The sequence below is a fragment of the Bradyrhizobium cytisi genome (genome assembly GCF_008123515.1).
Taxonomy (GTDB): domain Bacteria; phylum Pseudomonadota; class Alphaproteobacteria; order Rhizobiales; family Xanthobacteraceae; genus Bradyrhizobium; species Bradyrhizobium cytisi.
Map to the genome: position 1 here is coordinate 170,529 of NZ_VSSR01000029.1, position 56,566 is coordinate 227,094.

Here is a 56,566-nt window from a genome sequence, read left to right on the forward strand (position 1 = left end):
GCGGTGCGACAGCATCAGGGCCGGACATTGCGCAAGCGGGCCAGCGATCGGCCAACGCGGCCGCCAAGCCCGCTCACGACGATGAGCAAGAATTCCCATTGATCATCGCGAACATGCCCGCAACCCCTCGCCAAAAGGCCTGGGCGGTGGGTGTAGCCGTCTCGCTCATTGTCGTTGCAGCGGTCATTGCGCCGTTCGCCAGAATCCAGCTGGGCCAGATCAATGGCTTCGTCCCGGTTTTACAGACTGCCTTGAGCCTGGCCGAACTCATCACGGCAGCCCTACTGTTTGCCCAATTTGCGATCCAACCTCGGCGCGCGCTTCTCGCACTCGCAAGTGGATACGTCTTCAGCGGATCGTTTGCATTCTTGCAGACGCTCGCTTTTCCGAACGGGTACGCTCCCGCAGGTGCCATAGGGGATGGACTGAACAGCCCCGCTTGGCTTTACGTGCTTTGGCACTCGGTCTTTCCCGCGACGATCCTGGTCTACGGGTTCACGAAGGATCATTCCCCCGCCGACAGACCAGGCAGAGCTGCAGTAGCGGCGATCGCAATTGCCATCGGCTGCATCGCCGCCGCGATAGCAGGCCTGACGTGGATGGTGACCGCGAAAGCCGAATATCTCCCTAGTTTCTACGTGAGCGACGTCAGGCATCAGACGCCTCTCGGCAATCAGGTCAACCTGATACTTTTGCTATGGAACGTGACTGCTCTCGCCGTCTTGTTTGTGCGCATGCGCACCATTCTTGACCTCTGGCTGATGGTGACTTTGCTCGCCTACTTGCCCAATTTCCTGGTGGCGATCATCGGCAGCTCGGTTCGATTCACCATCGGTTGGTATGCAGCACGCGGCTTCGTTCTAGTCGGCAGCTGCATGTTGCTAACCGTATTGCTCATCGAAACGATGTTTCTGTATTCGAGCCTCGCCAGCGTCATTGCCCTGCAGCGACGAGAACGAGCGAACCGGATTCTCAGCATCGACGCGGTCACTGGCGCGATCGCCCATGAGCTGAGATCTCCTTTGGGGGCGATCTCGCTCAATGCTGCGACAGGCCTGAGTCACCTGCGAGCTGCCTCCCCCGAGCTGGAGGACCTCGAGAACATCCTCTGTGACATCGAAGCCGACGGCAACCGGGCCGCTGACGTCATATCGAGCATTCGCGAGATGACAATCAAAACGGGGCACGGAGGCGCTTCGACAAACGTCGAGGATATCGTAGAGCTTGCGCTGAGACTGTTGAAGCACGATCTCTTAGCCAATGGGGTATCAGTAGCTACGGAGTTTCAGGGCAACATTCCTCCAATCGCCCTGGACGGCACTGAGCTTCAGCAAATTGTCTTGAACCTCTGCAAAAATGCGATTGACGCAATGAGTTCTGTCCCAGCCGATCAACGGGAGCTCCGTATGAAAACCGGTCTTGATGGTGGCACAACGGTCCATTTGTCCGTTGAAGACTCGGGCACCGGCATCTCACCAAGTGATCAAGAGCGCATCTTCGACCCGTTCTTCACGACGAAACAAGGCGGTATGGGATTGGGGCTGGCCATCTCCTCCAACTTGGCCGCAAGGTGTGGAGGAAAGCTGAGGCTGGTCAAATCGGACGTCAAGGGCTCCGTTTTCGAGCTGGAAATGCCCATTTCCGCTCCTGCTTCCGTCCAGTAGCGGTTTGAGAGCATCACGATCGTTCCGCCTTCGCTCCAATTCACAACACCTCTACCGCAACCCCAGCAACGATCGGGCATAGCCACTTGCTTTGGCCTCTTTCCGGCAGACGTAGCTGCCCTCAAGGCCAGAACCGTAGCGCTTTTGCTTTCGAGAATAGTACCGGCCCACGCGGAAATCGAGCCAAACCACTTCGTCTTCGGGGCAGTGGCGTTGTGCCTGCCCCTCGTAGCGAAACGGCGTCAGCGGTGCTGCATGTGAGCTTCCGATTCCCCACATCACGACCAACAGAAGCAGGAGACCGGCTCGTCGAACAGATCTCCATAACGTTTGGCGAGCGGAGGGATACACGTTCACCTCAAGGAGATCGTGATCTGGCTGAGGTTAGCGGCGAACTCCAGCCCAGCCTTTGGTCCCTGCAGCACCATCGTGACACCTTTGTCGTTGCGCAGCTGAACGCCATTGATGCCGCCGACTAGGGCAGCCCCGCCGCCAACCGAACTGTACGTGCCGGCGAAGTCGCTGATCTCACGAATGCCCGAAGCCCAACCCTTGAGCCGACCGAAGCTGGCGCCGGCGGTAACGCCCAAGCTCAATCCGCTGACGCTGAACGGGTAGTTGCGGCCGCGATAAGTGAGCACGCCGTTCCCGGCGCCGCCGCCCACCAGCAGCCCGGCCTTGATGATCTTGACGCGGACCTGACCCGAGGCCTGCGCAAAGGTGGGCGTCGCGGGGACAAGGAGTGCGAGCAGCACAATGGCCGCAAGACGCCCAAGTAACTGAAGCAACAACTCCGTCCGTCGCTCAGGGCTTTGGAACATCGACCTTCTTCCAGGTTTGGTCCGGGTCGAACGCGGTGATGCGGGTAGCGAGGGCCTTGGTTCGAGGCCCGAGATCCTTCTGGTAGACGATGCCTGCATGGTTGACCAGGAAGGTCATCACGCCGGAATTGCCGTACTCGCCAGGCCAGGCGATCAGCGCGAAACCGCCGATCATCTTGCCCTTGATGACATAGTCAAGTGCGCCCCCTGGCGCGTTTGACCCCTGTCCCTTCAGGATGCGGAAATAGTAGCCATGATAGGGCGCCGGCCCTTCCTCGGCCTTGTAGCCTTCAGCCGAAGCCTGTGCCGCCAGTGCGCCGAGCGGGCTCGGATCGCTGTCGTCGCGCCAGAACAACCCATCCTTTTTGCCGGCACTGCTTGCGATACGCTGTGCGTACACGCCGGCTCCGTCCCCGCGATCCTTGTCGGCGTATTCGTTCTCGGCATCGACAAAGGCGAGACTGGTCTGGATCGCGTCGAGCTCATTGCGGCCGATGCGGCGATACAGCACTTCGATGCGGCCTTCGGCGGTATCGAATTCCCAGCCGGTCTTGGTGTTGACGAGCGGGATCGGGAACGGGAAGTCGTCCGGGCCCAGCATCAGCGTCGCCTTCTTGTTACCCTCCGTCTTGATCGAATGCTTGGCGTCATACATCGAGGTGAAGCGTTGCCGGATGTCGACGTCGGCGACCTCGTCGCCGGACGAGACGATGTCCTCGGCGGCGCTGCCGAGGACTTTCAGGATGGCCCGGTCCGGTCCGCTTTTGACGGCGGCGGCGAGCCCCACTGCTGCATCCTCCGGTGTCGGATAGGACTGCTGCGCCAGGGATGGCGAGCTGAGGAGCGCCAGCGCCATGATGGTCGGCAAGGCTGCACGATGAAGCGACTTCAAACCCATCATGGCGTCACCTCGGCAGGAATCCTCGCGCCGCTTTCGAGCCAATTGCGATAGGTACGGAATTTCAGACCGAGCTTTTCGTAATAGACCCGGAGATAGCCGTCGGCTCTGCGGGTAACGGCTTTCGGCGTTACGTCTTCGACTTCCTGCGCAATGACGCCGACATAGGCCTTGTCGCTGCCGATGTAACTGAAGCGGTAATAGCCGAGGCCGCTGGCGAGATGGCCGAGCAAAACGACGTTGTGCTTCAGCGCGATGTCGGAACGCCGTCCGGCGCCACCACCTCCGCGGCCGCCACCACCGTGGAAGCCTCCACCGCCGCCTCGGCCGGCGAAGCTGGCGCCACCGCCGCCGCGCGGTCCCATGCTCGCCATGCTTGCATGACCCCGAGCCGATGCCGCGGCCGCCGAGCGGACCGACGACACGTTCAGTGCGCCGCCGCCACCGCCGCGGTTCGCGGCCTTGGCGCCGCCGCCCCTGGCACCACCCGCTTTGGCGCTGGCATTCTTCGCGCCAGAATTCTTGGCACCACTCCCCTTGACCGCGCGATCGCCGCCGCCTTTGGCGCGATCGCCTCCCGCCTTGGCACGATCCCCCGCGCCTTGTCGGTCACCACCTCGATCACCGCGGTCCCCGGCACGGTCTCCTGCGCGATCTCCCGCACGGTCGACGGAACGATCTCCCGTACCTGGCCGATCCTGTCCCGGCTTCAACACCTGCTGTCCGCCGCGTCCGCGGAAGTCCATCCGGTCGGCGGCCCCGGCCTTGAGGTTGCTGTTGCCGAAGCGCTGCTGAACATTCGCATTGCTGTACCGCACCCCTTGGCGATGCGACGGGTTGTGCTGCCAGCCATTTCCGATATTGGGGGTCCGATGATTGATATAGACGTTGCGGTTGCCCCAATTGCAGCCGCCGCCCCAATAATTGCCCCAGCGGCCGATGGCCCAGGCGGTGCCAAAGGCAAGACCCGCTGCGACGACGCCCGCACCGATATAGGAGGGATAGCCGAAGTAGTATGGCGGATATTCGGTGTAGGGCCACGCGCCGTAAACCGTCGCAGGCTCGTAATACGGAACGTACATCGTATCGGGCACGGCCGGTTCGATCACGATCACCTGCCTGCTTTCCTCGGTTTTGACGCTCACCTTCTGCTGCTTGGTGGTGACCAGCTTCTTGTTGTCGTAGGCCTTGGTCCGCAGCCGCTGGACCGCATCCATCACGTCCGGCTGCTGCGCCAGCACGGCGTCGCCCAGCGCCTTGGTCCAGTCGAGCTTGTCGCTCATCATGGTCAACACCTCGGCGGTCGAGGCCAGCGCCTTGATGCTGTCGTCCCAAGCCTGCTTCTCGACCTCGGTCTTCAGGGCATCGCCCTTCAGAGTCTTGCGCTCTTTCAGCCAGCGATCGGCCTGCACGACTTCCAGAGGATAGGTGGATGCCGCCAGCACATTGGCGAGCAGTTCGTCGGGATAGAGCGCGATCGGCGCCACGAGTGCTTCGAGTTGCTCGGGCTTAAGCAGGGTTTGCTCGGAGGGAGGCGGCTTGCTGTCCGTTGTTTGCGCAGCTGCAACACTGGGAGCCGCAATCATGATGACGAATGCCAAGAGAAACTTCCTGCACTGCAACATGCCGTTCTCCGTTACCAAACAACCAGAGTCAACGGCGGAAGTCGCCCCTCGACTTTGATCAAGATCAAGGGTCCTCCATTGGCATGCAGCTTCTTAGCGCCGATCCGATGGCCGGCCGCCTACACCCGGATTTTGCTCTCCGGTTGCGCTGAAAGCAGGATGCGGCGATCGTGGATCAAGCTCTGCAGGCGGTGCGCGACAACATTCAGCGTCGTGACATCCAGCGCGTTTTCATCTCCCGCCGCCGTTCTGGCACGCTGCGCCTGAAGAACCCGGTCGATCTCAGTCTCGATGTCGGACAATTCAGGCTCCGCCTCCGTCATGCGTATTCGAGCCCCAAGTGCGTAGAGTGCATCCAGTCCCCGCTCGTCCTTCGAGGATTCACCTGCCCTGAGGAATTTCCAGGCCGCAGCCGCCACGGAGATCAAGCCGCCGATGATCATCGGAGTGAGGAAGATGGCATTCCCCCATTTGTCCAGGAAGCTCTGCTGCGTGCCGTTGAAGAACGCGGCTGCGCCGGGATGGACGGGCAGAAAGGCATCCGAATCCGTGCTTGGTGCGGTCATTTGCGACAAGATCGGCAACTCGCCGAGCAGATCCCGACGCGCCTTCATCAGCGCTTCCGCCAAGGCGCCAGCGACGTCGTCACCAAGCTGCTTTCGCGCGACCACATAGAAGGAAACACGGAGGGTGGTCAGGTCGTCGTCCGGGACAGCAGGCGAGCCCCGCAACGTGCCCTTGGGCAGGTCGAAGCTCTCATAGGCACGCTGCTTCTCCGCGATGGCGCCGGCCGCCTCGATGGGAATGAGGATTGGCGCGGTCTTGGCGTTCTGCGGAAAAAGACCTCGCAGCAGGGTCAGATATTTTTCGGCCAGCGGGACGACGACCAGGATTGCCCTCACCTCCTTGGCGTCGAGCGCACGCCGGGTATCCGCAGGCGCGAGATTGCGAAAGCTTACATTGGCGCGGCCGAGATCGTATTCCTTGGTGAGAACACCGACGAGATTGCGATTGATCTCGCCACCGACCACACCAACGCTTGCGCGCTTCAAGCCCGCGATGTCGGTGATGGCGGAGCCCGGAGGCGCAACCAGCAGGACGACGGCATGGGCAAGGACTACGACGGCCTGAGCCTGCGAGAGATCGCCGACGTCGCCGCGGACGACTGCCAGATCGACCTTGTTCGACGCGAACAGGTCGGCCGCATCTACCGCATTGGTGGTTTCCACCGATTTGAGCCGTATCGACGCATTCATTGCCGCAAGCCGGCTCGCGAGTCCCGATACGAGCCGCGTTGCCTCGCCATCCAGCGATCCGACCGCGATGGTCAGCGTCGTCGGACGAAAATACCAGCGATAGCCAAACAGTCCGGCCCCGACGACCGGCACGAGCGCGCCGGCGACAATGACGAAGCGAAGCCAGATCGGCATTCTCTCTGAGACCATGCGGCGCCCACGGTAGATAAAGCACTCAATGCCGGGACAGGCTCAGCTGACAGTCCATCCGGACCTTGTTGACATCAATCAAGCAACATCGAACCCGGTCAGTGCCCGCTGAGCACCAGCGTCTTGATCGGCAGCAGCAGCGCCTGAATTCGCAAGAGCATGGCGTGCACAAGGCCGACGCCATCGACGACATGCAGAGCGATTGCCCGACCAGTGCCGGTCTCTTTCGCCGAGATCTCCTCGTGATTGCTGGTATAGGCATTGACGATGCAGCTGCTGCCCGGCGTCACGCCTTCCAGACCGCCCTTGTAGAGCGGCTCCAGGAAAGCCAGGATCGTGCCGGGTTGCCCGACATTCTGCGCCTCGATCAGTTGCTCGCCGCTTCGGAACTGCCCGGCCGCGATGTAGTCCTGGACGTTGGTGACGACCATGGGAATGATTATCCACGGCTTCGAGATGCAGGATGCTTCCGCCACCATGCCGACCTTCATCACCTGAGCCTCGATCTGACCAAAGCCGGCCTGCAAGGCGCGGCGGCCGGCTCCCTCCGGCACCAGCACTCCCGCGGGCCGCATCAGCTGATTGACGACGTCACCAGTGCGGACCAGGAATTGCTCCACACGTCCGTCGACACCGGCGCGAACAAACGTCTTGTCCAGATCGACCTGCGCTTCGGCCAATGCCGCCTGGGCACTCGCCTTTTCGGCCGGCAACAGCGTTGAAAGCCGCAACGTCGCCGACGTCTTGGACGCGGTGGCCGCGTCCACACCAGCTTGCCGCTGGTTGACCACGACCTGTAGTTTCTCAATGTCGCGTTGCGGGACGATACCGGGATTACGGCGCTGCAACTCCGTCTTGACGTCCAGTTCGTCCTTGGCCTGTTGAAGGCTCGCTTTTGCTTCCTGGATCTGAGCTTCGGCCTTGACCACGTCGTTTTCCGCGCTTGTCATAGAGGCGTCGACCTCGGCGATCTTGCGCCTGGCCGTCTCCAAAGCCGCTTGCTGTTTCGAACTGTCCAACCTGAACAGCACATCGCCCTTCTTCACCGCTTCGCTGTAGCCGACATTGACTTCCGCGACCCGGCCAGAGCCCTCGGGCAGGATGGGCACCGTACGGTAATAGAGCGTCGCCGAGGACGTTGAGGGGTGAAAGTAGAAGATCATGGTGATCAGGGACACCGTGAGCATCAAGCAGCCGGTGATACCCCATCGCAGTTCGTACCAGATGGAAAAGAACGTGATCTCCTTGCCGAAGCGCTTCCCTTGGGCGTAGCGGCGGTAGAGGTAGTCCGGCAGGATGGTTAGAAGGGAGCAGAACATGAGCTCAAACATGGCTGTGCTCCTTCTCTTTCGCCGCGCCGGGTCTCTCGGGCGGCGGCGGGTTGGGTTTGACAACCGTCGTCGCTGGCCCGGGTCTTTCGGGTGGCTGCGGTCCGGATTCGGCAACCTCGCTTTGCTCTCCCGGCGTTGCGTCTGCGATCTTCTCGACTGATCCGGCGATGCTGCGCAGCGGCGTGCCGAAATCCGGAAGGTCGATCAAGGCCAACAATAGTCCCGCCACCCAGAAGATGTGCATGTGGGTAAACAGGGAGATCAGACCGAGCACGGCCACGAACTCGAACTGCAGCTTCTGTGACTTGTGAGCCATCCGCTCGGGCAGGCTGTGCAGCTTCCAATAGAGCGTGCCAACCCAGAACACGGTGCCGATCAGGAAGATTCCCATCACCACCATCAGCGCGTCCGTCCCGCTTCCCGGCGCGAGATAAAACGGCAGATGATGAGGGGCCATCGGATGAAGTTGTTCGCTCAAAGGTATCTCTCCACTTTGGTCCCGCACACATCCAAGCCTGCCCACGTTGAACAGCCCGATATGGAGCCGCTTGATTTGAATCAAAGGACTTGGCCTTGCCGGTCCTAGCCTGACCCGAGCACCGACGCTCGACAGCCCAACAGGAGCTTCCAGCCATGGCCGGCCTCGATGACCTCATCCCCAACGCTACGCAAATCCGCAAGGAAGCGGCCCTCAAAGAGGCCGAGAAGGCTGAGGAATATGTCCGCCTCGCCGCCGCGGCCGAAGCCGAGAAACGCGCCTTGATCGAGCGGCTGAGCAAGCCGTCCGGCAAGACCGAGGACGAGAAGATCAAGCTCGCGTCGACCATCATCCAGCGTGCGGTTCGCAATGGCTTGACGGAAGTGCAGGTCTATCGGTTCCCGAATACGCTGTGCACGGACAAGGGCCGCGCCATCAACCAGATGGAGGCTGGCTGGGAGAAAACGCTGACGGGAATTCCAAAGGAGATCCTCGAGCTCTGGACCGAATACCTCAAGCCGCGCGGCTACCGCATCGGCTATCAGGTCATTGACTTCCCCGGTGGCATGCCCGGCGACATCGGGATCACCATTTCCTGGGGAGACTGATCGCGGTTCGGCCGAATTGAAGCAACGGAAGGCGGAGCATGCCAAAGGACCAAGTCGCAGAGCGGATGAAGCGCAAGGATTACGAAAAGGAGCTCGAAAAGCTCCAGGTCGAACTTTGCCATCTCCAAGACTATGTGAAGGAAAACAAGCTCCGGGTCATCGTCCTGTTCGAAGGCCGCGACGCAGCCGGCAAGGGCGGCACGATCAAGGCGATCACCGAAAAGGTCAGCCCGCGCGTATTCCGGGTGGTGGCGCTGCCGGCGCCATCGGATCGCGAGAAGACGCAACTCTTCTTCCAGCGCTACATGAAGCAATTTCCGGCCGGCGGCGAGATCGTGATCTTCGACCGGAGCTGGTACAATCGCGCCGGCGTCGAGTATGTGATGGGGTTCTGCTCGCCAGCCGAGCACGATCGTTTCCTCGCGCTCTGCCCGCAGATGGAAAAGTACGCCATCGACGGCGGCATCATCCTGATCAAGATCTGGCTCGAGGTCGGGATGGACGAGCAGGAGCGCCGCTTCAACGCCCGCATCGACGATCCGGTGCGGCAGTGGAAGCTCAGCCCGATGGACCTCGAATCCTTCAAGCGATGGTATGATTATTCGCGCGCGCGCGACCTGATGCTCAAGAAGACAAGCACGAAGTACGCGCCTTGGTACATCATTCGCTCCGACGACAAACGGCGCGCACGGCTGAACTGTTTCGCGCATCTGTTGAGGGCCATCCCTTACAAGCAGATCCGGAAGGACAAGGTCAGACTGCCGAAGCGTTCCGATAAGGGACGCTACAACGACCAGGCCAGCCTGCGTGGGATGAACTTCGTCGCAGAACGATATTGACGAGGGTCTGACCGCACGTTCGTTGAACGCCGGACCGATGCTGCTGACGGACCTTAAGGATCCGTCAGCGGCGCATTCCCTTAGTATGGATACTGGTTGGGACAGACCCAATTGCCGTACGTGTCCTGATAACAACCGTTGTTGGAGTTGTTGTAATAGCCATAGGCGCCCGCGGCAGCCGCACCGACGGCAGCAGCACCGTAGGCGGCGCCTCGATAGCCATATCGCGGATAGCCTCCGGGATAGCCGGCGACCGGACGGCCAGGACGACCCGCAACGGGGTAACCGGGACGGCCAGGGCGACCGGCGATCGGGTGGCCCGGCCGCGGACCTCCTGCATAGTGGCGTCCGCCTCCGCCATGGATTCGCCCGGCGTGGACGGCGCCGCCATGAAAACCTCCGGCACGCATGCCCCCTCCACCTCCGCGATAGCCACCACCGCCACCTCCGCGGCGGGCATAGGCATCATCGGGAACGAGCGTGGCCGTGAGAAGAACGAAAGCCGCAGCAAGAGCTAGAATATAACGAAGCATGGCATGTCCTCCCTCGATATGAGTGCCGTGATCCGCTTTCGACGATGCCTCGCGAAACGCGGTTGGCACCTGAACCTGGCGCTGATTTGCGGCCGCTTCCCTGGCTTACGTGCATGGGAGAAGCAGCCGCCATTCAAACTCGGCGCCGCGACCGCCGAAGCGGCGCGACTGCCGCTCTACCGCTTCAAACTTATCGTCACGCCCCCCACGGCCGCTGACAACTCCGCTCCGACTTTCGGCCCGCTGAGCTGGAGGATCACACCATTGCCGTTTTGCAGCTGAACTGCTCCCGCCCCCGCCGCAATGGCCCCGCCTGCGCCGCCCACCGCATAGGAGCCTTCGATCGACTCCGGCCCCCTCAAATTGAGGGCGCGGCCGACCAACTTGGTGGTCGAGGCGCCGATCGTGAAGCCGACGCTCATGCCCGAGACGGTGAAGGGATATTTGTGGCCGCGGAGCAGCAGAACGCCTTCCCCGCCACCGACGCCGACGATGAATCCGCCCTTGGTGAAGACGACGGCAACCTGGCCGGTCTCCGCCCGCGACGGCGTGCTGAAGCCGGCCAGTCCTGTCAGCGCGGCGACCAGGGCGACGCAGATGGCGACTTTTCTCATGAGACTCGTTTCCTCTGGTTGTGATGCTGAGCTATTGAGCCAGGATCATTGCGAAGTAGCCGAACACAGTGAGCAGAATGCCCGATACGGCGTAACCAACCGGGAACCCAATCCAGGGTACGGAGCTCTGGATTTCCACCGCGGCCTCGCGGCACGGACCGGAGTGCGACCGCGCACCGGCAACGCCACCCATCAACACGGCCGGGTTGATCTTGAAGACATGGAAGCCGATCGCCCAGACGATGAAGGGCGGGATCGTGCATGCGATGAAGCCCGCGACGAAAATCTTCAACGCGACCGCACCCGTGAGCTGCGCCAACAACCCAGCGCCGGCATTGATGCCGACGATGGCGACGAAGACCACGAGGCCGAGATCCTCAAGCACATTGCGCGCGGCGTTCGGCGTATTGCCGAAGAAGCGCAGGCGGGAGACGAGCGACGAGACAATCACGCCCGACAGCAAGAGACCACCGGCGTTTCCGAGGCCGATCTTAGCGCCGAAGGCCGGAAATTCGATCATCCCGATCAGGAAGCCGATGATCATGCCTGCGGCGAGCGTCAATAGATCAGTCGAAGTGTTGGTCCGCGCAATGCGTCCCCACATCTGGCCGAGTTCGTTGACAGCCGACTTGATGCCGACCACCGAGACGATATCCATCCGCTGCAACTCGGTCTTGAGACCGGCCGGAATCTGCACGCCGCCACGTTCGACCTTGGTAACCTGCAACTGGCCGGCGATGGCCGTTTCGCGGAAGGACTCAAAGGTGCGTCCCACCATCGCCTTGTTGGTGACGAGGATGTCCGCCTGGTCCATGGGAATGCCGAGCGCCTTGGCGTCGGCGACTTCCGGCCCGATCAGGCCCATCTTGTCGGTGAGATGCTCGGTCGAGCCGCCGAGCGCAACCACGTCGCCCTTTTGCAGGACGAGTTCGGGATCGGCACCCTGCGGTTCGCCGCGCCGCGCCACGTTGACGATGCGGTATTCGGGATTCATCGTCCGGAATTTGGCAATGCTCATGCCGACCTGCGCTGGATTCTCGAGCCGGTAGGCGCGCAAGCCGAACTGCCGATAGCCGGTCAGGCCGCCGCCCTCGAGATCCTTGACTCCGAACTCCTGCTCGTACTGCCTGGCAGCCGCCTTGGCATCGACGCCCCACCAGCGCGGCAGATATTTGCAGATCAGGATGATGCCGACGGTACCCCAGATATAGGTGATGCCGTAGGATAGTGCGATCATGCCCGACGCGTCCTCGGGCTTCATGCCTTCAGGAAGCTTCACGACGCCGGAGGTGATGGCCTGCTCTGCCGAACCGATCGCAGCCGACATGGTCTGCGACCCCGCCAGCATACCGCCAGCTGCACCAATCGGGAGCGCGAAGAGCTTGGTGCAGATCACGACTAGCGCCAAACCGAGCACGCTCGAGACCATCGCCAGGATACAGAATTTGAGGCCGTCGCCCTTCAAGCTGTTGATGAAGGACGGGCCTACACGCAGGCCGACTCCATACATGAACAGATAATAGAAAAGGCTCTTGGCAAAGGTATTGAGCTCAAGCTTCACGCCGTAGGTCGAGGCCCAGACCGAAAGGGCTGCGCCCACCACGATGGCGCCGGCAACCATGCCGAGGCCGTAACCTTTGATGCTTGCCCGGCCGATCCAGACGGCGAGCCCAACGACGAAGAACAGCAACAGAAACGGGTTCTGCTGCAAGAACGTGAAAAACGCCTGCATGTCCGTCCCCTTTTCTTATGAAGCGGCTTTCAGCTTCGGCGCTGCACCGGGCTTGGGCCGACCGATCTTCGCCAGGGCTTCGGCACGTACGAGCTTCAGCCCTTCCTTGGCGTCGTAGCCATGGATTTCCTTGACATCGAGCTTGCGCATGAAGTCGATGGTTTCCTGGGTGATGACCTGCCCCGGCACCATGATCGGGAAGCCCGGCGGATACGGGATCACGAAACTGGCGGAGACGAGGTCGGGACCGGCCTTGAGGCGACGGTCGATCTCGGGATCACCGAGCCGGATATATTCGCATCCCGCGGCGTCATAGGCCGAGTAGAAGCCGCTACGGATGTCGCCTTCGTTGGTTTTGGTGCCGGCATCGCCGCGGAAACTCTGGTGGAAATACGAGAAATTCGGCAGGTCCGGCACGTCGGTCATCAGGCTCTTGACGCGCGCTTCGAACGTCGTCTTTGCATTGGCGCCGCCTTGAACAAGTCCGCGGTCGACCTCGCCCGCGATCTCCGCCAACACCCTCACCAGATGCGCGACGTCGCTGCGGGTGTTGTTGATATTGGACTGGAACAACACTGAATTGCGCGACGTCTTGTTGATCTGGATGTTGTAGTCGTTGGCCAGGACGCCCTTGAACTGCGTGCCGTCGTATCCGGCGGTACCGCACACCAGGGTCATGCGGGTCGGATCGAGGCAGAACTCGTCGTCATCAAGGCTCTTCAGGACGCTCGCCCAGTTCATGCCTGCCGCCAGATAGTCGGTGAAGCCGCTCTGGCGGTATTGCGCCGGCACCATCGCGTCCGCGCCGAGAATCCGGAAGTATTTTGCGATCAGCGGATTGTTGTTGACTGCTTGACGGATCGCGAACGCAATTTCGATCGCGTTGGCCACGAGACCATAGCCCTCCAGCTCCATTTGACGCCGCGAGACGTCGAGGCTGGCGATGAGCTGCTGGTTCGGGCTGGTCGACGCGTGCGTGAACACGGCTTCCTTGAACTGCTGCTCGACGGTATGGAAATCGACATCCTTGACCGACAGCATCGAGCCCTGCCGGATCGCCGACATCGACTTGTGGGTTGAGTTCGTCTGGTAGACGCGCAAGCGGATCTGACGCGGATCTGGAATCAGCCGGGTCTTGAGCAGCACCCCGTCCGAGGGGGGCTTGCCGAGCTCGGCCTGCTGCTTCTCATAAGCCGCGACCGATTTCGGATCGTGCATCCAGGCCTCGATCTCGTTGGCGGCGCCCATCGCGGTCCGCCGGCGCAAGAACGGCGAGAAACGCGCAAAGCCGAACCAGGCTTCATCCCAGAGGAAGATCAGATCGGGCTTGATCGCGAGACATTCCTCCATCACGCGGCGGGTGTTGTAGATGTGGCCGTCGAAGGTGCAGTTGGTCAGGTCAAGCATCTTGACGCGGTCAAGCCGGCCATCCGCCTTCGCATTCAGCAGGGCCTGCTTGACTGTCTTCAGCGGTACCGCGCCATACATCGAATATTCCGTCATCGGAAACGCTTCGACGTAGATTGGCTGGGCGCCGGCCAGAACCATGCCATAATGGTGCGACTTGTGGCAGTTGCGGTCGACGATCGCGATGTCGCCCGGCCCGAGCAGAGCCTGCACCGCCATCTTGTTCGAGGTCGAGGTGCCGTTGGTCACGAAGAACACGCGATCCGCGCCGAGCGCGCGCGCCGCCTTGTCCTGCGCCTTCTTGATAGTGCCGGTCGGCTCCAGCAGGCTGTCGAGGCCGCCGGTCGTCGCGCTGCTTTCGGCCAGAAACAGGTTCAAGCCGTAGAATTCGCCCATGTCGCGGATCCAGTCCGACTTGAAGACAGATTTGCCGCGCGCGATCGGCAGGGCATGAAAAGTTCCAATCGGGCGTTGCGCGTATTTCTTGAGGTTGTCGAAGAATGGTGTGTCGAAGCGATCCTGGATACCTTCGAGGATAGAAAGATGCAGCTCGAGGAGCTCTTCGATGGAGTAGAATATCCGGCGAACCACATTGGCCTCGGGGTTTCCCGCCATTTTCTCGACGTCGCGATTCGACATCAGATAGAGATCAAGCTCAGGACGTACGCGCTTGATGATGTGCGCGAGCCGGAGTGCAGACGCGTCCGACTCGTCATTGATGCCAGCGGTTGCGGTCATGGTGCGGAGTATCGGCGCGTCGTGACGCGAGCGCAGGAAAAACCCTTCGTTGATGACGACGGCCGCGATGTTGGGGTTGAGCATCGTCGCGCAAAAGGCGTCTTCGAGGCTACCGACGATCACCGGCTCATAAACGAAGGAATCCACCGGACGTCGCAGCTTGCGCCATTCGGCAGCGAGCGCCGGCCAATGGTTGGAGGAGACGCCGGTGACGATCAGGGTTTCGAAATAGGGTCGATGGCCCTGATGCGATCCGAAAGTCGAGGGTACTAGCTCGGGGGCATCACCATTGCCGTCATCCTCGGCATTCCAATCGCCGGCATGCTGGCGAAAGGATCTCGTCATCAGGGCCTGCGTGATGCGTGTCGCAAGACCAAGTGAACCCGCCGCATCTCCGGCCGAGGCCGCTTCCCGCAAAGCCGCCATCAGTTGCAGCCCGGGATAGCCGTGAAACTCCTCTATGACGGAGAGATCGGTCAGCGCCGCATCAAACTTCGCGCGGTCGCCGCCGCGCGCCCATACCTTGGCTGCTTCGACCAGATCGCGCCAGTCGTCCGCCCGTCCGCCGGGCCCGGAAATGAACTGGTCGATGCGCTTTTCTGCAGGCTTCGGGTCCTTGGACATGTCTCTCTCCGGATCTTTGCGGGTCGCAGCCCGATCGTGATGCCCGCTCACCTCGGTCTATTGATCCAAGTCAACGGACGCGCATCTTGAAGAGACCTGAAATACTTCGCGATGCAATATCGTCCGAGGCGGGGCCGCGCATCTGCTTGCGGATGATGGTTGGGGTCGGATCAGAGCCGACCGGCTCACAAGTCGTCTAGATCATCCGGCTTGGGATCAGACGACCGCCCCGGCTTTGCTTTCGCCGAGCACGCTGTCGACCGACCGAAGCCAAGCCGCGCTGTCGGTCTTTTCCGCGAGGCCTTCAGCCTGCAGCAGATCGCGCAGCTGTGCATGGGCGCCGACGATGCAGAAGGCGATACGCCGGGAGGCAAGCTCGTCATAGAGATCGTGCAACATACGCGCGCCCGCCAGATCGATATAGGGCGACGCCGAGAGATCGCAGACTATCAGCCTGATATCGACTGACCTCAGCAAGGTGTCCAACACTGCTTCCAGGATCGTTTCAGCATTGATGTAGAGTAGCGAGGCTTCGGGCCGGAACGCGATGACGCCGACCAGCGGCTCGACACCCTCATGCCTCGCATTGTCGGAGTAACGGCCGGTACCTGGGAGCCGGCCGAGGAAAGCGACATTTGGACGTGAGGCCCGCGCCAGGAGCAGGACAATCGACGCAATGGCCGCCAGCAGGACGCCTTGCAATATCCCCAGGAGCAACACGGACAGGAGCGCAATCGCCGCGGCATAAAAGTCAATGCGGCTGACTTGCCACATCCGCAACAGCGCACGGATGTCCACCAGCCTGTAGACTGCGGCAAAGACGATAGCCGCAAGCACTGCCTTGGGCAGGTTCGTCAACAGCCCTGTGAAGAACAGCAAGCACAGCGCCAGCGTCACCGAGCAGATTACCAGCGCCAGCGGCGTGCGCGCGCCCGCATTGTCGTTGACGGCGGATTGCGACAGGCCACCGGCGACGGGGTAGCCGTTGCCGAAGGCGGTGACGACGTTCGCCGCCGCCAGCCCCAAGAACTCCTGCCGGACATCAAGGACGTAGCCGTGCTTGGCGGCGAAGCTGCGGGCGGCCGAGACACCTTCTATGTAGGCCAGCAGCACGCATCCCGCGGCCAATGGGAACAGCTCGTCGGGCTCCACTAGGCCAAAGCTGGGTACGCCGATCGCCGGCAATCCCTCGGGAATCTTGCCGGTGACTGGCACGCCAAGCGAGGGAAAACCAAGCAGTGTCGCCAGGACGATCGACAGCGTCATGATCGTGAGTCCGACCGGCTTTCCCGGCAGCCGCCGCTCGCCCAGCAGCAGCAACAAGAGCGCGACGGCTCCGATCGCCAGCACCAGCCAATTGATGTCTCCGAGCTGGCCCGCGAACTTGATGGCGCGATCGAAGACATTGTGACCGCCCCCGGCGACGCCGAACAGGCTCGGCAGCTGGCTCATCATGATGGTGAGTCCGGCGCCGGCCTTGAAGCCAACCAGAATACTGTCGCTGACCAGGCGGACGAGAACGCTGAGCTTGAACAACCAGGCGATCAGACAAAGCAGCGCCACCGTGCATGCGGCCAGGCTGGCGATCTCAGCGTATTTCGCCGGGTCTCCGCCGGCCAGCGCCCCGACCGTGGCCGCAATCATCAGCGAGATCGCGGAGGTCGGACCGACTGCAAGCTGGCGCGACGACCCGAGCAGCGCATAGCCGATCCCGCCGAGCATGTAACCATAGATGCCGATCTGGGGCGGCAGGCCCGCCAGCGCTGCGTAGGCCAGTGACACGGGGATGGCGTAAGCCGCGAGGGTGATGCCAGCGATGGCGTCCGAACGCAGCCAAGCACTGCGATACTGCGCAAGCCAGATCGCGGGCGGAAAGAGGAGGATCCAGCGCGATTTACGCTCAGAGGACATCAGAGCCCGCCCTCGTCACTTGAGACTTCGCAGAGCAACAGCACGACCAGCAGTGCGATCATGGGCAGACCGAGCGCCAGGTTCGGGATTTGCTTGGTCGCGAAGGCGCCCACAGCCGCCCCAAGACCGAACGTGACGCACAAGGTGGCGAAAATGCCGGGCGGTCGGAGCGACCCATTACCGGAGGCCGCAGCGAACAGGCCTTCAATCGCCTGCCGCATGTTGCCCGTGATCATGACGGAGCTGTAGACGACGCCCTCAACCCTCGTGAAGACGGCGCTCTGTACGGCGGCGACGAAGGAAATGCCAAGTGTTCCCGCGAGATCCGGCAGGCGGTTGTGCAGGACGGCGATAGCGACCAACAGCAGGATTTCGAGCAGAGTGCTGATCGCGCTGGCGCGCTCTCCGGTTGCGCGGCGCAGCCACGCCGCGACGACGATGCCAAACGCGAACGCAAGGATCGGTGGGACAAAGTGGAGCGCTTTCGTCCAGTTGCCGATCGAACCATAGACCCACGACAGGACAAGATTGGCAGTCTGCGCGTTAGCCATGACGCCATGGACGATCCAGGTGTAGGCGTCGAGATAGCCGCCGGCGAAGGCCAGCAACAGCGCGATTGGCACCGTTTCGTCGCGGCGTATCGACGAAGCAGCGGCGGAATCCATCGTACTCATGTCCGAACGTCAGGTTTTGAAATCCTGCGGCTCCACAGGGAGCGGCTTGCCGCCGACTAGGATTGATCTGGATCAAGTATCGGAGAGTTTCAGCAACCAGATTTGGCGCAAATTGCTCGAGGGCACGCGCAATGAGCACAGTCAAATGGGTCATCTCCGCCGCACCGGAAATCTTCCTGCTGCTGTCGGTTGCGCTCGGCACCATTCTTGGCCGCGTTCGGATCTTCGGCTTTTCGATCGGCACCACCGCGTGCACGCTCATCGTAGCCGTCCTGATCGGGCAGCTCGGCACCTTCACGTTTCCGTCCCTGCTGAGAGTCATTCTCTTCAGCCTGTTCGTGTTCACGATCGGTTACCGGTCGGGGCCAGAGTTCTTTGCCTCGCTGAGTATCCGGACCTTAGCGCAGGTTGCGCTCGCGCTCGTGCTTGGCGGCACCGGCCTCGTCATCGTTCTCGTATTTGCCAATGTGTTTGCGCTCGGTCCCGGCACCGCTTCGGGTCTCGCTGCGGGAGCCCTGACGCAGTCATCGGTCATCGGCACGGCGTCCGGAGCACTCGCCCAGCTCGGGCTCGCCAAGGACGTACTGGAGCAGCAGGAGGCGAACATCGCCGCCGGCTATGCGGTGACTTACGTCCTTGGTTACATCCTCACGCTTCTGTTCGTGCCATTTGTCGCGCCGAAATTGATGCAGATCGATTTAAAGACGGAGGCCGCGAAGCTTGAAGCGGAGCTGTCCGGAGGAAATCCGCCACAGACGGAAAATCTGCACTATCGAAAATTCCAGGCCCGCGCCTACCGGGTGTCAGCCGCGGCGGGACGGACCGTCGGCGCCGTGGAAGACGAGATCGGCAGCCGCAGCGTGATCGAGCGGATTGTGCGGCAGGGAGCTGACGTCGAGCCGCATCGCGAGACCGTTCTTGAAGCGAACGACGACATCGTCATCGCAGGTCGCACCGCCGCCATTGTCGCTGCAAAACCGATTGTTGGCACCGAGATCGACGCCGATGAGATCCTGAAGGCGCTTCCCGGCAACGTGGTCGACGTCCTCGTCGACAATCGCAAGCTCCATGGCCGCTCTGTCAAGGACGTGGCTGAACGCGTCGGCGACGCTGCGCGAGGCGTGTTTCTGCGCACCCTAACGCGGATGGGACGCGAGGTCCCCTTGAGCTCGGATACCCGCGTCTATGTCGGCGACGTCATGACGCTGGTCGGCAGCACCCGCAACATCGAGCGCGCCGCGGCGCGCGTCGGACAGATCCTTCGCTCCGAAGATCGCACCGACGTTGCATTCCTTACCGCCGGCATCGCCGTGGGTCTGCTCGCCGGTCTTGCGAGCATCAAGATCGGATCGGTGCCCCTGACGTTGGGAGGTGGCGGCGGCGCCCTGATTGCAGGACTTTTCTGCGGCTGGCTGCGCTCGCGGCGGCCGACGATGGGCGCAATGCCGCCCGCAGCGCAGCAAACACTGAGCGACCTCGGGCTCGGCGGTTTCATCGCGGCGATCGGGCTCGGCAACGGCCATGCGGCCTGGGTCGCGATCCAGTCGCACGGCATGCTGCTCGTCGGCATGGGCCTGGTCGTCACGCTGGTGCCGCTGGTCGTGACCACCCTGTTTGCTCATCGCGTGCTGCGCATGAATCCTGTCATCATCTGCGGTGCGCTGGCCGGCGCCATGACGGTCGACGCTGCCGTGACCGGCGCATGTGAGGTTGCAGAGAGTCAGACGCCGGTGCTCGGCGTTGCCGTGCCTTACGCGGTTGGCAACGTCGTCTTGACCGTACTCGGCCCGATCATCGTGGCCAGCACTTTCGCCAATTGAAGGAGGCGCACGTGAACTCCCGGAAGCCTTTGGGCCTAAAAGGGATATGGACAGCTTTGAGCATCTTGGCCTCCCTTCTTGCTCCTGCACGCGCCGAAGAGAACGCCCGTATCCAGGAGGAGGTCTGGGCCCTGCCGCTACCGCTGCCGATGTTCGCATATGTGGTTCGGCCCGTCGGAAACGGCCCCTTCCCGTTGGCGATCATGAACCACGGCGTCTCCCTCAAACCGGTTGATCGCAGCTTCTTCCCGCTAGTGGAATTCCGCGACGCCGCGAAGTGGTTCGCAAAACGCGGCTATTTCGTCGTGGCACCGGTCGGCACCGGCTACGGCGCGGCCGCCATCGATATCCCCGAACGGGGACTCTACGGTCCCTTCTTCTCCAAGGTCGGAAACTGCACTAATCCCAACTTTCACGACGCCGGACGTGCGGTCGCACAGGTCGATCTCTGGATCATCGACTACATGGTGGCCGAGAAGCGCGTTCTGCCGAAGGATGTCATCGTCATCGGACAGTCCGCAGGCGGCTGGGCTTCCATTGCGCTTTCGAGCGCAAACCCGCCGCAGGTGAAGGCGATCATTACCTTCGCAGCAGGACGCGGCGGCCGAGTCGACGGCAAGCCCGACAAGAATTGCGCCCCGGACAAGCTGGTTGAAGCGACTGCCGATTTCGGCCGGACCTCGCGGGTGCCAATGCTGTGGCTCTATATCGAAAACGACACGTTCTTCGGCCCGGCTCTATCCAAGCGCATGCACGACGCCTTCACCGCTGCCGGCGGGAGGGCCGAATATCATCTGATGCCGCCTTTTGGCAACGAAGGGCACTTCTTCATCGGATCGCCCGACACGATCGCGACGTGGTCACCACTCGTCGAACGATTCCTCGACGCGCAGAAATAGCCGCAGAGGCCGATGCCTGGAGACACAACCATGATCGACGCAGATTCAACACCTTGGCCCAGACATACGCGCGCCTGCCTGTCGATTTTATTCGCAGCCGCCATTGCCGGACCAGCTTCGGTTCGGAACGTCGCTGCGCAAGATCAGGCGCGCGACGCAAAGCCCGCCAAAATCGCGCCCCGCGGGCAGCGCGAAGCCAAGGACATCACCTTCGGGGACTGGCAGAAGCTCTGCTTCAAGCCGGGAGGTGCGCCTGCGCTGTGCCGGACGTCGATCACGGGCAAGTTTCCGACCGGCCAAAGTGCCGTGCGCTTGGACCTGATCGAGCGTGACGGCGACCGCACCGCGCGGCTGCAATTGTTCGTTCCGGTCGGTATGTATCTGCAACAGCCAGCCAAACTGACGGTCGATCGGGGGCATTCCCGATTGTTGCCCTATACCTGGTGCCTGACCAATGCCTGCATCGCCGCCGACGCTACGGATTCCAAGTTCATCAAGGACATGGAAGCCGGCAAGGTCCTGGTGCTCGAGGTCACCGATTCCAACCTTCTGTCTCTGACGACATCGTTGCCGCTGGCGCAGTTCGCTTCGGTTCACAACGGCGCGCCCGCACAGACCCTGGAGCAGGACATCGAGGAGTGAGCACGCGAGACAGGATCAGACGTCCTTGGCGCAAACGCGTTCAATGGAGTCGATGAGAGCACTTGCTGCGAAGGGCTTGGCCAAGTAGGCGGCACACCCGGACTGCATCGCGGCCGCCTGGTTGGCATGGCAGTCGTTGCCGGTAATGTAGATGACGGGGACAGTAGTGCCCTCGCTTGCCAGCCTGCGGCGGAGGGAGATGCCCGACTCTCCGTCCAGATTGATATCCAGAACGATGCAGCACGCCTCTTCGAAGCAGCCATAACGAAGCAACGCACCGGCTGACTCGAAAGCAACAGCATCAAAGCCGTGCTTCCGAAGCAAACGTTCCATGCTTCGACGCATTGATGAATCATCGTCCACGACGTAAATCGACTTACGTGCAAACAATGGGACCTGGCTTTCTCATTGGAAACTTGGCACTCGCGTCGCAACGACGCTGCACGGCAAAGGTTCCTGCGCCAATCCGACGGCTAACGACACCGGCATGTAGGCAGTCCCGGCCGAATTATGTCAACAATATTTCATATTGTCCTATCGTACAGGTCCTCATCGCGCCCCTGACGATAGCGTACGAAAACCGGCCCTCGATTCACGTCTCTCCCGACTCCAGAAGGCCGAGTCGCTCGGCAGCGGAAACCAGTTCGGCAAACGACGGCACCTGCATTTTTGTCATTACCTGATGGCGGTGCGCCTTCACCGTGCGCTCGGTCGTTCCAAGCTCATAGGCGATCTGCTTGTTGATCTTACCGCGCACGACTAGATCGAAGACTTGCCGTTCGCGCCGTGTCAAAGACGCCAAGTGGGAACGAAGGAAATTCAGTTTGCTCGCTTGGCCGCTCACCACCTCGTGTCGCGCCAATGCACGTTCAATCACTTCCATCAGCTGTTGCGATGATACGGGCTTGGTGAGAACATCTTCCGCGCCGGCTTTGATCGCTCTGACGGTCATAGCGGTGTCGGCATGTCCAGTGACGAAGACGATCGGCAAGCTCGACTGGCATTGGGCGAGGTGGGCTTGCAACTCGGGGCCGCTCAGACCTGGAATCTGCACGTCGAGCAGAACACATCCCGGATGATCAAACCCCGGCAGATCCTCGAGGAGCTGCCCCGCCGAGGCGTAGGTGACAACGTCGTATCCGGCCAGCTTGAGCCGACGCTCAACGGCCATCCGGAAGGATGCGTCGTCGTCCACGACATAAACGAAGCCCGGCAATGTTTTCCCCCGACCCGCTCTTGCAAGCAGAAAGACCTAGTGCTCGCGCAAGCCTTAGAAGAAGCAAACTCAGCGGGCGCGTTAAAACCACGCCGTCATCATCCAAACAAAGCAGCCCGTTTGACCGGGCGCTACTCAACGAAATCTTGGTCTTTAGCCCTATTCCACACAATCCGACAGAACATCTGACACGCTTGTTGCTTAGCGCATCATACGCTTCCCTGTACGTTGGTACAATGCACCTCGGGACAATGGCCGGAAGCGCCAATTTTGGCCTAAACAACCCCTGCGGGAACGGTGACTTCTCGGCGGCTCCTTATTCCCGGCGATGGAAATAGAGCATCCCCATCAGTTCGGGAGTAGGCCATGTTCGTTCGCAGCGCTGCCGATGCCTCCTCGCCGCTTCATTCGCTCCGCGAGCTAGGGTTAAACACCGACTCAAATCCGATCATCAGTTTAAACGAATTTACCTACAAAAAGGGCTCCGAAGTCTACGGGGAAAAGGAGCCCGCAGAGTACGTCTATCAGGTGAAGAGAGGCGCCGTGCGGAGCTACAAGCTACTGTCGGACGGGCGCCGCCAGATCGGCGCGTTTCATTTGGCCGGCGATATTTTCGGGCTGGAGAACGGCAGCTCGCACAGATTCACGACTGAAGCGATCGTCGACACCACGGTTCGCCTGGTGAGGCGACAAAGTCTGGAGCTGGTTGCGCAGGACGACGCCATGGTGGCCCGCAACCTGCTGAGCATGACCACCAGCAATCTTCAGCATGCGGAAGACCACATGCTGCTGCTCGGCCGCAAGACGTCGCTGGAGCGGGTTGCAGCCTTCCTGATGGAGATGGACCAGCGGCTAACGGCCGCAGGCATCATGGCGCTACCAATGTCGCGGCGCGACATCGCCGATTATCTCGGATTGACGCTTGAAACGGTATCCCGCGCGCTGTCGCGGTTGCATGAACTCGGTATCCTCGGCTTCATCGGAAACAATCAGCGCCAGATAGTGCTGCTGGACAGGCCGCAGCTCGCTAGCCTCGATCTCCAGAACTAGACCCGGGCGCCGCAATCGCGGCGAGATGTTCGATTGTCTTGCGCAGCACCTCGAACAGGACGGCGGTCGACCAGCCAAACATCAGGATGCCGTTCATCGCGGTCATCGGTCCCGTCAGCCGCCACCGCTCCACGGGAGTGATATCGCCATAGCCGAGTGTGGTGTAGTTCACGAAGGTGAAATATAGCAGATCGCTTCTCGGAGGTGCCGCGCCGACCACGGCGTAGGCCAACGCCCAGACGAGAACCTCGACAGTGTGCGCCACCATCAAAATGACAGCAGTCGTGACCATCACGGCCATCAGATGCGAACGGGGCCGCGCCGTGTGCTTCAATCCGGCAGTACGAGCGATGTCGATGGCCGCAACGGTCACAAGCGCGTGAATCATGATGTTGATCACGCTGATAAACGTGCCGAGCAGGAATTGAACCGCCATCGCGTGCCTCGGTGGTGGCGGAACAGCTCAATTCTTGGGCGTAAAGGCCCCTGTCGCCGCCTTCATCGCGGATTCGCCCATGCTCCTGGTCTGAGCGGTGAGCAACCGCATCTGCGCTTGGAAGAAATCGGACTGTATCTCGAGCGCGTCCTGCATGTCATTGGCCTGCTTGTCGCCGAGCTCAAACGTTGCAGTGACGTTGCGCTCCATGAAGCCGCAGAACTCCTTGGCGTGGTTCGCAATTGGGAGCGGTGAGGCGCTTAGGCCCTTCTCCAGCTGCTCGAAATATTCCGCATTGGCCTTGCGCGGCCGGCCAAGCGTCTCGACCAGCATCATGCGGATGCCTTCGGCAGATGGATTAACATCGGCCATGGTGTCCTCCTTTTACGTCACAAGTCCTCCGAACCACGCGCCAAAATAACCGGCATAGAGCGCGGGCATTTCGAGGTTCATCGAATGGCCAATACCGGGCACCACGACGAGGCGACAATCGGGCATTGCCTCGGCCATCGCGCGAAGATCAGCAGAGGATATCCAGCCGTCCCGCTCGCCCCAGAGCACCAGATGCGAATGCCCGATGTCCGCCATCCGGCGCTCCAGCTCTCGGCTCTCCCGCTCACGGGTGAGATTGACTGGCGTTCCGATCCAGATCCCTTCAGAGACCCCGAAAGTCTGCTCGATTATCCGATCGAACAGTGCCTGGATTTCGTTTACGCCTTCGCGGAAGCGCGGAATGGCATTCGGCGCCATACTTTCCGGCACGAAGAGCGAGGAGGCCGCAGTCGCCATCACTGCTCGGGTCAACGTCTTGCTCGCCATCATCGCCCGGAAGAGCGCGATCTGATCGACGTTGAAGGCCATACCAAGCGGCGTGACCGGATCAAGCGCGAACACTCGCCCAAATCGCCGCGGCTGTATCAGCAGCATGCGGGCGGCGATGATGCCGCCCGTCGAGTGCGTCGCGAGATGGCAGTGTCCGACATTCAGCGCATCCAGCGCCGCCAGCATATCCTCCGCATGCTGCTGCATCGTATAGTTAGTGTAGTTGACCGTTGGCTTCGGCCGGTCGCTGTCACCGCAGCCTCGCCAATCGATTCCGATCACGCGCAGGCCGCTCGGAAACAACGGGGCGGCGAGCTCGATCCAGTCCTTGCTGGCGAGATTGCCGTGGATGAAGACCACCGTGACGTCGCCTTCACCCCACTCTCGCCAGCCCAGCTGGATTTCGCCCGCCTGCACTCGCGGCATAAAACCGTCCTACTTGTTGAGACCAGCCGTGGGCGCAGCACCCGCCGGCGTCGGTGCCACCGGCAAGGCCGAAACAACCGAGCCCTTAATCATGCGGTCGGTTCCGAGCGGCGACGAGGTGTCGACGCTTCCCCTAGTCACGAAGTCTACGACGTCGACCGGGTACTCGACCGGGTTGTCCGTGTGGATGAAGTGCCCGGTCTCCGGGTAGATCTTGAGGATGGGCCGGTTGCCCGCATTGGTCATGCGCGTCATGAACGGCGTGATGGCGTCATGTCCGAGATCTGTCAGGCCGTTGAACGCGGGGGTTGGGATGAATGGTTCCTTGTCACCGAAGGCAAGAAAGATCGGCGCCTTGATTTGGGTAAGCCGCTCGTAGAGGTTCTTTGGATCATCCTGCTGGAGCTCCGCGCCGATCGTGTAGATGTCGTAAATGAAGATGTTACACCACTGCTCGAGCTCCTTCGGATTGCCCTTGGTCAGCCCGACGCGCTGCTCGGTGTGGAGGCGGGCATATTCGCTGTCGCTAAAGAAATAGCCGCTCTTCGCCGCGGACACCGCGCCGGTTTCCGGATCGCGCTTTTTGAAGTAGAAGAAGTCACGGATGTTCTGCTCGTCACGCGCCTTCTCCGCAGCGAGGATTCCGGTCTGGTCCCAGGTCTGCCGCCATTTGTCGAAATCCCGGCCGAAGGCCGGATCGAACAGCGGTGCCTTCTTGCCTTTGGCGATGGTGATCTCACGCGGATATTCCTCGAGACCCGACGGCGCCTCCAGCGCGAGGCCCTGCACTGCATCCGGCCAGGTCAGGGCATAGCCCATCACGAACTGGCCGCCGAGCGAATGGCCGAGGTAGTACGCCTTCTGGACGCCTAGCTGGTTGACCACGAGATCGTAGATGACTTCGCGCATGTCCTGCATGGTGCGCGCCGGGCTCTTGTCGAGATTGCCGGGGCCGGACATGCCGTAATGCGGCAGGTCGGGCACGATGACGCGCAGGCCACTGCGCAGCGCATACTGCATGATGTTGCCGTAGTGCCCGCCGAAGGCGCCCTTGCCATGGATGATAACGAGCACCTTCGGATCCTTGTCGGTACCGGCATATTCATCCATGTAGCCGATCTGCCAGGTCGTGCCGCTCTTGTCTTTGGCGTCGGCATATTTCACCGGATAGGGATAGGTTACAAACTCCTTCCAGAACGACTTCTTCGGGTCGATCTTTTCGGCGACGCCGGGCACGCGATAGTTCTTGTCGACGAACTTTTGGGCGCGGTCCAGACTCGCCACGTCGTCCATGAAAGCGACGAACTTCGGGTCGTTCTTCCGGTGATTGATGATCGAGAACACACCATAGTGTGCGACCGGGCTCTCCTCGGCGATCAGTTGCGCGCCCGGCACTTTATCGACCGAGCGCTCAGCCAGCTTAAAGTTGAGCCAGAGATCGTTCGTGATATGCATCACCAGCGTGCGTGCCTGGATCCGGCCGAGATAGGGATTGACGTTGTGCGTCTCGCCGACGCGGTTACGCCAGACGAGATCGACGGCGTCATACAGCTTGGCGCGGTTGGTTACGCTGGTGCCCGCCCTCTCGTTAGGCGGATCCCAGTAGAACACCTCCGGCTGCACCGCGGTGAAGCTTTGTGTAGTCCTGTAGGCGAAGTCGTATCCGGTCAGGCCCAGCACGGACCAGCCGAACGCGATGCCGGGGACAGGATGCTTCTCCTTAGGAAGCTTGTAGTAGTCCCCATTCGTCTGTTGCCAAACCGGATCGGCCTGAATCGCGGCCGTCATCAATTGGAAGGTCCAGTTGCCGACGGGATCCTCGGCATCGGACTGTGTAGTGCCGCCAATCGGCATCAGTGCGTTAATATATTCCGGATGCATAACGCCCCAGACGTAGGTCTGTGTGCCACCCATTGACACGCCCGCCACGAGAGCAACACGCCCAACCTTCAGCCCGTCCCGGAGCAGCCGATAATTGGCCTGCACCATGTCGTAGTAGCTGTACTGCGGAAATTTGACGCCGAGTCCGTCCGACGGCTTGCTGGCGCCCCATGTCCCGAGCGGATCGACCATGATCACGTAGTAACGATCGGTATCGATCGGCCGGCCTGGCCCGATGATCGGCACGGTGCCCGACAAGGCTGCGCCCTTGACCCACTGTTCATACATGTCGGTGGCGTCGCCGGAATAGTAGGAATTGATCACCACCGCGTTGGTGATCTCGCCGGCCGCGTTGCGTCGTGCGTTGCCGACGGCGATGTAGGCCGTATGCAGCTTGCCGGCACCCAGCGATTCAAGCGTCACGCCGCCCTCACCGCCGTTCTCCCATTTGGAGGGGTCGGCGAGATCGTACTTGCCGCCGAGACGGAAGTTCGCGATCTCGTAGGTTTTCTTCAGCCCATCGTGCTGCATCTGAGAGGAACGGCGGGTTAATGGCTGGGCAACCACAAGCGCGGTCCCGACCAGCAACAAGATGAAGCCGATGAAACAACGCTTCAGCGCATCTCTCCCGGTCATGGCCGAGTCCTCCTGGCGAGTTTTGGCGAAAGCTAGGCAGGAGCGCCAACCGAGGTTTGATCTAGCTCAATGGAATCGTCCTCACGAAGTTGAGGATCAAGTTCATCAGATGTTGGCCGGTCCGCGCAATGCCATTCCTCCATCATGGCTCATATCGAATACGCTATGAGCTCGACGGGCCGGCTGACGCCCCCGCCTATGTGCTGGTCAACGGGTTGACGCAATATTCGGAGCTCTGGGCAGGTTATCGCGACGCGCTGCTGGCGCGGAGTTTCCGCGTGGCCACCTTCGATCTCCTCGGCCAGGGCGCTTCCAGCAAGCCCGCGCTGTTCATCAACCAGGACGATCAGGTCCTGGCGCTGCATCGCCTGATCGGCGAGCTCGGAGATGGTCCGATCTTCCTTAGCGGCATCAGCTTCGGCGGCATGATCGCGCTGCGCTACGCCATCGAGCACGGCGAGCGCCTTTCCGGCCTAGTGCCGATGAGCTGTTTCGCGGAGTTGACGCCGCAGCTTCTGCTCATAGGCAATGCCTTGCGCACCGGCTTGATCCTGGGGGGCACCGGCTACCTGCAGGACCTGCTGCTGCCGATGAACCTGTCCGACCAATGGCTGCAGCCGCTGCTTGGCCAGTTCGAGAGCGTCAAGCGACAGGGCTGGCTTGTCAATGATCTCTATGCGCTGCAGAACCTTATGGATTCGTTCCTCGACTTCCAGCCGCTGACGCCGCGGCTCTCGTCGATCGCCGTCCCGACCATGATCCTGAATGGCGAGTTAGATTTCCTGACTCCGCGCTCCCTGCACGAGACCTTGCGGCTCGAAATTCCCGACAGCGCGCTCGTCATTATCCCACGCGCTTATCACGCCTTTACGCTGGAAAAGGGCGCACTGGCAGCCGACCTGCTCGCGCGCTTCGCGGAGGACGTGCTGGCAGGGAGCTGGCGCGGCAACAAGGCCATCTGGATCGCGCCGGAAGAACCCGGCGGCGAGCTCACGGCGTTTCCTGCCGACTACGACCATCTTCGGGCCATTCCCGTGCGACGGACAGTGACATGACCGGATTTCTCGGACCGCTGGATGCCCAAGGTCGCGTCCTGCCGCAGCAGCAGACGCGCGTATCCGCGTTCCTCATCTCGATCCACGGCGCGCTGGCGCGACAGTTCGCCTTCACCCTGCCCCTCAAGCTCGAAACCGCCTGGCAGACCGAAACGAACGCGCAGTTCTACCGTGAAGCCGAAATCGTCTCGCTTCTGGTGCGCGCAACGGCATGGGTTCCGGATTTCGCCTTGGGCTACATGGCGATGATCTGGGAGACCGCCTGGATTCCGACGCCGATCGAAGGCATTGACGATCGCTCTCTTGCGCAGGCGGTCCATCTCGCCACGCTCGCTCATGCCGTTCACGCCGGGATACGCCCAGCGGCTCTGCTGCCGGTAGAGGCAAGTGCGGCCGATCCCTTCGCGACGGCGCTGCGCCGCATTGAATTCGAAAGCAGCCGGCTGCTGCAGGCGCAAATCCTTTTTCTGAGGGGGCCGGATCTGGTGCCCTTCCGCGATGCCGTCAGCGGCGCTCTCGAACGGCGCCACCGCGACGTTCGCCAGCTCTGGCACGACACACTCGCCAGCGCGGGGATCGCATTCGCGAATAATGCGGAGCCTTGACGCAGATCAAGGGACCGTGGGTACCGCCCGCCGACATTGATCCGCGGTCTCTTCCGCGCACGACGACTGGAGCTCCCGTCATGAAGGCCGTTTCGGTCGAAGAAGCCATTGCGATGATTCCCTCAGGCGCAAGCGTCATGGTCGGCGGATTCATGGGCGTCGGGACACCGGAACGCTTGCTCGACGAACTGGTGCGGCAGAAGAAGACAGGCCTGTCGTTGATTTGCAATGACGCAGCAGTCCCCGGCAAAGGCGTCGGCAAGCTATTCGACGCCGCGCAAGTGTCTCGGTTAACCGCCACCCATATCGGCCTCAATCCGAAGGCGCAGCAGCAAATGCTTACCAACGCGATCGCGGTTGATCTCATTCCTCAGGGAACATTTGTCGAGCGCATTCGCGCCGGCGGGTGCGGTCTTGGCGGCATCCTGACGCCGACCGGCGTCGGTACGCTGGTTGCGGAAGGCAAGCGTGAGATCGAAGTCAACGGCAAGCCGTTCCTGCTGGAGACCGCCCTGCGCGCACAGTTCGCGCTGGTGCACGCCTTCCTGGCCGACTACCTCGGCAATCTCGCCTACGCATTGACCTCGCGGAACTTCAATCCCGTCATGGCAATGGCCGCCGATACCGTGATCGTCACAGCGGAGAACATCGTGCCTGTCGGAGTGATCGCACCGGATCACGTGGTAACGCCGGCACCGCTCGTCGACTACCTCATTACGAACGGGTGATGTCATGGATCCGCAAACCCTGATCGCCCGTCGCGTGGCCAAGGAGCTCGGGAGCGGCGACCTTGTCAATCTCGGCATCGGCATCCCTACCCTCGTCGCAAACTACGTTCCGGCCGACCTGAAGGTGTTCTTCCAGTCGGAAAACGGTCTGATCGGCACCGGGCCGATCCCCGAGCAGGGCTTGGCACATCCGACGCTGACGGACGCAGGCGGACGCCCGATCAGTGCGCTACCCGGCGCTTCGACCTTCGACAGCGCAATGTCATTCGGATTGATTCGCGGCGGCCATGTCGATGTTACCGTGCTTGGAGGTCTCCAGGTCGATGCATACGGCCATCTCGCCAACTGGACGATTCCGGGCAAGATGGTGCCAGGCATGGGCGGCGCGATGGACCTCGTCAGCGGCGCCAGGCGCGTCATCGTCGCCATGCAGCATGCGGCAAAGGGCAAGTCGAAGATCGTCCCGAAATGTACCTTGCCGCTGACCTCGGTGCGGCCTGTGAACCTGGTCGTCACCGACATGGCGGTGATCGGCTTTGCCGGCGGCAAGGCGACGCTGCTTGAGACCGCGCCGGGCGTCACGATCGGCGAAGTCATGGCGGTGACGGACGCCGACCTCGTCATTCCTGACCATGTTCCGGAAATGATGATCTGACCAGGTGATGGACATGCGGATATTTGGCGATTTCAACGAGATCAGATCTGCCGCCGGCACCGAGATCGGCGCCAGCGACTGGATCGAGATCACGCAGGATCGGATCAACCGATTTGCGGAATCGACTTGCGACGAGCAATGGATCCATGTCGACCAGGAGCGCGCCCGCAAAGAGATGCCCGGCGGCACTACCATCGCCCACGGGCTGCTGTCGCTCGCGCTGGCGCCGATGTTCATCCGCTCGGTGATAGGGCTGGAGGGCTTGCGCAACACCATTAACTACGGCGCTGATAGGATCAGGTATCTTTCACCGGTGCGGGCGGGCTCGAAGCTGCGCGGGCGCGTCACTGTTGCCGAGACGGAGGATATCCCTCCCGATGGTCTCCGTGTGAATTACCATCTCGTGATCGAAATCGAGGGCGGCAAACGGCCGGCTTGCGTCGCCGAGCTGATCGCCCTGCACTATCGCTGAGCAACGCGCCGGTCTCTCCTCAATCGATGATGTGATAACCGCCATCGACGTAGAGAACGCTGCCCGTGATGAGCTTGGCGCCGTCGAGCGCCAGGAACGCAGTGGCATTCCCGACATCGTCGATGCTGACGAGGCTGCGCGACGGTGCTTTCGATTGCGCCTTGTCCATCAGCTCGTCGAACTCTGGAATGCCTGAGGCCGCGCGTGTGGCGAGCGGACCAGGCGAGATCGCGTGCACGCGGATTCCTTTCGGCCCCAGCTCGGCCGCGATGTAGCGCACCGACGCTTCGAGCGCGGCCTTCGCCACGCCCATCACGTTGTAATTCTCGACCACCATCTGGCTCCCGTAATAGGTCATGGTGAACATGGTGCCGCCGTTCTTCATCAGCGGCTCGGCCAGACGGGCCATGCGCATGAACGACCAGCAGGAGACCTCCATCGTCTTCAGGAAGCCGTCGCGACCGACGTCCACCACGCGCCCGTGCAAGGCTTCCTTCGGAGAGAAGGCGATCGAGTGCAGCAGGAAATCGAGCTGTCCCCACTCCTTCTCGATCCGCGCGAACGCCTCTTCGGTCTGCCCCTCCATCATGACGTCGAGCGGCATGAAGATGGGAGCCTCAAGCGCCTGCGCGAGCGGCTCAACGTGCTTCTTCGCACGCTCGTTCAGGTATGTGACGGCAAGATCGGCACCGAGGGCGCGAAAGGCCTTGGCACATCCCCACGCGATCGACTGGTCGTTGGCGATGCCCACGACGAGGCCTTTTTTTCCCTTCAGGGCAACCTTTGTATCGGGAAACACGGGAATCATGACGCCCTCTCCTGTCTGGCATTGGTGGTTGGCCTTTTCGTCAGCAGCGACAGCGTATGCTGCGCGATCATCAATTCCTCGTCCGTCGGCACGATATAAACCGGAATCCGGCTGTTTGACCCCGATATCAGCCGCGAATGACGGGCATTCTCGGCCTGATCGAGGGAAACGCCGAGCCATCCGAGTTGACTGGCCACGCGTGCACGGATGGTGGCGGAGTTCTCGCCAATGCCGGCTGTGAAGACGAACGCATCAAGGCCTTGCAATGCTGCGGCGAGCATCCCGGCGTTGAGCCCGATCCGATAGACGAAGTAGTCGATCGCCAGCCTGGCGTTGAAGCTGTCGCTGGTCTCGAGCTCGCGCATGTCGTTGCTGATGCCGGATAGTCCCTTCAGGCCGCAATCGCGGTAAAGGAAGTTCTGGACGTTAGCTGCCGACATCCCTTTCTCGGAGATCAGGTAGAGCACAACGCCCGGGTCGATCTGACCAGGGCGCGTTCCCATCGGGAGCCCGTCGAGAGCGGTGAAGCCCATCGTGCTTTCGATGCTTCGCCCGCCGCTGAGCGCGCACATCGACGCCCCGCTGCCGAGGTGAGCGACGATCACCCGCTCCTTCGCAATCTTGGGCGCGATCTTCGGCAAGGTCTTCGCGATGTATTCGTACGACAGGCCATGAAAGCCATAGCGACGCACGCCTTCGGCATGAAGCCCATGCGGGATCGCGTAGTGGTCAGCGACCGCGCTATGTGTGCGGTGAAAGGCGGTGTCGAAACAGGCGACCTGAGGCAGTGCCGGGAAATTGGCGAGGATCGAGCGGATCGGCGCCAGATTGTGTGGTTGATGCAGGGGCGCCAGCGCGATGAACCGTTCCAGCCGGGTCACGACACCATGATCGACCTGGATCGGGCGGTCGTAGTCCGGCCCGCCATGAACGACGCGGTGACCGACCGCGATGGGATGGATGCAAAGCTCGTCCCGCAGCCACGCGCCGGCGATCTCCATTGCGGACGGAAGGTCGGGCACCGCATCGATCGGATAAGCGCGGTCGGCAAGTGGATCGCCCTCGCCGCCGCTGGCCCGCAAGCGGGGACGGCTGCCGATGCCGTCTATCTGCCCCTTGAGCTGCTGCCGCAGCATTCCTTCGTTCTCGATCGAATAGATCCGGAACTTGACGCTGGATGAGCCGGCATTGACGACAAGAATGGTATCCATGGCGCTCACGCAGCGATCGTTGGGGCATGCTGGCGCCGTGCATTGGCATACAAGGCTGCAACCGCACAGGAGGCCATCCGTGCGCGCGGCGAATCCGCACGCGACGTCAGGATGACCGGCACCCGGGCGCCGAGCACGATGCCGGCGCCGTCCGCCTTGGCGAAATATGCGAGATTCTTCGCCAGCATGTTGCCGGATTCAAGATCGGGAACGACGAGTATTTGCGCCCGCCCGGCGACTTCGGACTTAATCCCCTTGATCCGCGCCGCCTCTTGATCGATGGCATTGTCGAATGCGAGCGGCCCGTCGAGCACACCGCCTGTGATCTGGCCCCGGTCCGCCATCTTGCAGAGTGCCGCGGCCTCGATCGTCGACGGAATCTTGGACGTGACGGTTTCGACCGCCGATAGAATCGCAACGCGCGGCGATTTGCCGAAGCCGGCTTGCACATAAAGATCGATCGCGTTCTGGATGATGTCGCGTTTGGCGTCGAGATCCGGGAAGATATTGATGGCCGCATCTGTCACGAAGATGGTCTCGGCGTAGGCCGGCACGTCCATCACGAAGACATGGCTGATGCGCCGCTCGGTGCGCAGGCCGCCGGCCTTGGCAGTGACGGCGCGCATCAGCTCGTCCGTGTGCAGACTGCCCTTCATCAGCAGTTCGCCCCTGCCTGCGTGGATCAGCTCGACCCCCCGAGTTGCAGATTCGTCGCTGTGCCTGGTATCGACGATCTCAAAGGCACCAATGTCGAGACTGTGCCTGCTGGCCGTATCACGGATCTTCGTGTCAGGCCCGACCAGGATCGGCCGAATAATGCCAGCCTGTGCGCTTTCGACGGCGCCGCGGAGCGATGTCTCGTCACAGGGATGCACGACGATTGTTGGGGCCAGCGGCACCGCCCTGGCGGCCGTGATCAGGCGATCGTATTTGCTGGGAGACTGCGTCTGCGTCGCGTCTGCTGACATGAGACCGCTCCTTCCTACCAATGTTACGACGCCTTCGCTTTGGGATCGAAAGAGGCAACATTGGACGCCCTCCCCGACGTATCGCCGGCATCGAGACCGAACAACGCCGCGACATGCTGCAGGCGGCTCGCGCGCTCACCCATGATTTCCTCACTGGCGGCCAGCACCTCGCCCACCGCCGCGAAGGCTGCGCGGCGCTGATCGGCATCGTCGGGCAGCAACTTCGGGATCGCGGCCAACGCCGCCTCGCGATCAAGCAACAGCATGAAGAACTGCTCGCGGACCAGCATCTTGAACTCGGGCAGCGTCAATCGCGCTCCGTCGTAGTCGCGTCGAACCGACCGCAGCGCCTCGATGCTTCGCTCGTCCACCATTCCCCTCGCCGACCCGACATAAAGAAGCGCACGAATGGCCGCTTCTCGAAGTCCGCCTTCGCCGATCCTGGACTTGAGCTCCGAGATCCTCTTGTCAAGCATGTCGCGGTGTTCGGCGGGCATCTCGCGCCGGGGCGAGGGTTCGGCCTTCGGATCTATACCGACCGCCGCTTGAAGCGCCGGCGAGCCATAGACGTTGAGGAAGATCGCCTCGCTCAGCGCTTCCTGCGAATCGCGCCAGCTGTCCAACGCATGAACGATCTGCTTGGATATCTGCTCCTGAAACGCCAGAAACGGATTGTCCTTCGAAGCCGGCTTGCGGTTCTCTTCTATCCCGTCCGCGGCCGACTTTACCGCGGTCATCCAGGGATTCTGGCTGCTGAACGCCTCATACTGCGTGCGCAGCGGATGCAGATTTCGCATCAACTCCGCCGTCTGCGGCGCCACGATGCCCTTGATCCAGGGGTGGACGAACTTTTGATAGGCGGCGAGATTGAGCTCCGAGACGCGCTTGGCGGCGGCAAACCGCCGCTCGTCCTCGGGCGAATTGCCGCCCATGGCCCGGATGTCCGCGAGCGTCCGGGCCTCGCATCGCATCACCCACTGGCCGACGACGAGATCGGAACTCGTAGTCTCCTCGCCCTTGGCTTCGAAGGTCGCTTCGTAGAGACCGGGCGGCAGCACGTCGATCAGATCGATATTGCTGGAAAACTCGGCGTGCTCCTTCTTGGCGACGCCGCCCGAGACGAAAATACCGAGATGGCCGACGCTTTCGTGAACGGTGTAGACGATGGTCTGCCCATAGGCCCTGATATCGTCGACATCGGCGTAGCAATCGAGGATCCAGCCGAGTGCCTGCTGCGGCGGCGTGATATTGTCGCCCTTCGAGCAGAACACCACGATCGGCGACCTGATGTTGCGCAGGTCCACCATCTGACCGTCCGACATCTTGATGTTGCCGGCAGCGAGGTTGTTGCCGACGAACAACTCGTCGACGATAAACTGGATCTCCTCGGCGTTTAGGTTGACGTGTCCGCCCCACCAGCGCTCGAACTCGAGATAACGCTCGGCCTCGCTGTCGACCTTCGAATAGACGTTGTACTGCTTGGTCCAGAGGGTGTTCGAGGGGTTCTGGCTCTCGAAATTCTGCACCAGCCAGGCGCCGTCGAATTTTCCGCCGCCGAGATCACTGACGAGGGCCGTGAGCCAGCTTCCGCCGAGCAGGCCGCCCGAATAGCGCATCGGATATTTGCCATGTACGCCCGCCCAGTAGGCGAGCGGCGCACCGGCGATGATCATCGGCCCAAACAGTTCGGGCCGTAGCGACGCCAGGATCATGACCGCCCAGCCGGCCTGGCAATTGCCGATGACGCAGGGCTTGCCGTCGGCATCAGGATGGCGACTGATCACCTTCTCGATGAACAGCGCCTCGGCACGCGCGATGCGCTCGATCGTCTGTCCCGGCATCGGCTCCGGTAGGAAGCCGATGAAGTAGCAGGGATGCCCCGCCTTCATCGCGACGCCGATCTCGCTGTCGGCCTTGAATCCGCCGATGCCCGGACCGTGTCCGGCGCGCGGATCGATCACGATGAACGGCCGCCGCGCAGGATCGATCTCGACGCCTGCTGACGGGATGATGCGGACAAGCGCGTAATTGACGGGTTCATCCAGCTGGCGGCCGTCGATGATCAACTCGGCGGCATATTGCAGGACGTGCGGTGCGGTCTGGGCGACGTGCTCTCGATACTGATCGCCGCGCCGGCGCATCACGTCGAGGAACAGGATGCTCCGTTGTCCGGCATCGACCATGTATTCGACCGCCGAGGCGACAAGTCCGGACATCGGACCACCTGGCAACGCAGGCATTTCCATCGACATGTTTCGACCTCATCGTCGTGTCGATTTCATTCAAAGGCCTGCGCACCCGCCAATGTTGATTTAGGTCAACGCTCGACCGCCAGCTGCGCGGGCGGAACACGTTCCGTGCGGATCCAGGCGACCGTCAGCTCCCAGGCAACGGACAGAATGATCGGTCCGATGAAGAGGCCGATGATGCCATGGACGAGGGTTCCGCCGATTACCCCGATCAGGATGACGAGTGCGGGCGTGGTCAGGCCGCGCCCCATGACGAGCGGTTTCAGGATGTTATCGAGCACCGATACGATCACGAGAAACACCGTCAGCAGGAGCGCGATTGGAAACTCCTTGTCGGTCCAGATCCAGATGATGACCGGCAGGATGACGATCGCTCCGCCGATCTGCACGATCGACAGCAACAGCACCACGAACGCCAGCAGTCCCGCGGCGCCGATGCCGGCCAGCTTGAAGCCAATGCCGGCGAGCAGGGATTGGACAATCGCGACGCCGATCACACCCTGGGCGACTGCACGGATGGTGGTACCGGCGAGGTCGAGAAAGTGTTCGCTCTGGTCCGGCACGATCCGTGACAGAAAATCGCGACCCGCAGCCACAAGCTGCGGACCATACGGAAACAGGACGCCCGCCACGACCACGGATAGCAGGAATTTCACCGTTCCCACACCGGCATTGCCGGCAAATCCCAGCAACGTCGCCGCGAAGGGCTTGAGATACGGCACCACTTCGCGCAGAAGCGAACGAAGATTGGTCGAGGCCTGATCCCAGAGATCAAAAAGTTGAGGTCCGACGAGGGGCCAATCCTTGACCGATTGAGGTGGCGAGGGAACCAGTACCTCGCCCGCTGTCATTTGCCCGGCAAGATCCCTGATCCCATCGACTGCGCCCATGCCAAGCCAGGTCGCGGGTCCGATAACAATTGCGAGACTGACGAGGGTGAGAATCCCCGCCGCAAGCTTCGGCCGGCCGCCGAGGATCTTGGCGAGGCGCTGAAACACCGGATTGAGCGCGACGGCGAGCACGACGCTCCAGGCCAGGATCGGCACAAACGGACGGATCAGAAGCAGCGTCCAGACGATCAGGACCGCGAGCAACCCCAGCCGGATCACAAGCTGGATGATCTCGTCTCCGGAGATGATCTGGCGAAGTGTTCTCACGGACGCGCCTTCAGCCATAGTCACGCATGTTGCAGGCAAGCCTAATCCCCGCTCTCGCGCGGCGATCTTGATCCAGATCAAGTGAGTGGCGGGGTCGGCAGCTGTTATGGCTGCGGTCCCGAGAGGTTCATCTCACGCTCGGCCCGGAATACGTTGCCATAGAGACTTGCGATCCACTGGCGGCCACGCGACGTCACGTTGAGATAGCGTATCGCCGTCTGGATTTGCGGAGCAACATTGGTCCAATAGAACTGAGGATATTTGTAGACGATGTCCGCCGGCGTCGCGTAGCCCAGCGTCTTGTTGAGCCCAATCTCCTCGAATTCGTGGAACAGCGCATTCGTCTTTCTCAGATAGTTGGGATCGCCAAGCTGGCCTATCAGATCGGCGGCTCGCAGCAGCAACCCCTCTTCCTCGATCAAGCTGTCATTCGAGGACATCGTATAGGGAAACCGGGTATATTCGATGGCACGGGCCACCCGGTCCGCATCGAGCTGTTCGACGGAATCCAGCCGCTCGAGAACGAACAGTTTCGAGCGGTCGACATGGTAGGGAGCCAGCGCGGCATCGGACGATCCTCTTGGCAGGCGAACTGTGCCGCCATTCACGTCCGCAATGAACTCCTGGTCCTCGTCGCCATGGACGACGCCGCGCACATATCCGATGTCGTGAGCGAGGCAGGCCAGAATGAAGTTCGCATAGTCATTTGCCGTGGTCGGCCGCAACAGCGCGCGTCCGGTCAGGATGTCGTGCCCAGCAAGCGTCACGAGCAGCGTGTGCTCTATGTTGTGATAAAGCGCGTCGCTGTTGCCGATGCACTCCAATGCGAGCTTCGCCGCGAACGGAAGCAACTCGGTCAGACCGGCATGCGAAGCGCCAAACCGGTCCCTCGTTTCCGCGGTCAGAAACGCGCCCAACGCCTGCGAAACCAGTTCGGGAACTGTGATCATTAGGGACATCCGTTCAGCTTTCGCGGCGTGACATCTCGCGGGCGGCCATCATATTCCGCCGCAAAGCGAGGCGTTGATATGCGTCAATACCCGCCTGGAGCATCGGATGGCTCCCAGCCCCATCCTTGGAAGAGTGATCCGGAGGATCGTGCCTGTGCCCAGATCGCTTTCGAGTTTTGCGCCGCTCTCTTGATCCAGATCAAGCGACCGCGACCGGAGGCGGCTCATGGGCGAAATTCTGGCAAGTGCGTCGCCCGGCCTCTCGACACCAGAACCCTCATGTCGGACATCGCCAGTTACAGTTCAAGAGAGCACCTGCGCGACGGCAGCCCGGTCGAAGTTCGTGCACTTCGGCCGGAGGACGAGGCCAACATGCTCGCCGCGCTCGACCAGACGAGCGCGCAGTCGTTGCAGCGCCGCTTCTTCGCGATGAAGCGCCATTTCTCCGACAAGGAGCGCGCCTTCTTCATGGAGGTCGACTTCAGAAATCACGTCGCACTGGTGGTGCAGGCCGCGCAAGCCGGCCGGGACATCATCGTCGGAGGTGGTCGATACGTCGTCTTCGCACCTGGCCGGGCCGAGATGGCCTTCGTCGTCATCGATGCCTGGCAGGGACGAGGCGTCGGCTCCATCCTGATGGATCACCTCGGCAGGATTGCCGGCGACGCCGGATTGAACGAGCTCACAGCTGAAGTGCTGCCCGAGAACAGGGCGATGCTGGCGGTGTTCGGCAAGTTCGGCTTCAGGCCGGCCGCGCGCAGCGACCCGCAGGCGGTCCATCTGGCGCTACGCCTCGGGCAAGCGAACCGGTGATTAGGCAGAGCTACTATTCGGGCTGGTAAATCCGAGTTCGAAACCTATCGCGCGTGCGAGCTCCGGGAGCGCAAGCACTCACGCCTTCGTTGATCTGGATCAACTCGCTGGTAGAGCAGTGGCCCGACTACGGCTCCAGACAGAGGAGGCCAAAATGAAGTTATCCATCGGACTAGCAGCCGCGTTGGTGACGATCGGATTCGTCTTCGCGAGTTCTGAAAGCGCCAATGCCGTCATATACTGCCAATACGTGGATTATCCCGCACATTGCGTCGCGAGACCGGGTGTCGTCTTGGGAGCGCGTCCCGTTGCTCGCGCTGCTGCACGCGAGGCGGTGCGGCCGGGCACTCCGGCGAACCGCGGCGGTCCGGTCGATCGCGTCGGCAGGCGCTGATCAGCTTGCCGCGACAACGTCGCGAAAAGTGAGGGCCGGCGTTGCCGCCAGCCCCCTGAAGGGGGCAGATCGGGAGAGGTCAGTACTTTGCGACGACCGGGTTGCCCCAGCCGAAGCGGTAGTTGAAGCGAAGCGTGACCATGTCCACGTCCTGCGTGATCCGGTCGTTCACAAAAGCGGCAAGTCGCGGATCAGCGACTGTGAACGAATTATTCCGGTGCCCCATGAACAAATGGTCGTATTCGACACCCACCGACCAATTCGGGGTGAAGCCATACTCGAATCCAACACCAACGACACCACCCCAGCGGGTCGCGCTTTGCGCGGCGAGCTCGGCACCGGACGCAGTATCAAGAACGCTGAGGCGGTTGTCTGTCACCGCCGCGCCGCCCTTCACGTAGAGCAGTGACGCATTCCAAGCGTAGCCGATCTGGCCGGTGAAGAGGCCGATGGCACTCGTTTTGGTGCGAGTGGAGAGCGTCGGATCGATGAGGCTGACGCGCTGGTTGCTGAGATCCGCCCAATCGCCCTGAGCTTCCAGACCAAACACCCACTGGCTGGCTTGCCAGCGATAACCGAGCTGGCCACCGATGACGCCACCGGATCGATCGCGGCAGCCGGAAGCGACGGCTACGCCAGCCGCGTCAAGGAAATCCACGCAGTTGTGGTTCTGCGCCCATCCACCATTGCCGCCGATATAGAAGCCGGTCCAGTTGTAGATCGGAGCGATCATCGGTGCCGGCGGCGGCGCCTTCACGGCCATATCGGCAGCCATGGCGGGCCCTACGGCGCCCAATGCCACCAGACAAACGGTTGTTAGCAGAAGCCTTTTCATCGTGCTTTCTCCTTGCCGGCCGCCTCTGACTGGCCGAAACGGCGGGTTTGTTGCAATGCAATGATTCCCCAACTTCCGGCTGAACTCTACGGGCGAGGGCGCAATCTCCGCGTGCCAAAATGGCAACACCCAAGACATTTCGCACTCGAGCTAATCTTTCTCGCTGACGAAGCCTCAATGATTTCGCCTGGTGTCCGAATGGAGGAAAGCCGCCTGCCGCTGGAGCTCGCTTCTTGGTATCGGCAACGATCGGTCGTGATCACGGCCCTTTCTCCGGGTCGCGCTTGTCCCCCTGGCCATCAACCTCCTCGCCTTGGTCTTGCGCGATCCAGGACGGGATGTCGCCTGAGGGAATCAACTGTCGCGGCAAGAAGGGATTGAGCGTGCCCGCGAACACGATCAATCCCTCATTGAACTTCTCTCGCGCGAAAGTCCTCGCGGCGGCTTCGCTCTCGAACGTGCGTGTCTCCCGGGGACTTCGCCGCTTCGGCAAGGTCCCGCGCTTGTGCACCTCGAACGTGACGTACCAGGTCTGCGGCATGCGCCCGCTTCCGAATCGCGATCAAGCGGACATCTGTCGACCAACAACGACCGGCGAGATCATGTTGGCGTCCTAGTAGCGCCGCTCTTCGCGGCGCTCCGTGCGTCCCTCACGCCTCTCCTCGCGCCGTTCGGTACGTCCCATACGCCGCTCTTGGCGGCGCTCGTGGCGCGCTCCCCGCCTCTCCTGGCGTCGTTCCATTCCGACTGTCTGCGCCGGCGCTTGTGTTCCGAACAGGAACGTACCGGATGCCGCCAGCCCGAGCGCAGCAGCCCATCCCAGCAAGGAAAGAGCCTCGCGACGACCGAGTCGTTCAAACCTTGACGTTTCACTCATGTCAGTTACTCCCGATCTTGAGGACGTTTCAGTAGGCAATGCCTCGACGTGCATTCGTTGATCAATGTCAACGGTGGGCGTCCCACTCTGCAGACGCAACGAACGGAGACGCTCACCAAACCTGGTTACCGAACCAGCCGTACTGCGGCGGCCGCGCGACGAGCCGGATACGTCTTTCGATGTGTCTCCTCACAATTTTGTTTTGACGCTGCGGTTTCGCATCGGCCTTTGTCGACTGACGCGCTCGCAGCCGTTCGGCATCGAGCGGTCCAAGCTGAGCAAATGCCTCGCGCACGCGCGTGTGTGGGAAGTCGGCGCCCGACGGGGCACCCAGCTCGACCTTAGCGATGTCAGTCGCGACGGTCGTGGGTTGGCTGGTGTCGAGAACGACCCGCTCAGGCAGTTTCCAATCAGAATGAATGCGGACAGTGGCGGAGCGCCCAGTTCCACCGCGTATGGCAGGCCGATCCGGGACACAGGCGTCCGCAACGAAGAACAGCGCCAGCAACGCACCGCCGACATAGAACAGATATCGTGAGATGGGCATTGTCGGCGCCATCGCGGCCGCAGATTTTCGTCTGGCGAGCAACGGGCGACGGCGGCAAAATTGGCGAAGCAATGCAACCTGCATGGGCGTGGTTGCCTAAACCGAACCGCCGTTGCATCCGCCGCGGCGTGTCTCTGGTGAAGCACTTTCTGAAGCTTGCGCGGTGCTCCATTTGGCACGCGCACACACGCTGCAGCAGGCCAATGCTCATCGCATCCCAGCGCGGCTTCGCTTGAGCCAGATCAACGAATTGAGCTTTCGCAAAATCGCCTCGCGCGCCGTTGCACGGCTTGGTCAGTGCCAGTGACATGCCCCTTGGTACAATGACCGAGAGGGCAATTGCAGAGACGCGGCGCGCATCGCAGACTTCTCGTCGCGTACATCGAGCTTCTGGCAGGGAGGGCCGATGATGATTCAATTCGAGCTGAGTTCGCGCGCAGCACTTTGCCGGCAGCTTGCAAGCCAGGACCTAGACAACCACTCTGTCTGGATGGCCGAGGCGAGAAGCTGGTCAAACCTGGCAGATAAGACGCTTCATGATGAGCACGGACTGAAACGCGGTATCGTTGCCAGGTTCTTCTTCGCGTTCAGCAAATTGGTCGCGGGGCAAGACAAGCCTGCGAACCACACAACAGAGATGGCGCAGAGCAGATCGAGACGCCTCATGCCTTCTCGGAGCTTGTCACCTATTGCCTGAAACATTCTATCGCGAATCGTTCGCGCGGCTGCATGCCTGGACCCGGTATGGAGAGCGCCGGCGGCTTCACCGTAACGGCGCGCTTTCCGATGCGACCGGCGGCTGCACCTCCCGCCGTTCGAACGGTGTCCTCCAGATTTGCTTTGCTTGATCCGATAAAATTGGAAGGGGCTGGGGGACCTCCATTTCTTCGAAACCCTTGATCTAAAGCAAGTCGCCGCCCTGGTGCTGCGTTCGTGTTGTGACGAGGGCGGGGATGGCATCATGTATGTGTGTCAATAAATCCGAGAACGGCACGATGGGCGGCGCCTCATTAGGCCGCTCATCGCTCTAAGCTACACTCACGCGACCAATGGCTGTGCGGGAGAATAGCATGACTTATGTTCTAATTGTCGTCAGCTGGCTCGGCGTTGCCAATGGCGCTGTTGTATCGACGCAAGAATTTTCGAGTGCAGAGCGTTGCGAAGCGGCCCGGACGGCACTGATGGAATACGCGAAGGCGCGCAGCACTGACGAGACGCTGAGGCCCCTTTGCATGCAGAAGTAACAAGAGCCGAAATGGCTGACGCGTGCCCGACTTGGGCTGAAAGCGTTTTGGCGTTTCGCCCGCGCTACAGCTGCACGATTTCTACGGTTCCTTGACCTTGATCAATGGTCCGAGCACCAAAGCATGGAGCGATCCCAATTCACTCTCACAGGACGGAGACTCCCATGAAGCGTGGCATGCTCATAAAATTATCACTCGCAGGTGCCGTGGTCGCCCTCGGAGTGTCCGGTTCAATTGGCTGGTCGGCCGACGAAAGCCTTTCGCTCTCGCTAAGTCGGGCAGAAGCACGGGTCGGGCGCCCCTTGACACCAGTGTCAGTCGCCGGCGTCGCACGCCGCACCACCAGGCGCGCGGTCGTAGGCGGCGCGGCAGTTGGTGCAGCCGCCGTCGGCACGGCATGTGTCCGCGTTCTGGTCAACGGCAGCTACGTCTGTCGCTGATAGCCGTCATTACCGGCTCTGAATACCGCATCCTGCGGGATGATTTTCCTGCGGGATGTGCTGTTGCCGACCTGTGATCGAGCCCAAATCAGCATCTACAGCGGCTCTGGCGTCCCTCCAGAGCGCGAGGGCGTAGCGCGATGAAGTGTGGAGTCCTGCCACCCATTCCGCCAACCACGACCAGCACTACTATAGAGCTTGCCGGGACCGGCTCGTACGACTGCCACCCGTTGCTTTTTCAGCCGCAAATCAGGTTCGAGCTGCTCAAGCTTTGGCTCCAGCCCGCCACCAGGCCGTACTCGGCGCTTTGAGTCGCCAGCTCCTGCTGGGTCGCGTGTCGGCGCGCGCGTGACCTTTTGAGCCTGCCATGACCGCAGCAAAGCCTTTCTTCCTTTCAGCCGCCAATTGCCGGTCGAGGGAGCCGAGTCTGCGTGAGCTGCGCCAGCACCGCATTGAGGCGCGCAACGATTTCCGTATCTCGCTGATGGACGGCCACTGTAGCAGGCAAGTGAGCGTCGCAAGCACCTGATCCCTCGTCTTCAATGCACAGGTGTGAGTTCTGCAATCTTCTTCTCTTCTCTTCTCTTCTTTGCTTCGAGTTGCAGGGCCTTGCAGAGATCCGCAGCAAGGCTGTTGCTGAAGTTCTTAGATGGAGGGCTCAATGCTCGGGATGGGCTACGTTTGAAAGCTTGAAGGCAGGCCAAGCGCAAAAAGGGCGCGCGGAGCCGTCAGCCTCGGCGGGATGACGCCGGTCCGGCCCAATGGCGTCAAACTGGCAAAGCCCTCCCACGAAGCTCACAAGCCCAGCCCGCGCTTTCGTCCGAAGCTCCAATCGATGCCGCCGCTATCCAACGCGGTGCCGGAGACGTGTTGGCCGATGCGCTTGTCGAGGACCGGCTGCCAGGGGACGAGAGCGAAGCCGAGGCCACCATCGGCGCTCAGGATTTCGAGTATGGCAAAGCGACCGCTGGCGAGATTGGTCGAACCGACGAGAGCCCCGGTGACGTACTCGCCTGCCTTGACCGGCTGGAAGGTTCGTCCAAGCGTGGATGCCATCTGGTGTCCGACCCGCTCGACCTCGTTCCGCTCGAGGGTGGCGATGCTCGGCCGGGAAATGCTCATCTTCCCGTCCTTGGTCACCGCGTAGCCCATTTCCACCAACCGCTGGGTGCGCTGATTGAGAGCCTGCTTGACCTGTCGGCCAAAGCCGAGGTCTTTGACCATGATAGGGTCGCGGGCGATCAGCTGGCGGTCGAGCCAGGTCGCTCCGTCACTGGTGATCTGCCGTTCAAGGTCGAGGGTGGAGAGGGTACGGAGTTGGGGTCTGTTGCCACCCTGGGCGAGGTCGTGGGCCTGCCCGCGCTCGACGATGTCGTGCGGGACCCGCCAATGATCCTCGTCGAGCCGCTCGACATGCCCCGCCCGGCGCAGCGCTTGCAGGCGGCGGACGTGGAAGCGGACGAAGCTTTCCGGATCCTTGCCCTGACGTTCAAAGCTGTTCTTGACGCGGGCGAGATGCCGGCTGGGCCGGTAGATGCCGTCGCCCTCCTCGGCGTTGATGGCAATGTTGTGGTCTGCCGACCGGGTCCCAGAGGCGGGAGGAGCCGCCTCGACGATCATGCCCCGCCGAACCTCCTCGACCCGGGAGGCATCGCCGAACTCCATGTGATGAACCCTTCCATCGACTCCGTCGATCACAAGAAAGACCCGCTCGCTCATCTCGTCGCTGGCGAGGCCCTTGGCCAGGACACGACCGACCACGGTTTGGTTGATCGAGGCGCCATGAAGGGCGTATTGCCCGACCCCACGCTCCTCCGCGAGGCCCTGATCCGAAAGCGCCCGGTGCATGGTCTTGATGATGTCATTGCGCTCGCCGAGGTCCTTCAGGGTGATCTCGGTCTTGTCGGACATCTTCACTACCTTCTGCGGTGCATCGATGCCCCAAATCTCCATCCGCCGGCCGCGCTGATCACGACAATTTAAGTCCGGGCGGCAACGAGTCATGCCCCGCGAGCCTGCCTTTGCCATAATTATCGGCTACGTTGCATCTCGATTGGAATCCCGCAGGCGCGTTGTCCGAGGCTCGCAGAACCCGCTTCGATTTACAGACATTGGGCGGAGTTCGACAATACCTCAACAGCTATCGTCACACCTCCGATCGGCGGGCGGCGGACAAAGCCAAGGCTTCGGCGAAACTGCTCCAAGAGGCAGAAGAGCAATTGAAGTCTAACTACGCCGGATACCTGCGCACCGCCGCAGCGAAGCTACTTGAAACCGCCCAGCTCATGAGAAGGCCGCGATCGAGGATTTAGCACGGACCATAGCCCGGCCGCCCGTTGGAGGCACAAGCTTTCTCTCAAACACGCTATTCGACCTCGAACGGACCCGCCTCACCATTGATCGCTACCCGGGCAAGGTACTCTCATTTGATCAATGGAAAGCGAGCGTAAGCTCTCCGATAATTGGGCAGTCGCCCTACACTCAACGCCTTTACTACGATCTACCACCTGCTTCTGCGATCTGGCTGCTGGCCCTGTTTTAAGCGCCTGTCCGAGGCGTCGATGCACCAATCGGTCTATCGCCGCTGCCTGTTGTACAATCGCGAGTGACTATCACCCCTGCAACATACGGCCTCGCGCCCCGCTCGAAAGAGGTGCCGAAGTATGTCGCCGATGATATTCAACTTAAATGGAAGAATGCCGACTGTGTCGGGCGCCTCTGGAATCCCCGGCCGTTGGCTCCAGCCGGAGCTTCCAATCACATTGTAGAGAGTGGCCTCTTCGGCCCGGTGTCAAAAACAACGTTTGAAAAACCGTTTTAGTTCGGCTCTCTCAAACGGTTTCTCTCGCTAAGTCTTGATTTGTTTGGTGGGCGCACCAGGGCTCGAACCTGGGACCCGCTGATTAAGAGTTCAGGACAATCGCATCCTTCGGCGGCTTGGAGCTGCTGCTCTGCCTCGTCTTTTCTATGAACTATGCCTGGATCTGGCACCCCCCTTTGAAAGCGTCCGTAGGATTAGGAAGCGTTCGCCCGCGCCCGTTCTCGACCTTCACGACGCCGCTCGCGACGTTCGCGTCGTCGCCTAGCGCGCTCCGGCGGCTGTCGAAGTGGTGGTATGGGCGCATCCCTGTTCTCGGCTGGCACTGTCTCTGTTGGTGGCACGACGGCGGTGCGGGCTTCCATGAACTCTAGCACTGTCCGTCCCTTGACGGTGATCTTCCAGCCGCCGTTTTCGCGCTCGACGAGATGTTGCGAAAAGATGTCGAGGGCCGGTACACGCGCAGCCAGCCGCTTTGTGCGATCGGCCCAGTCCCGGCCGCTGGTCGCCAGGATCGCCATGTCGCGCTTGAGATCGGCCATCGCAGCAAATCCGTCTGGATAGCTCACCAGGATCTTCAGCACCGTGACCTGGAAATTCACCCCCGCCTCCGGTCATGGCCACATGGCTGGCGCCTGCGAGAGAGCGTACTGCGGAGAATTGACTGTCGAAGCCTTTCTCAAACGAGTCGGTAAGGAGTATCCTCGACCACGTGTGAAAGAAGGGAGGCGTCAGCTGTGGTTGAGAGACGATCTGGACCGAGCCATCGCGCCGGACATGGTGCCGGGCGACCTCGCCGAGGATTTGTGACGTTGGAGCGGCCGCTTCCACGCTTTGTGGAGGTGCGTCGGCTTACCCGCGGTTCGGTCGCATTCTATTTCCGGATTCCCACCTATTACCGCAAGCTCGGCTGCGAGATGGCGAATGAGCCACTTGGGACGAGCTACGAAGTCGCATGCGGCGAAGAGGGAAAAGGCGGACGTGCTGCCACACTCAATGCCCTCTTCGATGAATGGAACAACCACCGCAGAGGGGAGGCCGGTGAGCAGGGAAAGATCGCGCGCTATGGCACGATCGATTGGCTATTCCGGCAATACAAAACGGAGAAGGCGTATACCGAGAAGGTCTCACCTCGGTCCCGCCCCGATTACGAACGGATCATGCAAATGATCTGCGACACCATCGATAAGAACGGACGGCGGATTGGCGAACGGCCGATCATTGAAGTTACGCCACGAGCCGCCGATAAGATCTACGACAAAATCATCAACGGGCCGAACGGCATCAGGCTGCGGCAGGGAGAAAAGGTAGTCGGGCTCTGCCGAAAGGTGTGGCGGATCATGCGTCGTCTGCACCCTGAGTTGTTCGACAAGAAGCATCCGAACCCCTGGGATGATTTCACCCTCAAGAACCGCACCAAGACCAAGAAGCATGCGGTCACGCGCGAAGAGGTCTATAAATTTGCGTGGGGCTGCATCAAAGAAGGCCGGCCTGAACCCGCGGCTGTCGCGGTGATCTGCTTTGAATGGCTGCAACGGCCAGAAAACGTGGTGGCCGGGTTTTTGTCGTGGCCCGACTATCGCAGCAAAAACTGGCCACACGCTGTGCGCATCGAGCACCACAAGAACAAGGCGTTGGTTTGGCATCCGCTAGAAGAGACTCTCGACGGAGAGACCGTCAAGTTTTACGCCGAAGCTGAGGACGTTTTGAGCCATCTGCCCAAGCTCGGCGTCCCGATGATCATGCGTCGGATCCAAAAGGGTGAACGCAAGGGCGATGCCAAAGTATGGTCCTATCCGGGCATGGAAAAAGTAGTGCAGCAGATGCGCAAAAAGATCGACGGCGTCTCAAAGCTGTTCACGCTTGATTCCTGTCGACACGGCGGCATGACCGAGCTTGAGGAAGCCGAGCTGACGGACGGCCAGGGTCGTGCGCTCTCGGGCCACAAGACCGCACAGGCCTATCGTGGCTATGCCAAGGAAACGATGATGCGAGCGTTGGCTGCGACGCGTAAGCGGCATGCACATCTCTTGGCGCAGAAGGAGCTCGATCAGCAGAATGCTGATGGAGCAGCATCACCTCGAGACGAAATGCAGACCTCCCCAATTTCGAAGGCTAGCGTCCGATCTCAAAGGTAGACTGCGCGTTTCGTTGAACGCTGCAAAAGGCGGCGGGCTTCTGCAACTGTCGATCCCGCGCGAGCCGTCATCGGCAGCGGTCGGAAGCTTGCAACCAGCAGACAGCGTTCATCGGCTCAATTCGTATTTTGATAAGTTGAGCGACGTTCAACGCGCGACGACTTTCATCTGCCTTGGACCAAAAACGAAACCAGCACAGAATTTCCAAATGGGAGGCAAACGGAATTTCCAAACGCGCTGGAGATTCCGGTTGCGGCAAGGCCGTTTTAATAACAAAATCAGCGTGTTAGCTCTGGCTGGGGCGGGAGGGATCGAACCTCCGAATGGCGGAATCAAAATCCGCTGCCTTACCGCTTGGCTACGCCCCATCAGGCGACGAAGGGAACGGCGGAAGAACCGACTACCGCAGATTCCCTCTGGTCGCAGCCGGTCTATAGGGAGCGGCGCGGCATTTCAACCGCCTGGAGGGGCAAAATACCACGGGCCGCCCACGCTCTATTATAAGCTCGATCCCTGCCCCGCCCCGGCCCTCCCGCCCATTGAGACGACAGGCGTTTCATGGGAATACGGCGCCAAACCTGTCCTCGGGAGTGAGCCATGACCTACCGCGCGCCGATCTCTGACATGCTGCTGTCGCTCAACCATGGCGCCGGCCTGAAGGCCGCCATCGAGGCCGGCCATTACGGCGATTTCGACACCGATATCGTCGCCGCGGTGCTGGAAGAGGCCGGCAAGTTCGCAACCGATGTGCTGGCGCCGCTCAACCGCGTCGGCGACGAGCACGGCATCAAGCTTAGCGACGGCAAGGTCACCACCGCGCCGGGCTGGCCGGATGCCTACAAGCGCTGGACCGCCGGCGGCTGGAACGCAGTGTCCGGACCGGAAGGTTTCGGCGGTCAGGGCCTGCCGACCGCGATCAACGCCGCCTGCACCGAGATCTGGAGCGCGTCGAACGTTGCCTTCGGCCTCTGCCCGCTGCTCACGGCCTCCGCGATCGAGGCGCTCGATGCGCATGGCAGCGACGAGCTCAAGACGATCTATCTCGAGAAGCTCGTCACCGGCGAATGGACCGGCACGATGCAGCTCACCGAGGCGCAGGCCGGCTCCGACGTCGGCGCGCTGCGCACCCGCGCCGAGAAGCAGGCCGATGGCACCTATCGCATCAAGGGGACGAAGATCTTCATCACCTATGGCGAGCACGACATGACCGACAACATCGTGCATTTCGTGCTGGCGCGCCTGCCGGACGCACCCGCCGGCACCAAGGGGATTTCGCTCTTTCTTGTTCCCAAGTTCATGGTCAATGCCGACGGCTCGCTCGGCGCGCGCAACGACATTTTTGCCAGCGGCGTCGAGCACAAGCTCGGCATGCATGCCTCGCCGACCTGCACCATGACCATGGGCGATCATGGCGGGGCGATTGGTTTCCTGATCGGCGAAGAGAACCAGGGCATGCGCTGCATGTTCACGATGATGAATCAGGCCCGTCTCGGCGTCGGCCTGGAGGGTGTCGGCGTCGCCGATCGCGCCTATCAGCAGGCACTGGCCTATGCGCAGGAGCGCAAGCAGGGCCGCGCTGTCGGCAAGAAGGGCGACGGGTCGGATTCGATCTTCGTGCACCCCGATGTCAAGCGCATGCTGATGCGGATGCGGGCGCAGACGGCGGCCGCGCGCACCATCTGCTATGCCACAGCAGTCGCGATCGACGTCTCGACGCGTGCCAGGGATCCGAAGGTACGCGCCGATGCGGCCGCTCGCGCCGCGCTGCTGACACCGATGGCAAAAGGCTATTCCACCGATATCGGCAACGAGGTCGCCTATCTTGGCGTGCAGGTGCATGGCGGCATGGGCTTCATCGAGGAGACCGGCGCCGCGCAGCATTATCGCGATGCCCGCATCACCGCGATCTATGAAGGCACCAACGGCATCCAAGCGATCGACCTCGTCACGCGCAAGCTTGCGGCGAACGGCGGGGCATCGGTGTGGGCGCTGCTCGACGATCTCGCGGCCACCGTCAAGCAGGTCGAAGCCTCGAACGATCCCGCTTTCGGCACCACGGGCGTGAAGTTGCGCGAGGCGCTGGAGGCGCTGACGCGAACGAGCAAGTGGCTGCTGGAGCGCGTCACATCCGCGCCGAACGAGGCGCTCGCCGGCGCGACGCCGTATCTGCAGCAGTTTGGCTCGACGCTCGGCGGCTGCATGCTGGCCTCCGAAGCGCTCGCCGCCAAGGCCGGCGGCAATACCGAGGCCGCGCGCTACGTCTCGCTCGCGCGCTTCTTCGCCGAGAACATCACCGTGCAGGCGCCCGCGCTCGAGCGCACCGTGACGGAAAGCGCGGGGTCGGTCGCGGCGGCGGATGCGGTGCTGCTGGGGTAAAGAAGCCTCCCTCCTCCTTGCTGTCATTCCCCGCGAAAGCGGGGAATCCAGTACGCCGCTGCTTCTCGATCAACGACGGACGTCTCGGAGTACTGGGTCGCCCGATCAAGTCAGACGATGACACCGAATGTGTAGGACGCGCGTGCCACGCTTATCCGTCCTACGAAGCTGCGACCTCGGCTCTTTTTCCCGGCCGCCACAGCACGATGCCGGCCGCGACGACATCGAGCACAACGCACATCGCGAACGCCATGGTGTAGTCACCACTCGCGCTGCGCACGAGGCCGACGATGCCCGGGCCGAAGGCGCTGACGACGCCGCTGATCGACGTCCCCAACCCCATCGCGGCCGCGAAAGCCGTGCTGCCGATCTCGCGCTGGATGATCAAGGGGGGGAACGTGATCATGTTGCCGATCGAGAAGCCATAGACGGCGCAGCACATGAGCAGCACGGTCGGGCTCTGGCTTTGCAGGAGAACGAGCAGCGCCGCCGCCTGGCTCGTCATCGACGCCGCGCAGGCAAGCCGCGGATCGAGCCGGTCGACGAACAGGCCGAGCGACAGCCGGCCGACCACCGCCATCGCCGCCATGATGGTGACCGCGAGGCCTGCACTGGCGCGGCCGATCAGCGGCTCGAGAAACGTCACCTGGTGGATGATGAATCCCATCTGCGCCAACAGCGCGATCGCGATCGGCAGCACCATGGTCCAGAATGACGCGTTGGCGAGCAGCTCCTTCCGCGAATGACGCGCGGCCTTGCCCCCAGAGACACCTGCTCCATTCGGCGACGCGTCGACCGGCCAACCGGTGAAGACGATGACCACCGGCAGCACCAGCACCACCATCACGATGGTGGCCGCCAGCATGGCTGAACGGAAACCGATACTGCTGCTCAGCGCCAGCAAAACCGGAACGAGGATGATGCCGCCGAAGGTGGCGCCGTTGAAGGCGAGGCTGAGCGCGAGCCCGCGGCGCCGCGCGAACCAAGCGTTCAGCACCGTCGCGATCACCACCGATCCCATGCCGGTCCAGCCGACCGACATCAGCGCATAGGCAAGATAGAGCTGCCAGGGCGCCTGCATCAGTCCCAGCAGCGCCGTCGATGCGCCAAGCGCCGTCAGCCCGCACAGGATCAGCGCCCGCAACCCGATGCGGGCGAGCAGATCATCGGTGAAGATGACGAGGACGGAGGTCAGCAGGAACGAGAAGGTGCTGGCCGCGGACACCAGCGTACCGGGCCAGCCATGGGCGCGCTGGAGCTCGGCGAGATAGACACCCTGGCCGTAAAGACCAAAGCCGAACATGAAGAAGGCCATCAGGAAGCAAGCCAGCACCACGCGCCAGCCGCGGTAGTGAAGCGAGGATTCGTCAACGCCCGTTGCGGCAATCATCGATCAAGTATCGACCTCATGGAACGAGACGGCTGATCGTGACGCACAACCACCGGTTTTTCAATCGAAACATTGTAGCCAATTGTTGCAATGCGCAAAACTCCGCAGCACATGTGATCCAGCTTTTCGCGCCACGGTTCCCGGACGAGCGCCATCATCGGACGGGTGTCATGCGACCGCTCGCGGGTATCACCACCGAAATGGTTGAGCCGCAGGATTGGCACGCCTGCCCGATCATGTAGGCTGCGCCTCGCAAGAGTCGCCGATGGCAGGCGCCGCGGCGGCCGCAGGGAGTCCTCATGCCGAACGGCAATATCGTCGTCACCGAAGAGCGTGGAACGCGCGTGATCACCCTGCGCCGCCCGGGCAAGAAGAACGCGATCACCCAGGACATGTATCGCGAAATGAGCCGCGCGATCGACACCGCGCAGAACAACCCCGACATCCGCTGCATGATCATCACGGGCGGCTCCGGCGTGTTCACGGCCGGCGACGACATCGACGATTTCATCAAGGCCGACGCGTCGCGGCCCGAGACGCTGTCGGACGGCGCCAAATTCCTGTATTCGCTGGCCCTCAACGTCAAGCCGATCATCGCAGCAGTGGACGGCGCCTCGATCGGCATGGGCACCGTGATGCTGTTTCACTGCGACTACGTGCTCGCCTCCAACGCCGCGACCTTCTCGGCGCCTTACATCAATCTCGGGCTCGTGCCGGTCGGCGCCGCCAGCCTGCTGATGCCGAGCACCATGGGTTACCAGCGCGCCTTCGGCATGCTGGTGATGGGACGCAGCTTCACCGCCGCGGAGGCCCATGCCGCCGGCTTCGTCAACACCGTGGTGTCGCCGGGACATACCGAGGTCGAGGCCCGCAAGGTGGCGCGCGAGATCTGCCGGCTGCCGGCGGAGGCGGTCGCAATCTCGCGCAAATTGCTGCGCCCAGCCCCGGAAGAGCTCACCCGCCGCATCGACCAGGAAGCCCATTTATTCGGCGAACGGTTGAAATCGGACGAGGCCACCGCCGCGTTCAATGCGTTTGCGAACAGGAAGAAGAGGTAGGCAAGAGAACTTTCGTGAAATCTTCGCGCGGAATGACTAATCTTGTTCCATGCGACATCTTCTCCGCCTGACCAGCTTCGCCCTCGCGCTCGCCGCCCAGCCCGCCGCGGCCCAGACCGCGGCGTCCGTCGAGCTGCGCATTCTCGCGATCAACGATTTCCACGGCAATCTCCGTCCGCCGCCGGGCGGTATCCGCATCAATGATCCCGAGGATAGAGCCAAGAAGGTGATGGTCGCCGCTGGCGGCGCTGAGTACATGGCGACGCTGGTCAAGCAATTGCGCGAGGGGCACAAGAACACCATCTTCATCGCCGCCGGCGACCTGATCGGGGCGAGCCCGTTCCTGTCGGCGATGTTTCACGACGAGCCGTCGGTCGAGTCGCTCTCGATGATGGGGCTTGCGATCACCTCGGTCGGCAATCACGAATTCGACGAAGGCAAGACCGAGTTGCTCAGGATGCAGAACGGCGGCTGCCATCCGGAGGACGGATGCCAGGGACCGCATCCCTTCACCGGCGCAAAATTTCATTATCTTGCGGCCTCCACCATCGAGACTGCGACCGGCAAGAGCGTGTTGCCGCCTTACGAGATCAGGGAGTTCGAGGGCGTCCCGGTCGCCTTCATCGGGCTGACCTTGAAGGACACCGCCGGCATCGTCTCTCCGTCAGGCATTGCCGGGCTCGAATTCCGCGACGAGGCCGAGACCGTGAACGCGCTGGTGCCGCAATTGAAGGCGCGGGGCGTCGAGGCGATCGTGGTGCTGATCCACCAGGGCGGCGAGCCAAGCGGCGATTACAACGAATGCCCGGCGATTGCGGGGCCGATCGTCGACATCGTCAAGAAGTTCGACCGCGCCGTCGACGTCGTGGTCAGCGGCCACACCCATCGTGCCTATGTTTGCCAAATCGACGGCCGGCTGGTGACGAGCGGCGACAAATACGGCACGCTCGTCACCGCGATCGACCTCAAGCTCGATCCCGCAACACGCGACATCGTCGGCGCCAGGGCCGAGAACGTCATCGTCGCCAACGCTTCGCTCGCCAAGGATCCCGAGCAGACCGCTCTGATCGACGCCTATGACAACCTCTCGGCGCCGATTGCCAACCGGCCGGCCGGATCGGTGACGCAGACGCTGTCGCGCGTGCCGAACGAGGCTGGCGAAAGCGCACTCGGCGACGTCATCGCCGATGCGCAGCTTGCCGCAACCAGGGACGCCAAGGATGGCAGCGCTGTCATCGCGTTCACCAATCCCGGCGGCATCCGCACCGACATCATCCCGAAAGAGAACGGCGCTGTGTCCTACGGCGAGCTGTTCGCGAGCCAGCCGTTCCGCAACCGCCTTGTCACCATGACGCTGTCAGGCAGCCAGCTCAAGGACATGCTGGAGCAGCAATGGCTCGATCCGAAGCGGCCTCGGATTCTCCAGGTGTCGATCGGGTTCAGCTACAGCTGGGACGCATCAAAGCCGCTCGGCGAGCGCGTGATAGCCGACAAGATGACGCTCAATGGCAAGCCGATCGAGCCGGGTACCGGCTACCGTGTGACCGTCAACGATTACCTCGCCGTCGGTGGCGATGGTTTTACGGTCGCGAGACAGGGCGCTTCGCCGCAATATGGCGGCTATGACGCCGATGCGCTGTTTGCCTTCTTTAAAGCACATGGTCCGATCGGCCCGCTGCCGCCGACCCGCATCCTGCGGGTGAATTGATCCGGATCAAACCTGGGCGGAACGGGACGCCCTTTGCCATTCGCGATGGAACGCATAGATTGGGTTTTGCATTGCGTTTTGTCGTTGGATGCGCCAAGCGACGTCGAGAGTTCGTTCCCAGTGAGGCCGACCTGATGAGCACGCTTCTCCTTTCCCACAAGGCCTGCCTCGACCACGTCACGCCGCCGGGACACCCTGAAAGACCCGACCGCCTGCGCGCGGTGGAGGAGGCGCTGTCGGTTGAGCGCTTCCAGTTCCTGGCCCGCGACCTGGCGCCGGAGGGCGATCTCGACCTCGTCACGCTGTGCCACAACGAAGATTACGTCACCGAGCTGCGTCACATCGCGCCGGCCAGCGGCCAGGTCTATATCGACGGCGATACCTCGATGTCCCCCGGCACGTGGGAAGCGGTGATGCGCGGCGTCGGCGGCGCCGTGGCTGCGACCCAAGCGGTGATGAACGGCGAGCACCGCAACGCCTTCGTCGCGGTGCGCCCGCCCGGCCATCACGCCGAGATCGGCAAGCCGATGGGCTTCTGCTTCTTCGACAATGCCGCGATCGCCGCGCGCCATGCGCAGCGCAAATATGGCATCAAGCGCGCGGCCATCGTCGATTTCGACGTGCATCACGGCAACGGCACCCAGGACATCTTCTGGTCGGACCCGACCGTGATGTACTGCTCGACGCATCAAATGCCGCTGTTTCCGGGCACCGGCGCCAAGGGCGAACGCGGCGATCACGACACCATCGTCAACGCACCGCTCGCTTCGGAAGACGGCGGGCCCGAATTCCGCAGTGCGTTCGAGAATTTGATCCTGCCGCAACTCGAAAAATTCAGCCCCGAATTGCTCATCATCTCCGCGGGCTTCGACGCGCATTACCGCGATCCGCTGGCCTCGCTGAATTTGCGTGCTGAGGACTACAGCTGGGTCACGCGCAAGCTGATGGACCTTGCCGACAAGTCCGCTGGCGGGCGCGTTGTTTCTGTGCTCGAAGGCGGCTACGACCTGCAAGGACTGAAAGAATCTGTTACGGCGCATGTCGGCGCCCTGATGGGCGCCTAGACAGACCCGCCACATTAAGCCCGCAAAACTCTGCTGTTTTATACGAGAAGCGAATCGGGCAATCGGAAACGGATATGGCCGAAAATACCCAAGTCGACGTCTCCCGGCTCACCTTCGAGCGCGCGATCGAGGAACTCGAAACGATCGTGAAGCGGCTTGAGGACGGCAAGGTGCCGCTCGAGGAATCCGTCACGATCTACGAGCGCGGCGAAGCCCTGAAGCGCCGCTGCGAGGAG

General features: G+C 61.8%; 53 protein-coding genes and 1 tRNA gene (2 of these 54 only partly in view). 22 read left to right on the top strand and 32 right to left on the bottom strand.

Going from position 1 to position 56,566, the window contains the following annotated elements:
• Positions 1-1,664: the 3' portion of an MASE4 domain-containing protein gene (locus tag FXB38_RS19130; protein WP_148752522.1), read on the top strand. 31 nt of this gene lie to the left of the window's left edge; only the last 1,664 of its 1,695 coding nucleotides appear in the window; the start codon falls outside the window, past its left edge; the stop codon is at positions 1,662-1,664.
• Positions 1,665-1,715: 51 nt separating this feature from the next.
• Here the strand turns inward: FXB38_RS19130 and FXB38_RS45055 are convergent, their stop codons facing one another.
• The 7 genes from FXB38_RS45055 to FXB38_RS19165 all read right to left on the bottom strand — a co-directional run bounded on the left by FXB38_RS45055 (position 1,716) and on the right by FXB38_RS19165 (position 8,241).
• Positions 1,716-1,943 (bottom strand): hypothetical protein, encoded by a 228-nt coding sequence (locus FXB38_RS45055; RefSeq protein ID WP_148752629.1) that lies wholly within the window; start codon positions 1,941-1,943, stop codon positions 1,716-1,718.
• A gap of 74 nt (positions 1,944-2,017) precedes the next feature.
• Complete coding sequence (locus FXB38_RS19140) at positions 2,018-2,485, bottom strand: hypothetical protein (RefSeq protein ID WP_148752523.1); 468 nt, start codon at positions 2,483-2,485, stop codon at positions 2,018-2,020.
• Positions 2,469-3,386 (bottom strand): DUF2950 domain-containing protein, encoded by a 918-nt coding sequence (locus FXB38_RS19145; RefSeq protein WP_148752524.1) that lies wholly within the window; start codon positions 3,384-3,386, stop codon positions 2,469-2,471. The genes FXB38_RS19140 and FXB38_RS19145 overlap by 17 nt, the downstream gene beginning before the upstream one ends.
• Positions 3,383-5,008 carry a DUF3300 domain-containing protein gene (locus FXB38_RS19150; RefSeq protein WP_148752525.1) on the bottom strand — a complete coding sequence of 542 codons (1,626 nt, stop codon included), beginning with the start codon at positions 5,006-5,008 and terminating at the stop codon, positions 3,383-3,385. The genes FXB38_RS19145 and FXB38_RS19150 overlap by 4 nt, the downstream gene beginning before the upstream one ends.
• A gap of 119 nt (positions 5,009-5,127) precedes the next feature.
• Entirely contained in the window at positions 5,128-6,453 is a 1,326-nt protein-coding gene (locus FXB38_RS19155; protein ID WP_148752526.1) for a TAXI family TRAP transporter solute-binding subunit, read from the bottom strand.
• Between the two features lie 98 nt (positions 6,454-6,551).
• On the bottom strand, positions 6,552-7,784 hold the full coding sequence (locus FXB38_RS19160; protein ID WP_148752527.1) for an HlyD family secretion protein: 1,233 nt from the start codon (positions 7,782-7,784) through the stop codon (positions 6,552-6,554).
• Positions 7,777-8,241: a hypothetical protein gene (locus FXB38_RS19165; protein WP_148752630.1), complete on the bottom strand. Its 465-nt coding sequence runs from the start codon at positions 8,239-8,241 to the stop codon at positions 7,777-7,779. Before FXB38_RS19165 ends, FXB38_RS19160 begins: the two co-directional genes overlap by 8 nt.
• A 176-nt stretch (positions 8,242-8,417) precedes the next feature.
• On the opposite strand from FXB38_RS19165, the gene FXB38_RS19170 reads away from it, so the two are divergent.
• Positions 8,418-8,870, top strand: a complete 453-nt coding sequence (locus FXB38_RS19170) for a hypothetical protein (RefSeq protein ID WP_148752528.1) — start codon at positions 8,418-8,420, stop codon at positions 8,868-8,870.
• 38 nt (positions 8,871-8,908) lie between these two features.
• Positions 8,909-9,709, top strand: coding sequence for a polyphosphate kinase 2 (gene ppk2 / locus FXB38_RS19175; RefSeq protein WP_148752529.1), 801 nt, complete (start codon positions 8,909-8,911; stop codon positions 9,707-9,709).
• A gap of 80 nt (positions 9,710-9,789) precedes the next feature.
• On the opposite strand, the gene FXB38_RS19180 is transcribed toward ppk2, so the two are convergent.
• The 6 genes from FXB38_RS19180 to FXB38_RS19205 all read right to left on the bottom strand — a co-directional run bounded on the left by FXB38_RS19180 (position 9,790) and on the right by FXB38_RS19205 (position 17,942).
• Positions 9,790-10,242: a hypothetical protein gene (locus tag FXB38_RS19180; RefSeq protein WP_148752530.1), complete on the bottom strand. Its 453-nt coding sequence runs from the start codon at positions 10,240-10,242 to the stop codon at positions 9,790-9,792.
• A 176-nt stretch (positions 10,243-10,418) separates the two neighbouring features.
• Positions 10,419-10,856 (bottom strand): hypothetical protein, encoded by a 438-nt coding sequence (locus FXB38_RS19185; protein WP_148752531.1) that lies wholly within the window; start codon positions 10,854-10,856, stop codon positions 10,419-10,421.
• 31 nt (positions 10,857-10,887) lie between these two features.
• A complete protein-coding gene (locus FXB38_RS19190; RefSeq protein WP_148752532.1) occupies positions 10,888-12,588 on the bottom strand; it encodes an aspartate:alanine exchanger family transporter in 1,701 nt (566 codons plus the stop codon).
• A gap of 15 nt (positions 12,589-12,603) precedes the next feature.
• On the bottom strand, positions 12,604-15,357 hold the full coding sequence (locus FXB38_RS19195; protein ID WP_148752533.1) for a decarboxylase: 2,754 nt from the start codon (positions 15,355-15,357) through the stop codon (positions 12,604-12,606).
• Between the two features lie 216 nt (positions 15,358-15,573).
• Complete coding sequence (locus FXB38_RS19200) at positions 15,574-17,268, bottom strand: SulP family inorganic anion transporter (RefSeq protein ID WP_148752534.1); 1,695 nt, start codon at positions 17,266-17,268, stop codon at positions 15,574-15,576.
• Entirely contained in the window at positions 17,268-17,942 is a 675-nt protein-coding gene (locus tag FXB38_RS19205; protein ID WP_148752535.1) for a YoaK family protein, read from the bottom strand. Before FXB38_RS19205 ends, FXB38_RS19200 begins: the two co-directional genes overlap by 1 nt.
• A gap of 131 nt (positions 17,943-18,073) precedes the next feature.
• On the opposite strand from FXB38_RS19205, the gene FXB38_RS19210 reads away from it, so the two are divergent.
• From FXB38_RS19210 to FXB38_RS19220, 3 genes are read left to right on the top strand one after another with little or no spacing between them, the layout of a single operon-like run.
• Positions 18,074-19,762: an aspartate-alanine antiporter-like transporter gene (locus FXB38_RS19210; protein ID WP_148752536.1), complete on the top strand. Its 1,689-nt coding sequence runs from the start codon at positions 18,074-18,076 to the stop codon at positions 19,760-19,762.
• Between the two features lie 29 nt (positions 19,763-19,791).
• The gene (locus tag FXB38_RS19215; protein ID WP_148752631.1) at positions 19,792-20,661 is read left to right on the top strand and encodes an alpha/beta hydrolase family protein; all 870 of its coding nucleotides are present in this window, start codon (positions 19,792-19,794) and stop codon (positions 20,659-20,661) included.
• A gap of 30 nt (positions 20,662-20,691) precedes the next feature.
• Positions 20,692-21,303, top strand: coding sequence for an invasion associated locus B family protein (locus FXB38_RS19220; RefSeq protein ID WP_148752537.1), 612 nt, complete (start codon positions 20,692-20,694; stop codon positions 21,301-21,303).
• Positions 21,304-21,318: 15 nt separating this feature from the next.
• Here the strand turns inward: FXB38_RS19220 and FXB38_RS19225 are convergent, their stop codons facing one another.
• Together FXB38_RS19225 and FXB38_RS19230 are read right to left on the bottom strand one after the other, a co-directional pair.
• A complete protein-coding gene (locus FXB38_RS19225; protein ID WP_148752538.1) occupies positions 21,319-21,693 on the bottom strand; it encodes a response regulator transcription factor in 375 nt (124 codons plus the stop codon).
• Between the two features lie 202 nt (positions 21,694-21,895).
• Positions 21,896-22,519, bottom strand: a complete 624-nt coding sequence (locus FXB38_RS19230; protein WP_148752539.1) for a response regulator transcription factor — start codon at positions 22,517-22,519, stop codon at positions 21,896-21,898.
• A gap of 366 nt (positions 22,520-22,885) precedes the next feature.
• Between FXB38_RS19230 and FXB38_RS19235 the strand changes: the two genes are divergently transcribed.
• Entirely contained in the window at positions 22,886-23,569 is a 684-nt protein-coding gene (locus FXB38_RS19235; protein WP_148752540.1) for a helix-turn-helix domain-containing protein, read from the top strand.
• Here the strand turns inward: FXB38_RS19235 and FXB38_RS19240 are convergent.
• From FXB38_RS19240 to FXB38_RS19255, 4 genes are read right to left on the bottom strand one after another with little or no spacing between them, the layout of a single operon-like run.
• Complete coding sequence (locus FXB38_RS19240; RefSeq protein WP_148752541.1) at positions 23,547-24,005, bottom strand: potassium channel family protein; 459 nt, start codon at positions 24,003-24,005, stop codon at positions 23,547-23,549. The genes FXB38_RS19235 and FXB38_RS19240 overlap by 23 nt on opposite strands.
• Before the next feature lie 27 nt (positions 24,006-24,032).
• Positions 24,033-24,377: a phasin family protein gene (locus FXB38_RS19245; protein WP_148752542.1), complete on the bottom strand. Its 345-nt coding sequence runs from the start codon at positions 24,375-24,377 to the stop codon at positions 24,033-24,035.
• Between the two features lie 12 nt (positions 24,378-24,389).
• On the bottom strand, positions 24,390-25,253 hold the full coding sequence (locus FXB38_RS19250) for an alpha/beta fold hydrolase (RefSeq protein ID WP_148752543.1): 864 nt from the start codon (positions 25,251-25,253) through the stop codon (positions 24,390-24,392).
• 9 nt (positions 25,254-25,262) lie between these two features.
• The gene (locus tag FXB38_RS19255) at positions 25,263-27,770 is read right to left on the bottom strand and encodes an alpha/beta hydrolase (protein WP_148752544.1); all 2,508 of its coding nucleotides are present in this window, start codon (positions 27,768-27,770) and stop codon (positions 25,263-25,265) included.
• 128 nt (positions 27,771-27,898) lie between these two features.
• Between FXB38_RS19255 and FXB38_RS19260 the strand changes: the two genes are divergently transcribed.
• The 5 genes from FXB38_RS19260 (at position 27,899) to FXB38_RS19280 (ending at position 31,285) form a co-directional block, all read left to right on the top strand.
• A complete protein-coding gene (locus tag FXB38_RS19260; protein WP_148752545.1) occupies positions 27,899-28,825 on the top strand; it encodes an alpha/beta fold hydrolase in 927 nt (308 codons plus the stop codon).
• Positions 28,822-29,430: a hypothetical protein gene (locus FXB38_RS19265; RefSeq protein ID WP_148752546.1), complete on the top strand. Its 609-nt coding sequence runs from the start codon at positions 28,822-28,824 to the stop codon at positions 29,428-29,430. The genes FXB38_RS19260 and FXB38_RS19265 overlap by 4 nt, the downstream gene beginning before the upstream one ends.
• An 80-nt stretch (positions 29,431-29,510) precedes the next feature.
• Positions 29,511-30,158, top strand: coding sequence for a CoA transferase subunit A (locus FXB38_RS19270; RefSeq protein WP_148752547.1), 648 nt, complete (start codon positions 29,511-29,513; stop codon positions 30,156-30,158).
• 4 nt (positions 30,159-30,162) lie between these two features.
• The gene (locus FXB38_RS19275; protein ID WP_148752548.1) at positions 30,163-30,813 is read left to right on the top strand and encodes a 3-oxoacid CoA-transferase subunit B; all 651 of its coding nucleotides are present in this window, start codon (positions 30,163-30,165) and stop codon (positions 30,811-30,813) included.
• A 13-nt stretch (positions 30,814-30,826) separates the two neighbouring features.
• The gene (locus FXB38_RS19280) at positions 30,827-31,285 is read left to right on the top strand and encodes a MaoC family dehydratase (RefSeq protein ID WP_148752549.1); all 459 of its coding nucleotides are present in this window, start codon (positions 30,827-30,829) and stop codon (positions 31,283-31,285) included.
• Positions 31,286-31,304: 19 nt separating this feature from the next.
• Here FXB38_RS19280 and fabI read toward each other — a convergent pair whose 3' ends face one another.
• From fabI to FXB38_RS19310, 6 genes are all read right to left on the bottom strand, one after another.
• Positions 31,305-32,093 (bottom strand): enoyl-ACP reductase FabI, encoded by a 789-nt coding sequence (gene fabI, locus FXB38_RS19285; protein WP_148752550.1) that lies wholly within the window; start codon positions 32,091-32,093, stop codon positions 31,305-31,307.
• Positions 32,090-33,304: an acetate/propionate family kinase gene (locus FXB38_RS19290; protein WP_148752551.1), complete on the bottom strand. Its 1,215-nt coding sequence runs from the start codon at positions 33,302-33,304 to the stop codon at positions 32,090-32,092. Before FXB38_RS19290 ends, fabI begins: the two co-directional genes overlap by 4 nt.
• A gap of 5 nt (positions 33,305-33,309) precedes the next feature.
• A complete protein-coding gene (locus tag FXB38_RS19295; RefSeq protein WP_148752552.1) occupies positions 33,310-34,272 on the bottom strand; it encodes a phosphate acetyltransferase in 963 nt (320 codons plus the stop codon).
• Positions 34,273-34,295: 23 nt separating this feature from the next.
• Positions 34,296-36,524: a DUF3141 domain-containing protein gene (locus tag FXB38_RS19300; RefSeq protein ID WP_148752553.1), complete on the bottom strand. Its 2,229-nt coding sequence runs from the start codon at positions 36,522-36,524 to the stop codon at positions 34,296-34,298.
• 65 nt (positions 36,525-36,589) lie between these two features.
• The gene (locus tag FXB38_RS19305; protein WP_246229983.1) at positions 36,590-37,678 is read right to left on the bottom strand and encodes an AI-2E family transporter; all 1,089 of its coding nucleotides are present in this window, start codon (positions 37,676-37,678) and stop codon (positions 36,590-36,592) included.
• A gap of 104 nt (positions 37,679-37,782) precedes the next feature.
• Positions 37,783-38,628, bottom strand: a complete 846-nt coding sequence (locus FXB38_RS19310; RefSeq protein ID WP_148752554.1) for a metal-dependent phosphohydrolase — start codon at positions 38,626-38,628, stop codon at positions 37,783-37,785.
• 279 nt (positions 38,629-38,907) lie between these two features.
• On the opposite strand from FXB38_RS19310, the gene FXB38_RS19315 reads away from it, so the two are divergent.
• A complete protein-coding gene (locus FXB38_RS19315; RefSeq protein WP_148752555.1) occupies positions 38,908-39,441 on the top strand; it encodes a GNAT family N-acetyltransferase in 534 nt (177 codons plus the stop codon).
• A gap of 473 nt (positions 39,442-39,914) precedes the next feature.
• Here the strand turns inward: FXB38_RS19315 and FXB38_RS19325 are convergent, their stop codons facing one another.
• The 3 genes from FXB38_RS19325 to FXB38_RS19335 form a co-directional block, all read right to left on the bottom strand.
• On the bottom strand, positions 39,915-40,670 hold the full coding sequence (locus FXB38_RS19325) for an outer membrane protein (RefSeq protein WP_148752557.1): 756 nt from the start codon (positions 40,668-40,670) through the stop codon (positions 39,915-39,917).
• A 259-nt stretch (positions 40,671-40,929) separates the two neighbouring features.
• Positions 40,930-41,211, bottom strand: coding sequence for a hypothetical protein (locus tag FXB38_RS19330; RefSeq protein WP_148752558.1), 282 nt, complete (start codon positions 41,209-41,211; stop codon positions 40,930-40,932).
• A gap of 448 nt (positions 41,212-41,659) precedes the next feature.
• Positions 41,660-42,178: a hypothetical protein gene (locus FXB38_RS19335; protein WP_246229986.1), complete on the bottom strand. Its 519-nt coding sequence runs from the start codon at positions 42,176-42,178 to the stop codon at positions 41,660-41,662.
• A gap of 322 nt (positions 42,179-42,500) precedes the next feature.
• Here FXB38_RS19335 and FXB38_RS19340 point away from each other — a divergent pair, with 322 nt between their 5' ends.
• From FXB38_RS19340 to FXB38_RS42840, 3 genes are all read left to right on the top strand, one after another.
• Positions 42,501-42,791 (top strand): hypothetical protein, encoded by a 291-nt coding sequence (locus tag FXB38_RS19340; protein ID WP_246229987.1) that lies wholly within the window; start codon positions 42,501-42,503, stop codon positions 42,789-42,791.
• 711 nt (positions 42,792-43,502) lie between these two features.
• Complete coding sequence (locus FXB38_RS43880) at positions 43,503-43,778, top strand: hypothetical protein (protein ID WP_148752559.1); 276 nt, start codon at positions 43,503-43,505, stop codon at positions 43,776-43,778.
• Between the two features lie 367 nt (positions 43,779-44,145).
• The gene (locus FXB38_RS42840; RefSeq protein WP_187434990.1) at positions 44,146-44,307 is read left to right on the top strand and encodes a hypothetical protein; all 162 of its coding nucleotides are present in this window, start codon (positions 44,146-44,148) and stop codon (positions 44,305-44,307) included.
• A gap of 266 nt (positions 44,308-44,573) precedes the next feature.
• Here FXB38_RS42840 and FXB38_RS19350 read toward each other — a convergent pair whose 3' ends face one another.
• Positions 44,574-45,689: a DUF3363 domain-containing protein gene (locus tag FXB38_RS19350; protein WP_187434991.1), complete on the bottom strand. Its 1,116-nt coding sequence runs from the start codon at positions 45,687-45,689 to the stop codon at positions 44,574-44,576.
• A gap of 1,104 nt (positions 45,690-46,793) precedes the next feature.
• Complete coding sequence (locus FXB38_RS19355) at positions 46,794-47,198, bottom strand: hypothetical protein (RefSeq protein WP_148752561.1); 405 nt, start codon at positions 47,196-47,198, stop codon at positions 46,794-46,796.
• 210 nt (positions 47,199-47,408) lie between these two features.
• Between FXB38_RS19355 and FXB38_RS19360 the strand changes: the two genes are divergently transcribed.
• Positions 47,409-48,734: a hypothetical protein gene (locus FXB38_RS19360; RefSeq protein ID WP_148752562.1), complete on the top strand. Its 1,326-nt coding sequence runs from the start codon at positions 47,409-47,411 to the stop codon at positions 48,732-48,734.
• A gap of 293 nt (positions 48,735-49,027) precedes the next feature.
• Here the strand turns inward: FXB38_RS19360 and FXB38_RS19365 are convergent.
• Positions 49,028-49,102: transfer RNA gene (locus tag FXB38_RS19365), tRNA-Gln, on the bottom strand.
• Between the two features lie 229 nt (positions 49,103-49,331).
• On the opposite strand from FXB38_RS19365, the gene FXB38_RS19370 reads away from it, so the two are divergent.
• Complete coding sequence (locus FXB38_RS19370; protein ID WP_148752563.1) at positions 49,332-51,110, top strand: acyl-CoA dehydrogenase family protein; 1,779 nt, start codon at positions 49,332-49,334, stop codon at positions 51,108-51,110.
• Positions 51,111-51,270: 160 nt separating this feature from the next.
• Here the strand turns inward: FXB38_RS19370 and FXB38_RS19375 are convergent, their stop codons facing one another.
• Positions 51,271-52,500, bottom strand: a complete 1,230-nt coding sequence (locus FXB38_RS19375; protein ID WP_148752564.1) for an MFS transporter — start codon at positions 52,498-52,500, stop codon at positions 51,271-51,273.
• A gap of 299 nt (positions 52,501-52,799) precedes the next feature.
• Between FXB38_RS19375 and FXB38_RS19380 the strand changes: the two genes are divergently transcribed.
• The 4 genes from FXB38_RS19380 to FXB38_RS19395 form a co-directional block, all read left to right on the top strand.
• A complete protein-coding gene (locus FXB38_RS19380; protein WP_148752565.1) occupies positions 52,800-53,558 on the top strand; it encodes an enoyl-CoA hydratase-related protein in 759 nt (252 codons plus the stop codon).
• A 49-nt stretch (positions 53,559-53,607) separates the two neighbouring features.
• Complete coding sequence (locus FXB38_RS19385; RefSeq protein WP_148752566.1) at positions 53,608-55,266, top strand: bifunctional metallophosphatase/5'-nucleotidase; 1,659 nt, start codon at positions 53,608-53,610, stop codon at positions 55,264-55,266.
• A 134-nt stretch (positions 55,267-55,400) separates the two neighbouring features.
• Entirely contained in the window at positions 55,401-56,330 is a 930-nt protein-coding gene (locus tag FXB38_RS19390) for a histone deacetylase family protein (protein ID WP_148752567.1), read from the top strand.
• Positions 56,331-56,404: 74 nt separating this feature from the next.
• Positions 56,405-56,566, top strand: the 5' portion of a protein-coding gene (locus FXB38_RS19395) for an exodeoxyribonuclease VII small subunit (RefSeq protein ID WP_148752568.1). 90 nt of this gene lie beyond the right edge of the window; only the first 162 of its 252 coding nucleotides appear in the window; it begins with the start codon at positions 56,405-56,407; its stop codon lies beyond the right edge, outside the window.

Excerpts from the sequence above, each read along its gene's own strand:
- FXB38_RS45055 (WP_148752629.1), bottom strand. The coding sequence starts at position 1,943 with ATGTGGGGAATCGGAAGCTCACATGCAGCACCGCTGACGCCGTTTCGC.
- FXB38_RS19140 (WP_148752523.1), bottom strand. The coding sequence starts at position 2,485 with ATGTTCCAAAGCCCTGAGCGACGGACGGAGTTGTTGCTTCAGTTACTT.
- FXB38_RS19145 (WP_148752524.1), bottom strand. The coding sequence starts at position 3,386 with ATGATGGGTTTGAAGTCGCTTCATCGTGCAGCCTTGCCGACCATCATG.
- FXB38_RS19150 (WP_148752525.1), bottom strand. The coding sequence starts at position 5,008 with ATGTTGCAGTGCAGGAAGTTTCTCTTGGCATTCGTCATCATGATTGCG.
- FXB38_RS19155 (WP_148752526.1), bottom strand. The coding sequence starts at position 6,453 with ATGGTCTCAGAGAGAATGCCGATCTGGCTTCGCTTCGTCATTGTCGCC.
- FXB38_RS19160 (WP_148752527.1), bottom strand. The coding sequence starts at position 7,784 with ATGTTTGAGCTCATGTTCTGCTCCCTTCTAACCATCCTGCCGGACTAC.
- FXB38_RS19165 (WP_148752630.1), bottom strand. The coding sequence starts at position 8,241 with ATGGCCCCTCATCATCTGCCGTTTTATCTCGCGCCGGGAAGCGGGACG.
- FXB38_RS19170 (WP_148752528.1), top strand. The coding sequence starts at position 8,418 with ATGGCCGGCCTCGATGACCTCATCCCCAACGCTACGCAAATCCGCAAG.
- ppk2 (WP_148752529.1), top strand. The coding sequence starts at position 8,909 with ATGCCAAAGGACCAAGTCGCAGAGCGGATGAAGCGCAAGGATTACGAA.
- FXB38_RS19180 (WP_148752530.1), bottom strand. The coding sequence starts at position 10,242 with ATGCTTCGTTATATTCTAGCTCTTGCTGCGGCTTTCGTTCTTCTCACG.
- FXB38_RS19185 (WP_148752531.1), bottom strand. The coding sequence starts at position 10,856 with ATGAGAAAAGTCGCCATCTGCGTCGCCCTGGTCGCCGCGCTGACAGGA.
- FXB38_RS19190 (WP_148752532.1), bottom strand. The coding sequence starts at position 12,588 with ATGCAGGCGTTTTTCACGTTCTTGCAGCAGAACCCGTTTCTGTTGCTG.
- FXB38_RS19195 (WP_148752533.1), bottom strand. The coding sequence starts at position 15,357 with ATGTCCAAGGACCCGAAGCCTGCAGAAAAGCGCATCGACCAGTTCATT.
- FXB38_RS19200 (WP_148752534.1), bottom strand. The coding sequence starts at position 17,268 with ATGTCCTCTGAGCGTAAATCGCGCTGGATCCTCCTCTTTCCGCCCGCG.
- FXB38_RS19205 (WP_148752535.1), bottom strand. The coding sequence starts at position 17,942 with ATGAGTACGATGGATTCCGCCGCTGCTTCGTCGATACGCCGCGACGAA.
- FXB38_RS19210 (WP_148752536.1), top strand. The coding sequence starts at position 18,074 with ATGAGCACAGTCAAATGGGTCATCTCCGCCGCACCGGAAATCTTCCTG.
- FXB38_RS19220 (WP_148752537.1), top strand. The coding sequence starts at position 20,692 with ATGATCGACGCAGATTCAACACCTTGGCCCAGACATACGCGCGCCTGC.
- FXB38_RS19235 (WP_148752540.1), top strand. The coding sequence starts at position 22,886 with ATGTTCGTTCGCAGCGCTGCCGATGCCTCCTCGCCGCTTCATTCGCTC.
- FXB38_RS19240 (WP_148752541.1), bottom strand. The coding sequence starts at position 24,005 with ATGGCGGTTCAATTCCTGCTCGGCACGTTTATCAGCGTGATCAACATC.
- FXB38_RS19245 (WP_148752542.1), bottom strand. The coding sequence starts at position 24,377 with ATGGCCGATGTTAATCCATCTGCCGAAGGCATCCGCATGATGCTGGTC.
- FXB38_RS19250 (WP_148752543.1), bottom strand. The coding sequence starts at position 25,253 with ATGCCGCGAGTGCAGGCGGGCGAAATCCAGCTGGGCTGGCGAGAGTGG.
- FXB38_RS19255 (WP_148752544.1), bottom strand. The coding sequence starts at position 27,770 with ATGACCGGGAGAGATGCGCTGAAGCGTTGTTTCATCGGCTTCATCTTG.
- FXB38_RS19260 (WP_148752545.1), top strand. The coding sequence starts at position 27,899 with ATGCCATTCCTCCATCATGGCTCATATCGAATACGCTATGAGCTCGAC.
- FXB38_RS19265 (WP_148752546.1), top strand. The coding sequence starts at position 28,822 with ATGACCGGATTTCTCGGACCGCTGGATGCCCAAGGTCGCGTCCTGCCG.
- FXB38_RS19270 (WP_148752547.1), top strand. The coding sequence starts at position 29,511 with ATGAAGGCCGTTTCGGTCGAAGAAGCCATTGCGATGATTCCCTCAGGC.
- FXB38_RS19275 (WP_148752548.1), top strand. The coding sequence starts at position 30,163 with ATGGATCCGCAAACCCTGATCGCCCGTCGCGTGGCCAAGGAGCTCGGG.
- FXB38_RS19280 (WP_148752549.1), top strand. The coding sequence starts at position 30,827 with ATGCGGATATTTGGCGATTTCAACGAGATCAGATCTGCCGCCGGCACC.
- fabI (WP_148752550.1), bottom strand. The coding sequence starts at position 32,093 with ATGATTCCCGTGTTTCCCGATACAAAGGTTGCCCTGAAGGGAAAAAAA.
- FXB38_RS19290 (WP_148752551.1), bottom strand. The coding sequence starts at position 33,304 with ATGGATACCATTCTTGTCGTCAATGCCGGCTCATCCAGCGTCAAGTTC.
- FXB38_RS19295 (WP_148752552.1), bottom strand. The coding sequence starts at position 34,272 with ATGTCAGCAGACGCGACGCAGACGCAGTCTCCCAGCAAATACGATCGC.
- FXB38_RS19300 (WP_148752553.1), bottom strand. The coding sequence starts at position 36,524 with ATGTCGATGGAAATGCCTGCGTTGCCAGGTGGTCCGATGTCCGGACTT.
- FXB38_RS19310 (WP_148752554.1), bottom strand. The coding sequence starts at position 38,628 with ATGATCACAGTTCCCGAACTGGTTTCGCAGGCGTTGGGCGCGTTTCTG.
- FXB38_RS19315 (WP_148752555.1), top strand. The coding sequence starts at position 38,908 with ATGTCGGACATCGCCAGTTACAGTTCAAGAGAGCACCTGCGCGACGGC.
- FXB38_RS19325 (WP_148752557.1), bottom strand. The coding sequence starts at position 40,670 with ATGAAAAGGCTTCTGCTAACAACCGTTTGTCTGGTGGCATTGGGCGCC.
- FXB38_RS19330 (WP_148752558.1), bottom strand. The coding sequence starts at position 41,211 with ATGCCGCAGACCTGGTACGTCACGTTCGAGGTGCACAAGCGCGGGACC.
- FXB38_RS19335 (WP_246229986.1), bottom strand. The coding sequence starts at position 42,178 with ATGCAGGTTGCATTGCTTCGCCAATTTTGCCGCCGTCGCCCGTTGCTC.
- FXB38_RS19340 (WP_246229987.1), top strand. The coding sequence starts at position 42,501 with ATGATGATTCAATTCGAGCTGAGTTCGCGCGCAGCACTTTGCCGGCAG.
- FXB38_RS43880 (WP_148752559.1), top strand. The coding sequence starts at position 43,503 with ATGAAGCGTGGCATGCTCATAAAATTATCACTCGCAGGTGCCGTGGTC.
- FXB38_RS42840 (WP_187434990.1), top strand. The coding sequence starts at position 44,146 with ATGACCGCAGCAAAGCCTTTCTTCCTTTCAGCCGCCAATTGCCGGTCG.
- FXB38_RS19350 (WP_187434991.1), bottom strand. The coding sequence starts at position 45,689 with ATGTCCGACAAGACCGAGATCACCCTGAAGGACCTCGGCGAGCGCAAT.
- FXB38_RS19370 (WP_148752563.1), top strand. The coding sequence starts at position 49,332 with ATGACCTACCGCGCGCCGATCTCTGACATGCTGCTGTCGCTCAACCAT.
- FXB38_RS19375 (WP_148752564.1), bottom strand. The coding sequence starts at position 52,500 with ATGATTGCCGCAACGGGCGTTGACGAATCCTCGCTTCACTACCGCGGC.
- FXB38_RS19380 (WP_148752565.1), top strand. The coding sequence starts at position 52,800 with ATGCCGAACGGCAATATCGTCGTCACCGAAGAGCGTGGAACGCGCGTG.
- FXB38_RS19385 (WP_148752566.1), top strand. The coding sequence starts at position 53,608 with ATGCGACATCTTCTCCGCCTGACCAGCTTCGCCCTCGCGCTCGCCGCC.
- FXB38_RS19390 (WP_148752567.1), top strand. The coding sequence starts at position 55,401 with ATGAGCACGCTTCTCCTTTCCCACAAGGCCTGCCTCGACCACGTCACG.